Origin of the sequence: Dactylosporangium sp. NPDC050588 (assembly GCF_040654975.1) — a bacterium.
In the GTDB taxonomy this organism is placed as follows: Bacteria; Actinomycetota; Actinomycetes; order Mycobacteriales; family Micromonosporaceae; genus Dactylosporangium; species Dactylosporangium maewongense.
In genome coordinates this window covers 63625-106721 of the sequence record NZ_JBFAJA010000042.1, presented here as the reverse complement: position 1 = coordinate 106721, position 43097 = coordinate 63625, and the positions used below count along the sequence as shown (strand labels likewise).

The following is a 43097-nucleotide window of genomic DNA, read 5'->3' as shown; positions in this document are numbered from 1 at the left end:
CCCACTGGCCGATGGCGCCGCTGGTGCCGGTCCACGAGGTGGCGCCGGACTCGAAGCCGGGGTTGAGCAGCTTCTGGCCGCTGCACGTGCCGCCGGTCGGCGGGGGCGTGGTGGGCGGCGGGGTGGTGGAGCCGCCGACCGAGGTCTGCCAGATGGTCGCGGCCACGCCGTCGGCGGCGCGGTTCAGGACCGTGGCGTTGATGTTGCTGGTGGTGTCGCAGGACTGGTGGTAGCAGGAGTCGTAGGCGCTGTTGGCGGTGCCGCCCCACTTCGCGGCCTGCGCGGAGGTCTTGCGGGCGCTGGCGCCGGCGGCGTAGCCGGAGGTCGGGATGCCGACGCGCTCGAAGGAGTAGTCGTCGGAGCGGCCGGCGCCCTCGGTGTTCTCCTCCGGCTGCAGGCCGAGGGAGTCCCAGTACGCCTTCATCGGCGCCGCGGCGGCGGAGGTGATGTGGTTGATGAAGTAGCCGCCGTTGGGCGAGCCGATCATGTCGAAGTTGTAGTACGCCTTGATCTGCGAGCGCTGGGTCGTGGTGAGGGCGTTGGCGTAGAAGGCGGAGCCCTGCAGGCCCTGCTCCTCGCCGGCCCACCAGGCGAAGCGGACGTGCCGGCTCATGGTCGGGTTCTGCTGGGCGAGGACCAGCGCGTTCTCCAGCAGCGTCGCCGAGCCGGAGCCGTTGTCGTTGATGCCCGGGCCGGCCGCGACGCTGTCGAGGTGGGCGCCGAACATGGTGATCTGGTCGCTGGGCCCGCCCGGCCAGTCGGCGATGAGGTTGTTCGCCCGGTATGTGCAGCTGGTGCACGTCTGCTCGGCCACCGTGTACCCGGCGGCCTGCAGCTTGCCCTTGATGTAGGCGACGGAGGCGGTGTAGCCGGCGGTGCCGCTGCGGCGCGTCCCGCCGTTGCTGGACGCGATGGAGCCCAGCTGGGTCAGGTGCGCCTGCACGTTCGCCACGGCGATGTCCGGCGCCGCGGCGAGCGCGGGCGTGACACCGGCCGACGGCGCGGCGAAGGCCGGGATCGCCAGGCCCGCGCCGACGAGCAGGAGTGCGGCGGACGCGGTCAGGGTCAGCGCCGCTGAACGGGGTCTCATCAATGAGCTCCTCGATCGGAGTAGGGGTTGCGCGAGATTCGCATACTTCGATCAGACGTCACAAGTGATCGAGGGCATATCAGCCTGGACATACCAGCGGTGGGTGCCCGCCGCAGCCGGGCACCCACCTGTCAGGAGCCGGGGTCAGCAGGCCCCGGCGTCGGTCCAGACCGCCCACGAGCCGGGCGCGCCCGGCTCGGCACCGGTCGAGTACCAGGTGCTGTTCCACAGGCGGCCGTTGTAGGACACGCGGTCACCCGGGACGTACGGGGTCGTGGCGCTCCACGTCGGCACGCCCGAGCAGCCGCCGCCACCGCCGGTGACGGTCAGCGTGTACGTGGCGGTCCGGTCCACCGACGCGCCGTCACCGAGCACGGTGAGCGTGTAGGTGCCCGCCGGCGTCGCCGCGGTGGTGCTGATCGTCAGCGTCGACGCGCCGCCGGACTGCACCGTCGCCGGGTCGAACGCCGCGGTGGCGCCCGCCGGCAGCCCGCTGACCGACAGCGCGACGGCCTGCGGGTTGCCCGACGTGGTCTGCGTGCCGACCGTCACCGTCGTGGACCCGCCGGGCGGCACCGAACCCGAGGCCGGGTTCAGCGACAGCGAGAACGTGTCCTGCCCGCCGCCGTCGACGGTGAGCGTGAACGTCGCCGTCCGGTCGGCCGCGGTCCCGTCGCCGAGGACCGTCACCGTGTAGGTGCCCGCGGGGGTCGACGCGGTGGTGCTGATGCGCAGCGTCGACGTGGAGCCCGCCGGTACCGACGCCGGAGTGAACACCGCGGTCGCACCGGCCGGCAGCCCGGACGCCGACAGCGCCACGGTCTGCGCCGAGCCGGACGTCACCTGCGTGGCCACCGTCGTGGTCACCGACCCGCCGGGCGTCACCGAGCCGGAGGTGGGGCTCAGCGACAGGCTGAAGTCGTCGGACGACTGGCCGCCGACCGCCTGGTTCCACACCGCGTAGGCCACCGCGTCGGCGCTGCGGTCCAGCGGTACATCGGCGACGTTGCTGATCGTGTCGCACGAGCTGTGGTAGCAGGAGTCATAGGCCGCACCGGCCGTGCCGCCCCACTTCTGCGCCTGGGCCGTGGTCTTCGTGGCCGAGGCACCCGCGGCGATGCCGCTGGAGGCGATGCCGGCGTTGCGGAACGAGGCGTCGTCGGAGCGGTTGGCGCCCTCGACGTTCTCCTCGGTCTGCACGCCGATCGAGTCGTAGTAGGCCTTCAGCGGCTGCGCCGCCGTGGTGGTGATGTTGTTGATGAAGTAGCCGGCGTTACGGGAGCCGACCATGTCGAAGTTCCAGTACGCCCGGATCTTCGTGCGTTCGGTCGCCGGGAGCTGGTTGACGTAGAAGGCGGAGCCGCGCAGGCCCTGCTCCTCGTCGGACCACCAGCCGAAGCGGACGCGCTTGGTCATCGTCGGGTTCTGCTGCGCCAGGGCCAGGGCGACCTCGAGCAGCACCGCCGAGCCGGAGCCGTTGTCGTTGATGCCGGGACCGGCCGCGACGCCGTCGAGGTGCGCGCCGAGCATGAGCACCTGGTTGGCGTCGCCGCCGCGCCACTCGGCGATGAGGTTCACCGAGCCGGTCGTGCACGACGTGCAGGTCTGCCGGGTCACGGTGTAGCCCGCCGCCTGCAGCCGCTGCTCGACGTACTGCAGCGAGGCGGTGTAGCCGGCGCGGCCGGAGTACCGGTTGCCGCCGTTGTTCGTGGCGATCGTCTGGAACTGGGTGAGGTGCGCCCGCACGTTGCCGACGCTGATGTCCGGGGCGGTGCCCGGGTTGCCGCCGCCGGTGACGGTGAGGCCGAGCGTCGCCGTCCGGTCGGCGCTGGCTCCGTCGCCGAGGATCGTCACGGTGTAGGACCCCGCCGGCGTGCTCGCCGCCGTGCTGATCCGCAGGCTCGACGTGCCGCCCGACTGGACGGTCGCCGGGGTGAACGTGGCGGACGCGCCGGCCGGCAGGCCGCTCGCGGACAGTGCCACGCTCTGCGCGCTGCCGGAGGTGACCGCCGTGCTCACGGTGACCGTGCCGGCCTGGCCGGCGGTGACGCTGGTCGAGGTCGGGCTGACCGTGACCGAGAAGTCGTTGCCGCCGCCGATCGGGCACGCCGGCTCACCGGACTGGGCGTTGACGCTGATCGCGCTCCACGCCGCCTTGACCGTCGCGCACTCGGCGTTGCTGTTCGGGTACAGCTCGACCGCGGCGCGGACGGTCGCCAGCCGGGCGGCGGCGTGGTTCCAGGCCGAGGTCTTACGGTTGAGCCCGCCGAGGAAGATCCGGCCGGCCTTCTGGATGCCGATGCCCGTCACGGTCGTGTTGTTGCAGGTCGGGCTGGTGGGCTTGCCGCCGCCCGGGTTGCTGCCCTCCGCCAGGAGGTAGAACCAGTGGTTCTGCGGGCCGGCGGCGGCGTGCACCTCGGTGCTCGGGATGGAGCTGCTGTAGCAGTTCGGGTTTCCGCTGATCCGCGACGGGTTGTACATGTACCGGATCGGGCCGGAGCCGGTGAGGTTGACCTCCTCGCCGACGTCGTAGTCCGCGGGGTCGTTCGGGTTGTTGGCGTAGGCCTCGGTCAGCGCGCCGAAGATGTCACCGGTCGACTCGTTGAGGCCGCCGTTCTCGTTGCCGCTGCCGGCGCCGCCGGGCGTGGTCTGGAAGATGGCGTGGCCGTACTCGTGCGCGACGACGTCGATCGGGGTCGCCTGGGCACTGCCGGCCGAGTTGCGGCCGAAGTTGGTGTACGAGCCGTTCCAGTACGCGTTGACCTCCGCCAGCCCGACCCGGGCGGGGAAGCCGCGGCCGGCGCCGTTGATCCCGTTGCGCCCCAGCCAGCTGCTGAGCATGTCCCACTCCTGCTCGACGGCGTACATCACGTCGACGCAGGCGGTCTCCAGGTTGGTGCCCGTCCCGTTGCCCCAGGTGTTGGTGGTCTTGGTGTAGGGCGTGCCGCCCTGACCACCGCAGGAGATCCCGGGCCGGTTGGGGTCGGTCATCGTGTACGACGAGCCGGAGCCCGACGTGTCGATGGTGACCTGGCCGTTGTAGTAGCCGTTGCCGGTCGCGGCGACGACCTCGTCCCAGGTCTCCTCGGGCAGCGCGGCGCCGGTCGTGGCGTCGACGTAGACGTGCAGCTTGCCGGGCTTGCCGGCGGCGGTGCCCTCGAGGACGACCTCGTAGGCGAGCCGGCCCTTGCCGCGGGCGAGGACGACCAGCCTGGGCGGGTAGGCGGTCGTGACCTTCGACAGCTGCGTCTTCGCGACTTCCGTCGCCTTGGCGGCATCGATCTTGGCAGTGGTCGTGACGTCGAGCGCGGTCTCCTGCGCGCCGTTGACGCTCAGCACCGTGCCGTTCGCGTCGGTGACGACGACGAAGTCGCCGCCCCGGACCGGCAGGCCACGGTGGGTGCGCTCGTACGACACGTACCGCAGCCCCTCCTGCCGCACGACCGACCTGCGGTCGAAGCGGTCCTCGGGCGACCGGTGCACCTTGGCGGGCTCGGCGCCGAGGAACTGCTCGGCGGCCACCTCCGGCGCGACGGCGGCCTTCTGGGGCGGGCCGGGGTCCGGCGGGCGGGTCGCGGCGGCCGTCACCATGGTGGCGGCCAGCACGACGGCGACGGCGGCGGCGACCGTCACGCCCCCGCGCAGCGCGAGTGTGCGTCTCACATTGGCTCCTCTTGACGACCGGTCCGGCGGCGGGAGCGGCGGTGGCCGCCCGACCCGGACCGGGATGACAGATGGGGGTTCTGCCTGCACCAGGTCCGCCCGAGGTGCGGCGCAACAAGGTGGTTAACTCCTGTTACTAGTTCAGTAACACCCAGCATTCAAGGGGATGACCAGGCGCCCCGTCAAGAGACACCGACAAATGGCTCGCCCAGGGCCCACACCGTCGCCGTGCTCACGTTCCGCTCCCGCGCCACCGGCGGCTACGAACGGCCCTGCGACGTCAACCGCACGCCCGAGCTGCCGCCGCTGCGATCCGTGTAGGGTCGGTCGCTGCATGCTGCGGCGCTCGGGCCTCCCCGGACGGCGCTCCTGGACGCGACCGGGAGGGGTGCGCACCATCGAAGCGTTGGTCGATGGGCCGGCGTCGAACCTGCTCGTGCTCGCGGGCCTGGTATGGGCCGTGGTGCTCACGGCGCGGCTCCTCTTCGGCGGCGGCCCGGTGCTCGACCGGTGGACGTGGCGGTGCTGGGCGCCGCACGCCCTGGTGGCGGCGGGCTTCGGCCTGAGCCGCGCGACGGTGATCACGTGGCTCGCCCTGATCTGCTGCGGCGTCGTCCTGGCGACCGTCCTCGCGCTGCGGGTCAGCCGCCCCGGCGTCCCCGGCCGGACCGCCGTCGCCGTCGTGCTCGCCACCGGCGTGCTGCTCGAACTCGGAGCGCTGCTCACCGTCCGGCTCACGGTCGCACCGGACCCCGCCAGGCCGGCGCTGTCCGCGGCGTCGCTCGCCTACGGCCTCGACATCGTCCTCCTGCCGATGCTCGCGGCCGCCGGCATTGCGGTGGCGGTGCCGGCGCTGCGCGGTCCGGCGGCCCAACGGGTGCTGCGCCCGTTGGTCGCCTCGGCGTCGTCGCCTCAAGGGCGCACCCTGACGGCAGCGCTGCTCATACTGGTCCCGATCGCCGCCGAACAGGTCCTGTCCGAGGGCGGCGCCGGACGGCTCCCGCAGTGGCAGGCACCCGTCCTGCTCCTCGGGATCGCCTGGCTGGTCGCCCCGTCCACGCCCCGGCCGCAACAACCCGCGGCGCGCCGCCGCCGGCTGCTGGTGCTCGCCGGACTCCTGGTGCTGGCCGTCGCCGTCCTCATCGTCGGGCATCACGGCGCGAGCACGCTCGCCGCCGTCGGCGCGGGCACGGTCGGCATCGTCGTGGTCGCGGGGCGCCGCGCGACGCCCGTGCCGGGGCCGCGCCGGAACCCGGTCGCTTCGGCGATCCGGCGGCACCGGGCGGCGGTCGGTGCCGGCTGCGGGATGCTCCTGCTCACCTTCGCGGCTGCCGTGGCCGCGGGACCGGTGACCGCCGATCGCCTGCGCATGTGGGAAGACCCATGGGCGCACCGCTGGTCGTCGGAGTGCCTCCAGGTCGACGGCGTCGGCACGCCGCAGCTGCCGGCAGGATGGACGCCGTGCCAGCGGTCGCTGGCCGCCGACCTGGAGTCGTACCGGTCGCAGACGGCGATCGGCCTCGCCGCCATCGCCGACGGTGGCCTGTGGGGTCGCGGCCTCACCGACACCGTCTCCGGGTCCGTGCCGGCAGGCGCGACAGACCTGGTGCTGGCCGTCGAATGGAGCAAGCTCGGCGGACTGGTCGTGCTCGCCGGCGGGATCCTGACGGTGCTGCTCGGCGTGGCGACGGCCCGCGTCGGCGGCCAGGGCCAGACCCGCGACGGGCCGGGCGCGGCACGGCTCTTCGCCTCGGGCGTCGGCGCGATGCTCGCCGGCCAGTACCTGCTCGCATTCGCGGGGACGGTCAACCTCGTGCCGCTGCTGGGCGTCTCGACGCCGTTCCTGTCGCGGGCGACACAGGCGAACGTCGCGCTGGTCGTGGCCGTCATCGCCGTGCTCGCCGTCCGCGGCTCCCGGCCTGCGTCCGGCCCGGGGTCGCCGTCCCCGCAGCCCCAGGCCGTGCTCACCGGCGGCGGGCGGTCGCCTGCGCTCGTCGCGGCCGTCTCGCTCACGCTGACCGCCGTGGCGGTGACCGCGATGCCCTACCTGGCACCGCACCCCGACCCCGCCGGCCTGTTGCCGGCCGTCTACGGCGAAAGCCGGCCGCCGTGCCCGCCCCGGCCCGCGACCCGGGAGGGTCTCACCTCACCGCCACCGGACCCGGTCGCCTGCTCGACCGACCTGATCGCTCAGCGGCGGACCCGGATCGAGGTCCGCCTCGGCGACGGCACCGCCCTGGTGCTGCAGCAGGACGGGACCTGGCGGCAGGAAGGCGGCGCCGGCCGGCTGGACCAGGCCGACCTCACCGGCCTGCTGCGGACCCGACGCGGCTCGGCGACCGGCATCCTGGAGCGTTCGTACCCGGAGGTGGTGTCCGGGACCGCCGGCAGCAGCCTCCGCCGCCGGCTCCTGCCGCAGTTCGCGACCGGCGCGGACGGCCGGCTCGACATCACCGTGGACCCCGACCTGCAGCACGCCGCGGCGCAGGCGCTGCGCTCCTCGGGGCCCGCCGGCTCGGGTCCCCTCGCCGGCGGAGTGGTCGCGATCGACGCGCGCACCGGCCGGCTGCTGGTGCTCGCCTCGGCCCCGCCCCAACCGGCGGCGCAGTCGACCACCGTGACACAGGACCCCTATGCCACCGAGGGGCGCTGGTACTACGACACGCTCCAGCCGGACGGGCGGCTCGACGGAACGAGACCGAACACCGAGTGCACGACGAGGTCCGCCGGGACGGCGGAGTGCTGGCGGTGGTCGTACGGACGGGCCGCGTCCCGCGACGAGGACACCGCCGGTGATCAGCTGCGGCAGTACGTCGGCGGCCGCACCGACGTCACCGTTCCCGCGCCGACCGTCAACCGGGCCGCCGGCGCGCCGTACGGGCTCGGCGACACGTTCAAGGTGGTCGTCGCGGCGGCGTACCTCCAGCAGGCGGGGGCCGGCGCCGACGACCTCATCGACGCGCCCGACCAGGTGACGCTGCCGTCCTCGGTGACCGTCCGCAACCCGGGCGGCGGGCCGTGCCGCCGGTCCGCCGCCGGCAAGGTCACCGTCCGCGACGCGCTCGCCGGGCGGTGCAACACCGCCTTCGTGCTGCTCGCCCAGCGCCTGGGCTGGCAGCGGATCGCCCAGCAGTCGGAGCGCTTCGGGCTGCGGGTCGGACCGTGCGGCGGCACCACGGCATGGTTGGACGGCCCGGCCGCCGGCACGGTGGGCTCGTGCGTCCCGGCGAGCACCGACCCGACCGGCGTCGCGCTCAACGTGCTCGGCGGCGCGGGCGTGGAGGGCACCCCGCTCGGCATGGCGACGGTGATGGCCGCGATCGCGAACGACGGGTCGGCGATCCGCCCCACCCTGGTCACCGCCGACAAGCGCCCCGGCGCCGCGGCCGTGGCGGCGGCACCGTCCGAGCGGCGCACCGCGCTGTCCACCGGCGTGGCCACCGAGCTGCGCCGGGCCCTGAGTGGCGCCACCGGTGACGGCATGACCGTCGACGGGCTCGACGCGGCCGTCGGCGCACCGGTGTGGGCGCTGGCCGGCGGCCACGACCTGGTGTCACCGTCGCCGCAGCAGTTCGGACGGCACATCGCGTGGCTGTCCGGGTTCGTGGAGACCTCGCGTGGGCCGGTGGCGTTCGCCGTGGCGGTCGAGTGCAACGAGCCGGCCGCCGGAGCCCGCCAGGCGCGGCACATCGTCGAGACCTTGATCCTTTCGGCGCTCGCGCGCCGATGACACCTCAGGTGCGGCATTCGCAGCGGCGCGCCGCCGTTCGACCAGTGCCGCGCAACGGTCGGACACGGCCGGGAGCCCGGTCGCACGAGGGAGGTCCGCACGGGGCTGTGCCAGACTGGTCACTTCGACCGGCAGCGATGTGATTGGTGCGGCGGACACGATGAAGATCGGCTTGGTGGAGACACTCGACCAGATCCGGCGCGAGCTGAGCGAGGCGGCCCTCGCGGCCCAGGGCGCGGATGTGCAGTTCCCCGTCGGCCAGGTCACCCTGGAGCTCCAGGTCGGCGTCACGCGGTCGGGCGAGGCCAACGCGGGCGTCAACGTATGGGTGCTGGGGCTCGGCGCCAGCGGCCAGTACTCGAAGGAGTCGGTGCACACCATCACCGTCGTGCTGGACCCTCCGGTCGACGCCCAGGGCCGGCCGATCAAGGTCGCGGCAGCGGCCACCGCCCGCCCTGCCTAGCGCATGTCGGCGACGCTGCGCGGCCGGGTCGTGCAAGTCAACGTCGACTGCGGCCACGCCGGCTGGTTCGTCGGCTCCGGGCTCCTGGTCACCGACCGGCTGGTGCTGACCGCGGCGCACGTCGTCCACGACGGTTCGGTGACGGTGCACCGCGTCGGCGACCTGCGGTCCGACGAGCCCGGCCGGGTGGCCCGCCTGTTCCTCGACGGCGGCCCCGATGGTGTGGACCTGGCGTTGCTGCGGCTCGACGAGACGGTGCCGGACATCGCGCCGGTCCGGTACGCGCGGCTCGACCGGACCGCGCCGGCAACCCACGTCCGGGGCTGGGCCGTCGGGTTCCCTCAGCATCGCGCCACGCGCGCCACCGTCGGCGGGGAGGCCCGCGAGATCCGCGAATCGGTGCAGGTCGACGGCGACATCCCGCTCGCGGAGAACCTGAAGTCGCAGATGCTCAGCCTGCACACCGGCAGGTATCCGCGCCGGCTGTCGGCCGAGCAGGAGGCGCGGGGCGTCTCGCAGTGGTCGGGCATGTCGGGCGCCGCGGTCATCGTCGGTGAGCGCGTCATCGGCGTGATCACCGACCACCCGGCGCGGGCGGGCGAGTCGGCGTTGCTGGCCACCCCGATCGCGGCCGTGGACCGGCTCGGCCCGGACCTGGCGGCGCAGTGGTGGGACGCGCTCGGCGCCGACCCGATGCAGTTGCTGCCGGTGCCCGCCTCCGGACCGTACGCCGGCGCGACCGACGACGAGGACGCCTTCGGCAAGTGGGAGCTGCTGGTCCGATACGTCGACCGGGGCGAGTGCACGGCGATCCTCGGGCCCGGGCTCACCGACGAGCTGCTCCCGTCGCGGCAGGACATCGCGGCCCGGCTGGCCGACGCCGCGGGCGTCTCGTTGCCGTTCCACAACGACAAGCTCGCCGACATCGCGCAGGTCGCGCAGTGGTTGACGGTCACCCAGCACCACGGATTCCCGCGCGAGCTGTTCCTCGAGGAGCTCTGCACGCGCCTGGGCGGGGCCGCCGTCCCGGCGTCCTACGAGGAACTGCGGGACCTCGCCCGGCGGGCCGCGGCGCAGCATCTGGCGGCGGGTCACGACGAGGCGCATCAGCTGCTCGCCGAGCTGCGGCTGCGGTGGTACCTCACCACCCACCCGCTGAGCTTCATGGAGGACGCGGTCGAGCGGACCGGCCCGCGGCCGAGAGTCGCCTGGTGCCGCTGGAAGGACGCGACCTGGCCGGCGGTCGCCGACGACGTGTTCGCGAGCGGCCGGTACCGCCGGCCGGACCGGGACAACCCGATCGTGTACCACCTGTTCGGCTGGGCCGGCGACCCGGCGTCGCTGGTGCTCACCGAGGACGACTACCTCGACTACGTCATCAAGGTGACGCAGCAGGACCAGTGCATCCCCGACTCGGTGTGGACGGAGCTCACCGGTTCGGCGCTGCTGCTGCTCGGGTTCCGGCTGGAGGACTGGGACTTCCGGGGGCTGCTCCGGCTCATCCTCAACCAGCAGGGCACCTTCCGCCTCGGCCAGCGGACCCATGTGGCCGTCCAGGTCGATCCGGTCGCCAGCACCCTGGACGCCGACGCGGCGCAGCGGTACCTGAAAGCGGCCCGCCGCTACGTGCAGGAGTACTTCCGCAAGACCGGCCTGACCATCGAGTTCACGGTCTACTGGGGCGCCGCCCTCGACTTCATCCGCGAGCTGCACCGCCGGGCCGTGCGGTGACCAACCCGTACGTCGGGCCCCGCGCGCTGCAGGACGGCGAGCCCATCTACGGCCGCGACGGCGAGCTCGACCAGCTGCTCGACCGGGTCCTGGCCCGCCGGATCGTGCTGATGTACGCGCCGTCGGGCGCCGGGAAGACCTCGCTGGTGCAAGCGGGCCTGATCCCGCGCCTGCGGGACGAGGACTTCGTGATCCATCCCGTCGTCCGGGTCGTCAGCCCGCTCGCCGGCGCCGAGGCCACGAACCCGTTCATCGCCGGCGCGGTCGCGTCGATCGACCCCGCGGCGGACGTCTCCCCCGGCGGGTTCGCGGCCCACCTCGACCGGCTGCGCACCGACGACCGGCTGGAGTTCCTCGTCTTCGACCAGTTCGAGGAGCTCATCCGCGACGCCGGCCGGCCGCAGCAGATCGTCGAGTTCATGACCGACGTCGGCGCCGCGCTCCGCGACCAGCGGCGATGGGCGCTGTTCGTGATGCGCGAGGACCACATCGCGGCGCTGGATCCGTTCCTGCCGCACATCCCGACGCAGCTGTCGGCCCGGTTCCGCCTCGACTACCTCAGCCGGTCCGGCGCGGTGCGCGCGGTCCGCGAGCCGGCCGAGCTGCGGGGCGTGGACTTCACCGACGAGGCCGCCGAGTTCATCCTCGACGACCTGGCCCGGGAGCGGGCGGACTCCGGAGCCGGCGAGCGGATCGGGTCGCGCGTCGAGCCGGTCCATCTGCAGGTCGTCTGCGCCAAGCTCTGGGACCGGCTGCCACCCGGCGCCACGCGGCTCGACCTCGCCCACGTCCGCGAGCACGGCAACGTCAACGACGCGCTCGGCGACTTCTACGACGAAGGGCTCCTCCGGGTCACACAGCTCACCGGCGTCGACGAACACGCCCTGCGGAACTGGTTCGGCACCGAACTCATCACCCCGGACGGCTTCCGGGCCCAGGTCCAGCACGGCCCGGCCGGCGATCCCGCCGAGGCGACGGTCCAACACCTCCAGGACGGGCACCTGATCCGCGCCGAACGGCAGCGCGGCACCGTCTGGTACGAGCTGACCCACGACCGCCTGGTGAAGCCGGTCCGCGAGCGCAACACGCGGTGGTCCGCCGCCCTGCGCAGGCGGACGATCCGCGTCCAGTCCATCATCGCCGCCCTCGCGTTCCTCCTCGTCGCGTCCATCGGCGTCATCGTCGTCGTCAGCCGGCAGGCCCAGGTCGAGGCGCAGACCGACGCGCGGTCGGCCACGGTGGCCCGCCTGCTGCTCGAGGCGCGGTCCGCCCGGCCCGCGCAGCCCGCCCTGGCGTTGCGGCTCGGCGTCGCCGCGATGTCGCTGAATCCGGACGCGCAGACCCGGGCGGCGCTGACCGACACGCTCGCCGCCAACCGGCTGGTGGCGACGCTCACCACCGGCCACGGCGCGACACCGGTCGCGGCGGTCAGCCCCGACGGCCGGCTGCTGGTGACCGGGTCGGCGGACTCCACCGCGGTGCTCTGGGACGTGCACGACCCGGCCGCGGCCCGCGTCCTGTCCGTCATCGACAGCGGCCGCGGCACCCTGGTCGACGCGGCCGCGTTCAGCGCCGACAGCGCGACCGTCGTCCTCGCCGGCAGCCTCGACGGCACCGTCTCCCGCTGGGACGTCACGGATCCGGCGCTCCCCCGGGCCGTGACCACCGGCGGCCTCGGCGCCGGCGGCACGGTCGACGTCGCGGCCCTGGCCGCCGGTGGGCGGCTGCTGCTGACCGGCACCAGCGGACCGGCGGCGGCGCTGTGGGACGTCACGGCCGCCCCCACCAGGACCGCGACGCTGCCGACCACCGGCGCCGACGTGACCGCCGTCGCCGTCAGCGAGGGCACCGCGGCCGTCGGTACCGCGGACGGCACCGTCGACCTGTGGACCGTCACCGACCCGATCCGGCCGCGCAGGACGGCGACCCTGACGGCGGCCGCGCCCGGCCCGGTCCGCAGCCTCGCCCTCGCCCCCGACCGCGGTCACATCGCCGTCGGCGGCATCGACGGCGGCACCGCCGTGTGGGACATCACGGACCCGGTCCGGCCCGTCCGTGGGGCCACCCTGCGTGGGCACACGCAACCCGTCACCGCGGCCGCGTTCAGCCCCGACGGGCGGTCCCTGCTGACCGGCAGCGCCGACCAGACCGCGGTGCAGTGGACCGTCACCACCGGCGGCGCGACGTTCGCCGCGCGGCTCGGCAACCACACCGACGGCGTGTCCGCGGTCGCCTTCGCCCCCGGCGGCGGGATCGCGGTCACCGCCGACGGCGACAACGCCCTCAACCTGTGGCGCACCGCAGCGCCCGGCCCGACGCCGCGCGGCCCGCTCGACGGCCACCGCGGCGCCGTGGTCTCGGCCGCCTTCAGCGCGGACGGCCGCCGCCTCGCGACCGCCGGCGACGACCGGACCGTCCAGGTGTGGGCCGTCGCACGGGGCGAGGCGCCGCGGCGGCTCGCGACGCTGCCGGCACGGCCCGCGGCCGTCGTCGCGGTCGCCTTCAGCCCTGACGCGTCGTCGCTGACCGTGCTCGACGCGGCCGGCACCGCCTCCCAGTGGGATCCCGGCGATCCGCGGGCACCGGTCCGCAGCGGTACCCTCGCCGCCGCCGCACCGATCGTGGCCGCCGCCCTGACCGTGGACAGTGACCGCACCACCCTCGTGGCCAGCGTCGGCGCGACCCAACCGGCCGTCGTCACCGTATGGACGCCCTTCGACGCCCCTCGACAGCTCACGACCGTCTCCGCGGGCGCGCTCACCGTCGCCGCCGACGGAGACCTGAACCGGCTCGTCGTCGGCACCGCCGGCACCGCGCAACTGTGGGGCACGGCCGACATCACGGGGCCGGGCCTCGCCGGCACCCTCAGCGGTCGCGGCGGCAGCGTCGAGCGGGTCGCGCTCGCCGCCGACGGCCGGCTCGCGCTGACGGCCAGCAGCGTGGACGGCAGCGCCACCCTGTGGTCCCTCGCGGACCCCGCCCGCCCGGCCCCGCTGCTCGACCTCGACGCGGGCATCACCGCCGCCGGGTTCGACGCGGGCTCCCGGAAGCTCGCCGTGGGCGGCGCGGGGACGGTGACGGTGTGGTCCGTCGACCCCCGGTATCCGCCCTCGGCGCTCGGTGCCGCGGGCAACGGCGCCGCCGTGTCCGCCGTCGCGCTCAGCCCCGACGGCCTGTCCCTGGTCATCGGCGCCGCCGACGGCACCGTGTCACTGTGGGACAACACCCCGCTGGATGCCGTCGTGGCCGACCCGGTGGCCGCCGCCTGCGCGGTCGTCACCCGGGGACTGAACGCCGGCGAGTGGTCCCGCCACGTCCAGGGCCTCACCTACCGCGAAACGTGTGCCCACTGAACCACCTCGGGCACGGCTGCCGCGCCGCCCGGCCGGTGTGACCTTCACCGATCGTGACTGCGTCAGGTGCGCGCCGCCACCGCCGATGGAATGGATGTGATCGCCCGTCTGCTGCTGGGGCTCGCCACGGCCGCGGCCCTGGTGCTGCTCGCGCCGACCCTGGCGATCCTCAGCGTCGGCACCGTCGGCACCGTCGGCACGAAGGCGTGGCTGCTGCTGGCCGCGACGACCGCCGAGTGCGCCTTCATCCTGGCCCGCTTCACCGCCGCCGTCCGCGAGCAGGAACGCGCCCAGCGGCAGCTGCAGTACCAGGCGTCCCACGACGTGCTGACCGGCCTGGCGAACCGGGCGACCCTCGCCGAGGCCCTGGCCCGGTCGATCCCGGACGCGCCGGTCGTGCTGTACATCGACCTGGACGGTTTCAAGGCCGTCAACGACACCAACGGCCACGCCGCCGGCGACGCGGTGCTCGTCGCGGTCGCCGACCGCCTCCGCGCGGCGGTCCGCTCCGGCGACACGGTCGCCCGTCTCGGCGGTGACGAGTTCGCCGTCGGCTGCCCCGGACTGCCCGTGCCGGCCGCCACCGCCCTCGCCGAGCGCCTCCTCACCTCGCTCGCCGAGCCGGTCTCCTCCCCCACCGGCGCCTACCGGGTCGGCGCGAGCGTCGGCATCGCCCCGGCCGCGCCCGGCGCCGAGCCGGAGGACGTCCTGCTCCGCGCGGACGCCGCCATGTACGAGGCGAAACGCTCCGGCCGCAGCCGCTGGGTCCTGGCCGCCCGGGACCGACCAGTGCGGACCCGTCCAGCGGCAGCAGCCGGTACACGTGGAAGTTGAAACAGCCGGCGCCGCTGCTCCGCACTCCTGCCAGTAGGTGCCGCAGGATGTGAGCGATAACATCTCCCGGGGAAGCACGAGGACGGGGGCGATCGATGCTTGGCATGGCCGCGGCGCAGTGGCGGGTCCGCTTGCGGCGGTCCGTCGCGCTGCTGGCGATGATCACCGTCGCGGTCGTCGGCTTCACCCTGCTGACCGCGGCCGCCGTCACGGCCCGGCTCGACGCCACCGGCACCGTCGAGGCCAACTTCCGCCCCGCGTACGACATCCTCATCCGCCCGGCCGGCAGCGTCCTGCCGCTGGAGCAGCAGCGCAACCTGGTGCAGTCGGGTCAGCTCGCCGGCCTGCGCGGGGGCATCACCGTCGAGCAGTGGCACCAGATCCAGCACGTGCCGGGCGTCGCCGTCGCCGCACCCGTCGCCGTCATCGGCTACGTCATCCGGACCGTCCCCGTCACCGTGCAGCTCGGCGCCGACCTCGACCCGGCCGCCGAACGCCAGGTGATCAAGGTGCAGCCGACCTGGGTCACCGACGCCGGCCTGTCGCGCATCCCGGACGGCGCGGCATACCTGTACTCGACGCGGAACGTGCTGCACCAGAAGCAGCTCAGCGAGATGCGCGGCGGCGAAGGCATCCCACCCGCCGAAGAGGTCGACCCGGGCGGCGGCCGCCGGCAGGTCTGCCCCGTCGTGCAGTCCGTGGGCGAACGGGACTTCATCGACCCGACCGACCTGCCGGGCCGTTCCTCGCTCACCTGCGTCGGCGGGCCGGGCTCCCGCGACGTGTTCGGCGATCCGGTGGCGCCGGTGGTCACCCTCGCCTGGTCGGTGCCGTTCCTGATGGCCGCCGTCGATCCCGGGGCCGAGGCCGCGCTCGCCGGGCTCGACACCGCGGTCACCTCGGGCAGGTACTTCACCGCCGGCGAGCGGCCCGCACAGCGACGGCTCGACGGCATGCCGTACCCCTACGACTCGCTGCCGATCCTCGTCGCCGACAAGCCGCAGCTCGACGCCCGGCTCGAACTGCAGATCCAGCGGCTCGGCGGCGCGGCCGTCGACCTGGTCCGGGCCGGCACCGACAACCGCGGCCTCCGCGCCGCGCTGGACGGCCAACCGGGCACCCGGCTGGCGACCCGCACGGTCCCGATCGACGGGCCGTACCAGGACATGGTCGACCGGCTGCGCCACCCGTTCGAGCGCGGCCCCGACGACATGGCGGTGTCCAACACCCTGTGGCTGGACCGGTTCTGGACCGTCGGACCCGCCAGGACGACCGCCGACGGCGACGGCCTGCGGACCGAGCCCGTGCCCTACGACCTCAAGATCTGGGGGCTCGGCGCCGACGCCGGCGACAGCGGCCACCCCGTGCCGATGGAGTTCGCCGACACCGGCGTGCGGGGTGCCGTCGCCGCACACCCGAACATCACCGCCGAGCACGACGTCCAACCCGGCGACATCGCCATGCCGGACGTCGCGCTCGACGCCGTCGGCACGTTCGACCCGTCCCTGGTACGGCTGGGCAGCGCACTCTCCGCGGTCCCGATGGACACGTACTTCAACCCCGGAGCCGAGGGTGCCGACGACGCATCCCGCAATGCCCTCAACGGCCGGCGCCTGGAGCCGAACGCCAACGTCAGCGGCCTGCTCAGCCAGCCGCCGCTGATGCTGACGACGATGGGCGCGCTGCCGGTCATCTTCGGCCCCGACGGATACGGCACGAAACCGGAGTACCCGGAGTATCAGCTCAACCGCGCGGCCCCGATCAGCATGGTGCGGGTGCGGCTCGCCGGCACCGTCGGCATGGGCGCCGCCGACCGCGAACGGGTGCGGCTCGTCGCCGAGCAGCTCGCCCGCCGCACCGGACTCCAGGTCGACATCACGCTCGGCTCCTCACCCACCGGCGTCACCGTCCACTACCCCGCGGGCAGGTTCGGGCGGCCGGACCTCGCCGTGTCAGAACCGTGGGTCAGGAAGGGCGTCGCGGCGGTACTGGTACACGCGGCCGACCGCAAAAGCGTCCTGCTGTCCGGCCTCGTGCTCGTCGTGTGCGCCCTCGCCGTGCTCAACGCCACCAACGCCGCCACCCGCGCCCGGCGCACCGACCTCGGCGTGCTCGCCTGCCTCGGCTGGAGCCGAAGACAGCTGCTCCAACTGCTCCTCACCGAGATCACCGGCATCGGCCTGGCCGCCGGCATCGCGGGGACCCTGCTCGCGGTGCCGCTCGCCGCCGCGTTCGGGCTCGACATCGGCTGGCTCCGCGCCCTGCTGGCGATCCCCGTCGCGCTGCTCCTGGCCATCGCGGCGGGACTGTGGCCGGCGCTGCGGGCGGCCAGACCCGACCCCGCGGTGGCCGTCCGGCCCGCCGTGTCGGCACCGTCCGCCAGGCGGCGCGGCCCGCGGCGGGTGACCGGGCTCGCCCTAACCTACCTGGCACGGACACCGGGCCGGGCGGCCCTGGGCGCCGGCAGCCTCGCCATCGGCGTCGCCGCCCTCACCATGCTGCTGGCCGTCACCTTCGCGTTCCGCGGCGCGGTCGTCGGGACACTCCTCGGCGAGGCGATCGCGGTGCAGGCCCGCACCGTCGACTACCTCGCTGTCGCAGTCACCATCGTGCTCGGCATCGTGTCCGTCGCCGACGTGCTGTTCCTCGGGATCTCCGAACGCTCCGGCGAGCTGGCCCTGCTCGGCGCCGCCGGCTGGCACGACGGCCTGCTCCGCCGTCTCGTCGTCACCGAGGCCGTCGCCATCGGCATGCTCGGCGGCGCCATCGGCGCGGGCCTCGGACTGGGCGCCGCGGCGCTGTTCGCCGGTGCGCTCACCACCCCGCTGCTGTGGTGCGCGGCGATCGCCCTCACCGCGGGCGTCGCCGTGTCCGCGGTCGCCGCGACGGTCCCGATCGCGATCCTCCACCGCCTGCCGATCGCCCAACTCCTGGCCGAGGAATGACCACGCTGACACGGCCTTCCCACAGCTCAGGTCGACTCAACGTCGGTAGGCAACCGGCCGGTGCCACGACGGTCCGGCAACGGACTCCAAGACAGGATTCGCAGACGGCATGCTGGTGACGTCCTCGGGCCTGGCCGGTCGCTTGATCGCCAGCGCCGGGGCCGACGTGACGGCATTGAACAACCAGAACGGGTGCAGGAATTCCGCCAGACCGGCCACGACAAACTGCCAGTCAGCGTCGTCATCCCTGCGGTCGTAGACAGCAGGGTCGTCGCCGACGGTGTCAGTGGCCCAGGCTCAGTCATAGGCCCACTCGGGCCGGCTCAACGGGTGGAGGGGACCAGGTCCACGATCGAGGCCAGGCCGCGGTCGCCGGTGCGATGCCGATCGCGATCCTCCACCGACTGCCGATCGCCCAGCCCCTGGCCGAGGAGTGACCGCGCCGCTGGCTCGTTCTGGATGCGGATCAGGGGCCGCGGCTTCAGGGAGCCAGGCCGGCGCGGTGCGCGACGATGACCAGCTGGATGCGGTCGCGGGCGTCGAGCTTGTGCAGCAGCCGCGCCACGTGGGTCTTGGCGGTGCCGGCGGTGATGTGCAGGCGCAGCCCGATCTCGGCGTTGGTGAGCCCCTCGGCGACCAGGGCGAGCACCTGCCGCTCGCGGTCGGTCAGGCCGCCGAGCGGGTCGGGCGCCGGTCTCGGCGCCGGCGGCACGGGGGCGGGATCCACGGGGGCGGGATCCATGGAGGCGGCGGATAAGGCGGCGAAGGTGGCGATCAGGCGGCGGGTCACGCCGGGCGCCAGGAGTGCGTCGCCGGCCGCGATGACCCTGATCGCCGCGTGCAGGTCCTCCGGCGGCGCGTCCTTGAGCAGGAACCCGCTGGCCCCCGCGCGCAGCGCACCGTAGACGTACTCGTCGAGGTCGAACGTCGTCAGGATCAGCACCCGGCTGGCCGTCGCAGCGGTGATCCTGCGGGTCGCCTCGATCCCGTCCAGGACGGGCATGCGGATGTCCATGAGCACCACGTCGGGCACCAGCCGGGTGACGACGTCGACGGCCGCCAGCCCGTCGGCCGCCTCGCCGACCACGGTCAGCCCGTCGCCGGTCGCCACGATGCCGCACAGCCCGACCCGGACGAGCGCCTGGTCGTCGACGACGACCACCCGGACCTCGGTCACCGCGACGTGCCTGTCAGCGTCGACGCAAACACAAACCGCTCCCTCGTCTGCCCGCACGCAACTTCCGCCGCCACACCCGTCAGCATCGCCGCGCCCTCAGCCGGCACGAACACAACTTCCACCCCCGCCGCCGCCATCACGGTCGCCGCCATCACGGTCGCCGGCAGCACGGTCGCCGCCATCACGGTCGCCGGCAGCACGGTCGCCGGCAGCACGGCCGCACCCTCAACCGGCACGAACGCCGGCACCGCTAGGACGGGGTGCATCCTTACTGCGGCCACCACCCATGCCTCGGTCACCGTGCCGCCGTGTCCGTCAACGTCCCTGCCGCCGCTCCCGGCACAGCCCTTGCCGCCGCATCCGCCGCGATCCCCGCAGCCATCTCCGTCACAGCATCCGCCGCCACACCCGTCGCCACCCGGCCCGGGACCCGCCGCCACACCCGACCCGACACCCGCCGCCACACACGTCAGCATCGCCGCGCCCTCAGCCGGCACGAACGCAACTTCCACCCCCACCGCCGCCATCACGGTCGCCGCCAGCACGGCCGCACCCTCAACCGGCACGCAGGCCGGCACCGCCAGCGGCACGGCGGGATCCATCCTTCCTGCCGCCATCTGCGCCTCAGTCACCGTGCCGCCATGTCCGTCAACATCCCTGCCACCGCTCCCGGCACAGCCCTCGCCGCCGCATCCGCCGCGATCCCCGCAGCCATCTCCGTCACAGCATCCGCCGCCACCCCCGTCGCCGTCCCCGTCGCCAGGCCCGTCGCAGCATCCGCCGCCAGGCCCGCCGCCGCACCCGTAAGCATCGCCGCGCCCTCAGCCGGTACGAGCGCAACTTCCACCCCCGCCGCCGCCATCACGGTCGCCGCCAGCACGGCCGCACCCTCAACCGGCACGAACGCCGGCACCGCTACGACGGGGTGCATCCTTACTGCGGCCACCACCCATGCCTCGGTCACCGTGCCGCCGTGTCCGTCAACGTCCCTGCCGCCGCTCCCGGCACAGCCCTCGCCGCCGCATCCGCCGCGATCCCCGCAGCCATCTCCGTCGCAACACCCGCCGCCACGCTCGGCCCGGCGCTCGCCGCCGCGCCCGTCGCAACACCCGCCGCCACACCCAGCCCGGCGCTCGCCGCCACGCCAGTCGCCACACCCAGCCCGGCGCTCGCCGCCACGCCCGGCCCGGCGCTCGCCGCCACGCTCGCCGCCACGCCCGGTCCGGCACCCGCCGCCGCACCCGGTCCGGCACCTGCCGCTACGCCCGGTCCGGCGCATGCGGCGGCGTCCGGGACGGCGGCTGACGGTATCGGCAGGACGGCGCGGACCCTGAAGCCTCCCGAAGGGGCCGGGGCGGTGGACAGGGTGCCGCCGAACAGGGCCGCGCGCTCGCGCATGCCGCTCAACCCGTGACCGTCGGCGGCAGGGTCTGGGACCTCGTCGGCGCCCCGACCGTCGTCGGTGACCTCGACGGTGACCTCGGCGTCGGTGTAGGCGACCGAGACCCGCGCGCGGGTCGCTGCGGCGTGGCGGATGACGTTGGTCAGGGCCTCCTGCACGATGCGGTACACGGTCAGCTCCAGGCCGGCGCCGAGCGGGCGCGGGTCGCCGGTCACAGCGAGGTCCACGCGCACGCCGGCCGCCTCGGTCTGCGCCGCCAGGCGTGGCAGGTCGGGCAGGCCGGGCGCGGGCGCGGTCGCGGCGGGCTGCTGGTCACGCAGCGCGGCGAGCACCCGTCGCAGCTCCGCGAGGGACTCCCGGCCCGTCGTCTCGATCGCCGCGAGCGCGTCGGCCGCCTTGGCCGGCTCGCGGTCCAGCGTCAGCCGGCCGTACGTCGCCTGCACCGTGATCACGCTCATGCTGTGGGCCACGACGTCGTGCAGCTCGCGGGCGATGCGCAACCGCTCGTCGGCGCTGCGGCGGGCCGCCCGCTCCAGCTCGGCGTCCGCCTGCCGGGCCCGGTGCCGCAGCAGCTCCTCGGTGTACCGGCGGTGCTGGTGCACCAGGTAGCCGACCAGCCACGCCGCGACGAGCAGCAGCGCGAACGGCAGGACGCCGCCCACGTGCCGGAACCCGGGCAGTGCCGTCGCCACGGGACCGGTCAGGCCGGCCACCAACGCGACGACGGCCGTCCGCCCGCGGTGCCGCTCCGCCACCCGGTACAGCGCATACGCGGCCGGTACAAGCGCCATCCACCCGAGCCGGCTCGACAGCGGGCTGAGCCAGAACACCGCGAGGGCGGCCAGCGACGCGGTCAGCGGGAACCGGCGCGCGAGGGGCAGCACCCCGCACGACACCGCCAGCGCGGCGACGGCGAGCCACCCCGGCTCGGCCTTCACCGCGATGATGCCGCCGGCGGGGACGGCATACAGCAGCGCGGCGACGACATCGACAACGAGCCAGTGCCAGGGCCGCAGCCGATGCCGCAGCGGCGGGCGCAGCTCGGTGGTCATGTCGCCGAGCGTACGACCGGCATCCGTCACCGTCGTCCTCCCCAGGGCGTATGCCGCGCGGCAGACAACCCGGCCATTCGGCTGGTGCGGTAGCCCGTGCGGTGGGGGTACGAGCGGCAGACGACACCGCGACGGGCCGCTGCGATCGTCGACGGCATGATCGAGGTTCGACAGTTGAGCAAACGCTACGGCGGCAGCACCGTCGTGGACGCGGTGACGTTCGACGTGCGGCCGGGCCGGGTCACCGGGTTCCTCGGCCCCAACGGCGCGGGCAAGTCCACCACCATCCGGATGCTGCTCGGCCTGACCACGCCGACGGCCGGACGGGTCACGTTCGAGGGCCGGTCCTACCGGCTGATGGAGACGCCGCTGCGCGAGGTCGGTGCGCTGCTGGACGCGGCGACCGTGCACGGCGGCCGGACCGCGCACGCGCACCTGCGCTGGCTCGCCGCCAGCAACGGGCTGCCGAAGCACCGCGTCGGGGAGGTCCTCGGCCGGACCGGCCTCGAAGCGGTCGCCGGGCGGCGCGTGCGGGGCTTCTCCCTCGGCATGCGCCAGCGCCTCGGCATCGCCGCCGCGCTGCTCGGCGACCCGCCGGTCCTCATCCTCGACGAGCCGGTCAACGGCCTGGACCCGGAGGGCGTGCACTGGATCCGGTCGCTGCTGCGCGACCTCGCCGCCGAGGGCCGCACGCTGCTGGTCTCCAGTCACCTCATCACGGAGATGGCCCTCGTCGCCGACCACCTGCTCGTCATCGGCGCCGGCCGGCTCCTGGCCGATCAGAGCATCCAGGAGCTCACCCGCGGCCACGCCACCCTCGAGGACGCGTACTTCGCCGTCACCGCCGAGTCGACGCAGTACCGCGCGAAGCAGGGAGGCGTGCGATGACGGTGCTGCGCCGCACGGCCCACGCGGAGTGGATCAAGCTGTGGTCGGTCCGGTCGACGTGGCTGGCGGTCGCCGCCGCGGCGGTCCTCGCCGTCGGGCTGTGCGTCACCGGCACGATCGGCACCGTGCCACCGGCGGACCTGGCCGCGTTCGACGCCGTCGGCGCCGCGTTCGGCGGGCTGACGTTCGCGCAGCTGGCGTTCGGCGTGCTGGGCGTGCTCGCGGTGACGACCGAGCACGCGTCCGGCACGATCGTGCCGACGCTGGCCGCCACCCCGCGGCGGGGTGTCGCGCTGCTGGCGAAGCTGCTGGTCACGGGCGGCGTCACGCTGGTGCTCGGCGAGGCGCTGGCGTTCGGCACGTTCCTGCTCGGCCAGGCCCTTCTGGACCGGCACGGTCTGGCCGTGCGGCTCGGCGACCCGGGCGTGCTGCGGGCGGTGAGCAGCGCCGGGCTGTACCTGTTCGTGATCGCCATGGTCGGCCTCGGTCTCGGTGCCCTGCTGCGCCAGCACGCGGCGGCCATCGCCACGCTGTTCGCCGTGGTGTTCCTCGCGTACGGCGCGGCGCGGGCGCTCGAAACCTGGTCCTACCTGCCGTCCCGGCTGCTGCTGTCCAACGCCGGCGACGTCGTCGGCCAGGTCCACGCGACCGCGGCGAAGCCGAGGCTGCCGTCGATGCGGATGGCGTACGCGGACCTGGCCCTCTACCTGACGCTGGCGCTCAGCCTGGGCTGGTTCCGAGCCCGCAGGGATTAAAAGGCGACCAATACCACAAAGTGGTCACCGCACCGCGGGCACCAGGTCCAGGACCGGAGCCAGACCACGGTCGCCGGTGCGGTGCTCCGCCGGCAGGATGAAGCAGCGCAGCCCAGCGGCGGAGGCGCCGCCGTCACGGACCGGGTTGTCGCCGACCATCAGCGTCGCCCGGGGGTCGGCGCCGAGGTCCGCGCACGCCTTGCGGAACAGCTCCGGGTCGGGCTTCTCCCGGCCGGCCTCGTAGGACAGCGCGTACGTGTCGACGAGGTCGCCGAGGCCGAAGTGCGCGACGTGCGCCCGGATGTCCCAGGCGATGTCGCTGACCACCCCGACCCGGACACCGCGCGAACGCAGCCCGCGCAGGACGACGCCGGTGTCCTGGTACGGCACCCAGGACTCGGTGTGGATCATCCGGGCGTGCGCGGTCGCCTCGTGACCGCGCAGGAACGGCACCGCGGCGAACCAGGCGAGCATCGCCGATCGGTGCCGGTCGGCGGACAGGTCGCGGCCCGCCTGCACGGCGAGGACCTCCGGCAGCTGGTAGGCGGCGGCGAGGTCGGTGAGCGCCGCCGCGAGCACGGCCGGGTCGTCCAGCAGAGAAGCCCGGCCGGTGTCGGCGGCGATCAGCCGCAGCCACTGCTCGGCGTCGATCATGTGGAAGATCGTGTTGGCGAAGTCGAAGAGCACCGCCTGCACCGGCGGCACCGGACCTGCCTGCGCGGCGGGGTCGGTGCTGTACGTGGAAGGCGTGTCGAACAAGGTGCGCATCGGTAGTACGGTACCGGTCACCACGCCTTGGGCCCGCCGTCGGGCAGCAGCTCCCGGCTCCGCTTGCGCTGCACCTTGCCGCTGGTGGTGCGGGGCAGGCCGCCGGGGCGCAGCAGGGTCACCGACGCGACGTGCAGCTGGTGCTCGTCGGCGACCGCCCGGCGGACCGCGGCGGCCACCTCGTCGAAAGCGACGCCGTCACCGCCCGGCTCCCGCGAGACCCGGACCTGGCGGGCGGTCTCGGCGACGACACCGAGCCGGCCGTCGTCGTCGTACTGGAACGCCGCCACGCAGTCCGGGCCGACCGCCGGGTGCGCGGCGCTGACGGTGCGCTCGATGTCGCTCGGGTAGTGGTTGCGCCCGTCCACGATGATCAGGTCGTCGATGCGGCCCAGGACGTAGAGCTGTCCGTCGCGCAGGAACCCGAGGTCGCCGGTCTTCAGGAAGCCGACGCCGGGACGGTCCTCGAGCGTGCCGCCGAAACGGGCCTCGGTCGCCTCGGGCTGCCGCCAGTAGCCGCCGGACACGCTGTCGCCGGCCACCCAGACCTCACCCACCAGGCCTTCCGGAGCCGGTACACCGGCGGCGACGATCCTCACGTCGAGGTTGGCCGGGACGCGTCCGCACGCGACGACCTGCCGCGACGGGTGCCCCGGCCGCGCCGCGACGAGCTCCCCGCGCTCCGCCAGGGCCGCGGCGTCCAGGTCGACGTGGCGGGCGTCGTCCGGGTGGCGGGCGCCGCTGACATACACGACCGCCTCCGCCAGGCCGTAGCAGGGCCGGAACGTCGCCGGGCTGAACCCGGCCCCGGCGAACGCCGACATGAACGCGGTGAGCGTGCCGTGCCGCACGGGCTCGGCGCCGTTGAGCGCGACCCGCCACGGGCTCAGGTCGAGCCGCGCCTTCTGCTCCTCGGTGATCTTCGCGACGCACAGCTCGTAGGCGAAGTTCGGGGCGGAGGAGACCCAGGCGCGGAAGCGGCTGATCGCGTCCAGCCAGACGAACGGCCGCATGAGCAGCGCCATCGGCGGCAGCAGCACGGCCCGGCCGCCCGGGTACAGGCCGCCGATCAGCTGGGCGAGGCCCATGTCGTGGAAGACCGGCAGCCAGCTCACGACGCAGAAGTCGGCGGGGTCGCAGGCCGGCGCCTCGACGAGGACCGCGATGGCGGCGGCGTTGGCCAGCACGTTGCCGTGACTGAGCACGACACCCTTCGGCGCGCTCGTGGAGCCCGACGTGTACTGCAGGAACGCCGGATCCGACGGCCGCACCCCGGGGTCGCGCCACAGCCCGGCGAGGCCCTCCGGCACGTCGGCCACCACGATCGGCTCGACGCTGCCGAGGTCGGCGACGAGCGACGACTCGGCGTGCTCGGCGGTGGTGAGCACCACCGCGGGGTCGGCGTCCTTGACGATCCCGCCGAGCCGGCCGAGGGTCCGCTTCCCGCCGTGGATCGCGTCCGGGGCCGGTGACGGCACCGCGACGAGCCCCGCGTAGGCGCAGGCGAAGAACGCGACGACGAAGTCGACGCCGTTGGGCAGCATCAGCATCGCCCGGTCGCCCGGCTGCGCGGTCTGCTGCAGCAGCGCCGCGGTGTCGCGGACCCGCTCCTCCAGCTGCGCGTAGGTGAGGGTCAGCACCTCCTCGCCGTGGCTGTCCAGCTCGGTGCAGGCGGGCTGGTCCGGCCTGTTCGCGGCCTGGTGGCGCAGCAGGTCGACGAGGGTGCCGACGCCCTCGAGCACCTGGATCGGGTGCCGGGACGTCACAGCGCGCCCGCCAGCATCAGCCGGGCGCCGGGGAACAGCCCGTTGGCGGTCATCGCGTCGGCGGCCTTCACGACGGCCGCCTCGATCCTGTCCAGGTCCTCGTCGGTGTGGGCGAGGGACAGGAAGCAGTTGCGGCCCTCCCAGATGTACAGGCCGTCGTGGACGAGCATCGTGTGGAAGATCTCGGACCGCTCCGAGTTCGCGGGCTCCTCGACCAGCCGGAGCCGGAACAGCGAACCGAACCGGGCGACGCGGACCGGCACGCCCGCGCCCTCGAACCTCGCGTCGAGGCGGGCGCCGAAGGCCTCGGTCCTGGCGTTGAGCCCCTCCTGCAGCGCCGGGCCGCGGCGGACCAGCTCCCGCAGGACCGCCCGGGCGGCGGCCATCGACAGCGGGTGCTTGCAGAACGTGCCGGAGAAGAAGGTGCGGACCGTCTGCGGGTACGGCTGGTCGCCGAACTCCCAGGCGCCGCCGTCGATGGCGTCGAGGTACTTCGCGTCGCCGGCGACCACCCCGATCGGCATGCCGCCGCCGACGACCTTGCCGTAGGTGGTGATGTCGGCGGCGATGCCGAAGAGGCCCTGGGCTCCGTTCGGGTGCATCCGGAACCCGGTGATGACCTCGTCGAAGACAAACGGGGTGCCGGCGTCGGCGGTGATCCGGCGGACCTCGCGCAGGAACTCGACCGGCTGGATGTCGGGGCGGCGGCTCTGCACCGGCTCGACGATCACCGCGGCGAGCTCGTGCGCCCGCTCCCGCAGCACCTGCAGCGACGCCGGGTCGCCGTAGGGCAGCACGAGCGCGTTGGCGCTGACCTCCGGCGGGATGCCGGGCGCCATCGGCACCGACTCGCCGGAGGAGCCCTCGATGTCCTGCCGCGCCAGGATCGGGTCGGCGGTGCCGTGGTAGGCGCCCGCGAACATCGCGATCCGGTGCCGCCCGGTGACCGCCCGGGCCAGCCGGACCGCCACCATCACCGCCTCGGAGCCGGTGTTGCAGTAGACGACCCGTTCCTTGCCGGTCAGCCGCCTGATGAGGTCGGTCGTCTCCGGCACCAGCGGCGAGTGCGGTCCGAGCTGCATGCCGTCGGCGAGCTGGGCGGTGATGGCCTCATTGATGAACGGCTCGTTGTGGCCGAACAGGTTCACCCCGAAGCCCATGGTGAGGTCGACGTACTCGTTGCCGTCGACGTCCCACACCCTGGCCCCGTTGGACCGGGCCACCACGATCGGGTAGCGGGTCTCCTTGAGGTTGAGGTACGGCTGCGGCGCGTGCCGGACGTCGGCGTGGCCCACCCGCTCGGCGGCGGCCTGGGCGCGGGAGCCGGCGGTGCGGGCGCAGTACGCGCTGGACAGGTCGGCGATGAAGGCCCGCTGGGCGTCGGTGAGCTTCCGCGAGGCGCCGCCGGTGCGGGGGCCGAACGCGACGAACGTCCCCTGCGGCGCGGCCGGAATCGCCGTGCGCTGCACCGCCTGCTCAACCGGCGCGGCAGGCGCGGGCGCCAAAGCAGGCACGGGAGCGGCACCGGGCTGACGACGGCGGATCAGCTCGTACGCCTGATCCATCACCTGCGCGTGGACGTCGAGGAACCGGTCGACCGCACTGCCCCCACCCGGCGCGACCGGCGGCAGCGCCACGGCGACAGGTGCGGGGGTGACGACGGGAAGCGGGGCCGCCGGCACGGCGGGCGGGGGCGGCTCGCGCAGGGCCAGCACCGCGGCCGGGGCGTTGCGCACGATGTACCCCGCCAGCCGCCGCAGCGTGTTCACCTCCTCGAACAGCATCCCGATCGGGATGACCACCTCGTAGGTGCGCTGGATGCTCTGGATCGTGTGGAACAGCGTCATGGAGTCGGCGCCGAGCTCCAGGAACGACATGTCCGGGTCGATCGGCGCGTCGGACTCCAGCAGCGTCGTCACCACCTGGCCCAGCTCCGCCAGGACGCGGGCGTCCGCTCCTGCCGACGTCGGTTGTGCCACGTGCTCCTCAGCCCCTCTCTGGACGGGGATCGATGCCGGTGCGGGCTTCGGCAGGGTCGCCGTGGGCAGCCAGAACCGTCTGCGCTGGAACGGGTAGGTGGGCAGGTCGACCCGCCGGCGGCGGAACCCGTCGTGGAACGCGGCCCAGTCGAGGTCGTGCCCGGCGGCGTACAGCTGGGCGAGCGAGTCGGTGAGCACGTCGCCGTCCTCCGCGCCGGTGCGCAGCGACGGCAGCCACCTGGCGCCGGACACCACCCGGCGGCCGGCGCCGAGCAGCACCTGACCTGGTCCGATCTCGACGAACGTGGTGCAGCCGGCCTCGGCCAGCCGCCGCACGCCGTCGGCGTAGCGGATCGTCGAGGTGAGGTGCCTGGTCCAGTACGCCGCGTCGGGGCGGTGCTGGTCGTCGAAGAGCCGGCCGTCCAGGTCGCTGACCAGCGGGATCCGCGGCGCCCGGCAGGTCACGGCGGCGGCCACCTCGGCGAAGTCCTCGGCGGCGGCGGCCATCATCGGCGAGTGGAACGCGAGCGTGGACTTCACCGGCCGCACCGTCACCCCGGCGGCGGCCAGGTGCGCCTCGACGGCCGCGACGGCCTCGGCGGTGCCGGCGACGGTGACGTTGGTGCCGGCGTTGACCGCGGCGATCGCCAGGCTCGGATCGGCGACGGCGGCGAGCGCGCCCCGGACCGTGTCCTCGCCGGTGAACGCGGCGAGCATCGCGCCGGGTGCGCTGCGCTCCTGCACGAGCCGGCCGCGGGCGGCGACCAGCCGCAGCCCGTCCTCAAGGTCGAAGACCCCGGCGACGCAGGCAGCGGCGAGCTCGCCGACGCTGTGGCCCAGCAGGTGGCCGGGGTGCACGCCCCAGCCGGTCCACAGCCGCGCCAGGGCGTACTGGAGGCAGAACAGCGCCGGTTGGGTGTAGCGCGTCTCGTCGAGCAGGTGCCGCTCGGCCGGCTCCGGGAACAGCACCGTCTGCAGACTGCGGCCGATCAGGTCGCGGAGGATCTCGTCGCAGCCCAGGAGGGTGGCGCGGAACTGCGCGTTCGTCACGTACAGCTGGCGGCCCATGTCGGCGTACTGCGACCCCTGCCCGCTGAACAGGAACGCGATGCCGCCGGGACCGCCGGGTGGACGCTCGCCGGGGTGCAGGCCCTGGTGGGCCGTCCCCGAGGCGATCCGGTGCAGCTGTCCGGCGGCTTCTTCGCCGGTACGGGCGGCGAACGCGACCCGGTGCCTGAAGTGCGACCGTCCGGTGTGGACGGAGGCGGTGAGGTCGGCGAGCGAAGGGGCGGGCCGCTGTTCGAGGCGGGCCGCGTACCGGGCGGCGAGCGCGGCGACCGCCGCCGGTGTCTTGGCGCTGACGGTGACCAGGTGCGAGGTGCGCACGTTGCCCTTGTTCGCGGCCGGCTTCGCCGGGGGCGGCGCGGCCTGGAGGATGACGTGGGCGTTGGTGCCGCCGAACCCGAACGAGCTGACGCCGGCGGTCAGGGTGCCGCGCCGCGGCCGCCACGGCTGCCCGGTGGACGGCACGGTCAGCGGCGCGTCCGCGGGGATGCGCGGGTTGCGTTCGCGCAGGTGCAGGTGGGCCGGCACGTGCTCGTGCCGCAGCATCAGCACGACCTTGAGCACCCCGGCGATGCCGGCCGCGGCCTCGGCGTGGCCGATGTTGGTCTTCACCGAGCCGAGCATCAGCGGCTCGCTCGCGGGCCGGCCGTCGCCGAGGACGGCGGTGAGCGCGGCGGCCTCGATCGGGTCGCCGAGCGGGGTGCCGGTGCCGTGCGCCTCGACGTAGTCGATGTCGCCGGGCGCGAGGCCCGCGTCGTGCAGGGCGTCGCGCAGGACGTCCTGCTGGGCGCCGCCGTGCGGGGCGGTGAGGCCGTTGCTGCGGCCGTCCTGGTTGACCGCGGACCCGCGGACGACGGCGAGGATCCGGTCGCCGTCGCGGACCGCCGCGTCCAGGCGCTTGAGCAGCACCAGGCCGCAGCCCTCGGCGCGGACGTAGCCGTCGGCGGCGGCGTCGAAGGTCTTGCACCGGCCGTCGGCGGCCATCATGCCGGCCTGCTCGAAGACGTCGGTGCCGTCGGTGTCCAGCAGCAGGTTGACGCCGCCGGCGAGCGCGGTGTCGGACTCGCCGAGCCGCAGGCTGCGGCAGGCCATGTGCAGCGCCACCAGCGAGGAGGAGCAGGCGGTGTCGACGGCGACGCTGGGGCCCTTGAGGTCCAGCGCGTAGGAGATGCGGTTCGCCGCGACGCTCAGCGCCTGCCCGGTCCCGGAGTACGGGGTGTGCAGGTGCGGCTCGCGGGCGATGAGCCGGCCGTAGTCGCTGCCGCTGATGCCGACGAACACGCCGGTGCGGGTGCCGGCCAGGCCCGCCGGCACGACCCCCGCGTCCTCCAGGGTCTCCCACGCGACCTCGAGCAGCAGCCGGTGCTGCGGGTCGACATGCCCGGCCTCCTTGCCGGAGACGGCGAAGAACTCCGCGTCGAACTGGTCGACGTCGGCGATCAGCCCGTGCGGGCGGCCGAGCGGCGGGTGACCGGGCACGTCGCCGCCGACGGCGTCGGTGCCGGTCTCCAGCAGCCGCCAGAACGCGTCGGGGCCGGTGGCGCCCGGGAACCGGCAGCCCATGCCGATGACGGCGACCGGCTCGTTCACCTCGGGTTTCGCCGTGCGTTCGAGCGCCGCCACGGGTTCGCCGGTATCGGTGAGGTGGCGGGCCAGCAGCCGCGCCGTCGGGTACTGCCAGAAGACGGTCGCCTCGACGGGCCGGCCCAGCAGCTGCTGCAGGTCGCCGAGCAGCACCAGGGCGTCGCGGGACGACAGGCCGAGGTCGGCGAGCACCGCGTCGGGCTCCACCGCGCCCGCGCCGACCTTCTCCGCGACGTGGCGCAGGATCCACGCCTCGACGTCCGCCTGCGTCACTGGTTGCACGTCTCGCCTCCCATGCTCGGTACAGAAGCATCGGCGATCGCGGTTAAGAGAACGCCTAGTTCGCCGTGCGGGCCGAGAGGGACGGGCACGCGACCGGTAGCGTATGAGTAGTGACCGCCGTCGAAACCCGCCGCCGCGCGGCCCTGCCGATCGCCACCGTGGTCGTCGCGTTGATCACCACGCTCGGTGCCGCGGCCCAGCTCAACGACCCCGACGTCCTGGAACGGTTCCGGCGCGACTACCCGGCGCTGCACGACGGCGAGTGGTGGCGGTGGTTCACGCCGCTGCTCGTGCAGGGTTCGGGCTGGGGCCAGATCCTGTTCAACATCGGTTCGCTGGTCGTCGTCGGCGTCATCGCCGAGCGCCGCTTCGGCACGTTGCGCTGGCTCGTGCTGTACATAGGGATCGGGCTGGCCGGTGAGGCCTTCGGCGAGCGGCTGGACCCGACCGGCTCCGGCAACTCCCTCGCCGTCTGCGGCCTCGCCGGCGCCCTGGCGACGCTGCTGCTCCTGCGCCCCGGCGCGGCGACCCGCCCGCACGCGTTCGTGGTGCCGTATTACGTGGCGTGCGTGGCCGGGCTCGGCTTCGGTGGCGTGGTCGGCGCGACCGTGGCACCGACCGTGGTCCTGGTGGTGATGAGCATCCTGCTGCGCCGGGACCGCTACACCGGGATCGCGTTCGCCGCGGGCCTCGCGGGCCTGCTCGGCGCCGGTGCGCTCGCCGCCAGGCCCGACCAGCACGGCATCGCCCTGCTCTGCGGCGCGGTGGCCGGCCTGCTGCTCTTCCCGCCCCGCCCCCGCGCCGGCCGGGTCACCGACGACCGCCCGGCCCCCGCGCCCCGCCGCCCGTGATCCGAGCCCGTTCGCGCTGGGCGGCATTTCGGCAAGCTTGGACCGGCCGGTCCGGCCCCGGGTGCCCGGGGGCGGACCGGCCGTCGCGACGCGGTCGGGTCAGCAGCTGAGCAGGCAGGTGCCGTAGGTCACCGAGCAGTCGGCCATGATGGTCACCCGCCGCTTGCGGCCGCCCGAGTTGGGGCAGGGCTCGCAGTACGACTGCGGGAGGCAGGACGCGCTGGCTGTGCTGGTGGGCAGCAGGCCGGCCAGGAGCCGGTCGGCGGCCAGGCGGACGATTCGGGTCATGGTTCCTCCAGGTCGGTGACGACGACGGGAGCGGACGCCCCCGCCGTTCCGGCCCGCGGGCCGGAGTCTGTGGTGTCGGACCCGCGCGGTTCGCGGCCGACGGGGTGCGCGGCGGTGAGCCGGCGCAGCACGAAACCGCGGACCGCGGCGGTGGGCAGCGGGCCCAGCTGGCGGGAGTCGTGGCTGAGCGCCGCGTTGTCGCCCAGGACGAGCAGGTGGCCGGCCGGCACGACCGCGCCGGCCTGCCAGGGCGACCGTTGGCCGGGCAGCGCGGCGACCCGCTTCACCATCGGGCCGTGCGGGCCCTGCAGCACCACGAGCCGCCCGGGCACGGCCCTGCCGTACCGCGCGACGAGCAGCCGGTCGCCCGCCCACAGCGACGGTTCCATGCTGCGCCCGACGACGACGACCACGCCGAACAGCCGGCGGGCGACGAACCACAGGCCCGCCGCGAGCGCCACCGCCACCGCGTAGCTCATGCCACCACCTCCGCCGCGCTCCGGCATCGGCCTGAGCCGTCCTGCCACGCCGACGTGCGGGCCGGGCCGCTGCGCTGCCCGGTCATGCCGGCTCCAGCTGGTAGCCCTGCGCCTGCAGGCGGAACAGCCGCGCGTACCGCCCTTCGGCGCGCATCAGGTCGTCGTGCGAGCCGAGTTCCGCGACGCGTCCCCCGTCGAGCACCGCGACGACGTCCGCGTCGCGCAGGGTGCTCAGCCGGTGCGAGATGAGCAGGGTGGCCCGGCCGGCCCGGTGCGCGCGCAGCGCCCGGTGGATCTCCGCCTCGGCCTCCGCGTCCAGGCCCGAGCTGGGCTCGTCGAGGATCATGAGGTCGCTGTCGTCGCGTAGCAGCGCCCGGGCCAGCGCGACCCGCTGCCACTGCCCGCCGGAGAGCCGGACGCCGAGCCTCGGGTCGCCGGTGTCGCCGGCCCAGAAGAACAGCCGGGTCAGCGGCGTGTCGTACCCGTCCGGCAGCGCCGCCAGGGTCGCGTGCACGCCGGCGAGCCGGGCCGCGGCGGTGATCCGTGGCAGGTCGTCCAACCGGCGCGCGTCGCCGACGCCGATGTTCTCCCGGGCGGGCAGGTCGTAGTCCTGGAAGTCCTGGAACACGACGGCCATCCGCCGGCGCAGCAGCTCCGGGTCGAGGTCGCGCAGGTCGACGCCGTCCCAGGTGATCCGGCCGCGGGTCGGCTCGTGAAACCGGCACAGCAGCTTGACCAGCGTGCTCTTGCCGGCGCCGTTGAGCCCGACCAGCGCGACGGCGGCGCCCTGCGGGATGTGGAGGTCGACCCCGCGCAGCACCCAGTCGTGTTCGTCGCTGTAGCGGAACCAGACATCGTGCACGACGATCCCGTCCCGCAGCGGCGCCGGCGGCAGGGCTGCTTCCGGGGCACCGGCGAGCGGTGCCGAACGCACGACGAACAGGAAGTGCGCGAAGAGCAGCTGCGCCTCCAGCATCGCGGCGACCTGCGCGATGCCCTGGGCGACGGCGGCCTGCACGCCGGCCACCGCGACCACGAACACGGTCAGGTCACCGACCGTGTACGCCCCCGTGGCGGCCTGCCCGGTGAGCCAGACCAGGCCACCGCCGGCGACCACCGCACCGAGCGCGCCGAGCAGCACCTGCGTGCGCAACCGGCTGCGGTCCACCCGCCGCTCGGCCGCGTTCACCGATCCCAGGTCGGCCAGCATCCGCCCGCGGAAGAAGTCGCCGAGCCCGAAGAGCCGGACCTCCTTGGCCGCCTCCGCCGTGGTGAGCAGCCGCGCGTAGAACAGCTGCCGGCGCTGGGCGTGGCCGGAGCCGGTGACGACGGCCGCGTGCCGCCGGCCGAGCCGCAGGTGCGCCACCACCGCCGGCGCCGACGCCGCCACGACGACGGCGGCCACGATCGGGCTCAGCGCGATCAGGCTTGCCAGGAAGCCTGCGAGCGCCGCCACCGACGACAGCAGGCCGAGCGATCCGCTCACCACCTGCGCCGGCGCCGAACGGCCCGCGGTGCCGGCCAGCTGGACCCGGTCCTGGAACGCGGGGTCCTCCAGCCGCTGCAGTCCGACGTGCCGTTGCAGCGCGCAGAACAGCCGCTCCTGCGCGCAGAGGCTGAGCCGGCGGTCGAGCTCGTTCGAGGTGTACTGCATGATGTGCGGGACGGAGGCCAGCGCCACGCCGATCCCGGCGACGGCGAAGGCGAGCAGCAGCGGGACGGCTCCGGCGACGAGCCGGTCCAGCAGGTCGCGGGTCAGCCAGGCCAGCACGACCGGCCCGACGCCGGCCGCGAGCGCCGCGCCCGCCGTGGCCAGGACCGCGCCCGGGGCCGCCCGCAGCCCCATCCGCAGCGCCTCCGCGACGTCGCCGGCGCGTACCTCAGACACGGGCCGGCACGCGCGGGAAGGAGCGGAAGTCGGTCCCGCTGTGGGTGACGGCACCGGTGTCGTCCAGCAGCGCCACCGCCGGATACCCGGTGACCGCGAACGCCGTCGCCACGGGCCCGAACACCGGTTCGGTGGTGACGCGGGCGACGTCGCGCAGCTCGGCGGTGAGCCCGCCGAGCTCGTGCGGCTCGCCGATGAGCACGGCGAGCACGCGCTGCCGGCCGACCGCGGTGGCGTAGGCGACGAACTCGGGCAGCCGCTCGGTGCACGCCGGACAGTCGGGGCTGAAGAACCCGACCAGTCCGCTCGGGGTGCCTCGCAGCTCCTCGCCGTCGACGGTGGTGGCCCGGAACGGCTCCGGTGTCCCGCCCGGACCTATCACGACCTGCGGCGCGTGCGCGGCGGTGGCCTCGGTCATGGCGCGCAACCGGCGCACGATGCCGAGCGTCAGCAGCAGGTTGAACGCGCCGAGCAGGCAGGCGAGGACGGTGGCCGCGGCGAGGTAGGGCATCGCTGCTCCTCCAAGACGTCGAAGACTCTGGATGGCTGCAGCAAGAATCAGTAAGGTCTGTTACCAGATTCCTACCAGGCGTCACGCGGGGGGCAGATTGGTGGATTCGTACGGGGGCGAACTGCATTTCCGGCTGCTCGGACCGGTACAGATCGAGCATCGTGGCAGACCCGTGGACCTCGGTCCGCGGCGCGGCGAGCGATGCCTGCTCGGGCTGCTCCTGCTGGAGGCGACCTGCGGGGTGCTGCGCATGAGCCGGCTGCAGGGACTGCTGTGGGACGACGACCCGCCGGAGCGGGCCCGGCGGACCGTTCACACCTACGTCGCACGCCTGCGGTCCCGGCTGCGCCCGTACGACGTGCAGATCGTCACGCACAGCACCGGGTACCGCATCGACGTCGACCCGCAACGCGTCGACGTGCACCGGTTCGTCGCGGAGATCGACCGGGCCCGGACCCTGCCTGACCCGGCCCACCGCGCCGACGCGCTCGCCCGGGCCCTCACCCTGTGGCGCGGCCCGCTGCTCGCCGACGTCGCCGGCGACGGCCTGCGGGCCCGCGTCGGCCTCGCCCTGGAGGAGCGGCGGGCCCTGGCCATCGAGCTGCGGGCCCAGGCCGACCTGCAGTGCGGCCGCAACGACCAGGTCGCGGCCGAGCTCACCGAGCTGACCGCGCAGCAGCCGACCCGGGAGCGGCTCGCCGAGCTGCTGATGCTGGCCTACTACCGGGCGGGCCGGCAGGCCGATGCGCTGGAGGTGTACCGGCGGTCATGGCGCTATCTGCACACCGAGCTCGGGGTGCAGCCGGGCTGGGGCCTGCGCGAGGTGCACACCCGGATCCTGCGCAGCGGCCCGGTCCAGGACCTCGTCGACGGCCGGCGCGCGACCCCGTGAACCGCTTGTGCCGCCGGCCGGCGGTCAGGTGGCGTAGGCGGGCCGGTGGGCGGGGACCGCGATGCCGGTGAGGACCAGGCCGCGGTCGACGAGCCAGCGGCCGGCGAAGCCGGCGACCTCGACCCCGCCGACGACCGGGCCGGGCACCAGCAGCCAGGCGTGGAACGTCTCGCGCTGCGGCGCGATCGTCACCGTGGCCTCGGTGAAGTCCAGCCAGCGGCCGGTCAGCGGGTACCACGCCTTGAACACCGACTCCTTGATGCTGAACAGCAGCCGGTCCCAGTGGATCCCAGGCCGCTGCCCGTCCAGCTGCCGCAGGTGCCGGCGCTCCTCGACCAGCGTGATGCTGTCCAGGACGCCGTCGGGCAGCGGTGCGTGCGGCTCGGCGTCGATGCCGACGGTGGTGAGGTGCCCGGCGCGGGCCACCGCGGCGGCCCGGTAGCCGGCGCAGTGGGTGATGGTGCCGACCACGCCGGCCGGCCACACCGGCTCGCGGCGGGGCCCGGCCGGGATCGCGACCGGGCCGAACCCGAGCCGGCCAAGCGCCTCCCGGGCGCACCGCCGGCCGGTCATGAACTCCGCGCGGCGCTTCGCCACCGCGTTGCCGAGCGCCGCCAGCTCCTGCGGGAACAGCGGCGCCGGCAGCGCGTCGTCGAACGCCTCGACGACGGCCGTGCCGGCGGGCAACAGGCTGCCGAGCAGCGTGCGGGCACCCGTGCCGGCCGGTCCGGCCGCCGTCACGGTCACGGTGTCTGCGCTTCCGGGCCGTACACCTCGACGCCGTCGCCCTGGCGGCGCACGTGGATGCAGTCGCCGGGGCACTCGTTCGCCGAGTCGATGACGTCCTGCGCCGCGACCAGCGGCACCAGCACCGCCGTGCCGGGCGTGTGGCGCAGCTCCCCGTCGTCGCCCTTGACGTAGGCGAGCCCGTCCACGTCGAGCTCGAAGACGTCGGGCGCGTACTGCGCACAGATCCCGTCGCCGGTGCACAGGCCCTGGTCGATCCAGACCTCGAGCTGGTCCTGCTGCGGTGTCGTCGCTGCGGTCACCCGCGCTCACCTGCCTTGTCTTCTCGTACGGTGGCCGGCACGGTCAGACCCGCATCGGCTGGGGCGTCTCGCGGCGCGCGTGGTCCGGTCCGTCGAACTCGCGGATGATCTCGTAGCGGGTGTTGCGCTCGACCGGCCGGAAACCGGCGTTGCGGATCAGGTCGAGCAGGCTCTCCCGGGTCATCTTGTCCGGGGTGCCGAACTCGTCCGCGTCATGGGTGATCTTGTACTCGACGACCGAGCCGTCGATGTCGTCGGCGCCGTGGTTGAGCGCCAGCTCCGCGGTCTGCAGGCCGTGCATCACCCAGAACACCTTGACGTGCTGGACGTTGTCGAACAGCAGCCGGGACACCGCGAAGGTCTTCAGCGCCTCGGCGCCGGTCGCCATCGTGGTGCGGGCCATGAGCTTGTTACGGATCTTGCCGTCCCGCGAGTCGTGGAAGTCGTGCTGGTACCGCAGCGGGATGAACACGTGGAAGCCGCCGGTCTCGTCCTGCAGCTCGCGCAGCCGCAGCACGTGGTCGACGCGGTGCTTCGGCTCCTCGATGTGGCCATACAGCATGGTGCACGGCGTCTTGAGACCCTTGCGGTGCGCGAGCCGGTGGATGCGTGACCAGTCCTCCCAGTGGGTGGCGTGGTCGACGATGTGCTGCCGGACCTCCCAGTCGAAGATCTCCGCGCCGCCACCGGTCAGCGACTCCAGGCCGGCGTCGATGAGCTCGTCGAGGACGTCCTCGGCGGACAGGCCGGAGATCCGCTCGAACCAGTGGATCTCGGTCGCGGTGAAGGCCTTGATCGCCACGGTCGGCGGCAGGGCCTCCTTCAGCGCCCGGATCGAGCGCGGGTAGTAGCGCCACGGCAGCGTCGGGTGCAGGCCGTTGACGATGTGCAGCTCGGTGAGCTGCTCGCTCTCCATCTCCTTGGCGAGGCGGACGGCGTCCTCGATCCGCATCGTGTAGGCGTCCTTCTCCCCCGGCTTGCGCTGGAACGAGCAGTACGCGCACGACGCCGTGCAGACGTTCGTCATGTTCAGGTGCCGGTTGACGTTGAAGTGGACCACGTCACCGTTCTTCTCGGTGCGGACGTGGTGCGCCAGCCCGCCGAGCCAGGCCAGGTCGTCGCACGCGTACAGCGCGATCCCGTCCTCGCGGCTGAGCCGCTCACCGGCGACGACCTTCGCCTCCAGTTCCCGCTTCAGACCTGTGTCCACCAACGACTCCTCATCGACTCTGTGTGGGGGGTTTGCGAACGCGGCTCAGTAGAGCCCTTCGGGCGCGGCGGAGCTGATCTGCAGCGGCCGTACATTGGCGACGGCGTCACAGGGCCAGCCTTCGACCCGGTGCCGGACCGCCTGGTCGCGCTCCATGATGTTGGGCAGGAAGAGGTCGTCGTGCAGGACGGTGAGGCGCACCCGGCCGGTCTCGCCGTAGCCGACCGTCCGGCGCGGGTCCTCCTTGTCGACGACGGCCATCGTGACCTGCGGATAGTTGGGCAGGTACGGCAGGATCGCGCCGTCCCGCTCGACCGGCAGGCCCATCGCGCAGCCGAACGTGTTGCCGTACGTCATGCCGATCACGCCGCCCTGCAGCGCCTCGGCGATCTCCGTGTACATCGGCGGGGTCAGCTGGGTGCCGCCGAGCCCGACGCCCTCCAGGCCGGCGACCAGCTCGGGGCGGCGGGAGATGAGCGCCTGCATGATCGCCGGCGTCGTCTCCAGGTAGTGCACCCGGCCCGTCTCCAGCACGTCGGTCATCTGCTCGATGGTGTGCTCGACGTACATGTTCATCTCGACGAGGCGGCTGTCGCGGATCAGCGTCTTGATCCACCGCGGGTCGAGGTCCATCGTGTACACGGTCGACTCGTAGAGCTCCGCGATCTGGTTCGCGCCGCGGCCGACGATGTGCGGGCCGCTCGGGCACGCGTACAGCCAGGTGCGGCCGGGCTCGAAGCCGCTGAGTCGCAGCCCCGCCAGCCGCCACGCGGTGTGGTGCTCGGCCATCGACGGGGTGTGGAAGATGCGGCACGGCTTGCCGGTGGTGCCGCCGGACTCCCAGATCCGCCCCGCGAGGGGCCGCGGCACGTCGGCGGGGACCAGCTGCACGGGGTCGAGCTCCCGCAGCGTGGCCAGCGAAAACGGCCCGAACTGCGCCAGGTCGTCGTAGCGGGTGATGTCGAGCGGGTCGAAACCGAGGTGCGGCCGGCGGGCCAGCCAGTACGGGCTGCCCGTCACCGGGTCGAAGTGCCGGCGGACCACGCGGACGGTCCACTCGTCGAGGTCGGCGGCCAGCCAGGCGTCGGTACGCGCCGCGGCGGGTTCCATGACGGTCGTCATCGATTCGTCCTTCGGGTGCCGGAAGCGATGGGTCCGGCTCGACGCGCCGGACACCGGGAAACAGGCAGCGGTCTCCCACAGCACTTGTGTTGCTGGCATCGTGCCGTGGCGCGGATTGGGGAAATCACCACACTTGATCCCCATGCGGCCGGACGCCCGCCACGAACCGGGACAAGCCGTGACCTACAGCCGTAAGATCCGGGCCATGACCGAGCGGCCGCTGTCGATCGCTTACTCGCCGTGCCCCAACGACACGTTCGTCTTCCACGCGTGGACGCACGGCCTCCTGCCGGGCACGCCCGCGACGACCGTCACCCACGCCGACATCGACGTCACCAACCACCTGGCCGGCAGCGACCGGTTCGACATCATGAAGATCTCCTACGCGGCGCTGCCCGGATTCCTGGACCGCTTCGCGCTCGTGCCCTGCGGCGGCGCCCTCGGCCGGGGCTGCGGCCCGCTGCTGGTCGCCCGCGCGGCGGGCACGGCGGGGCGGCTGCGTGCGGCGGTCGTCGCCGTCCCGAGCGAGCAGTCCACGGCGTACCTGCTGCTGCGGCTGTGGGCGGAGCGCGCCGTGCCCGGCGGCTTCGGCGGCATCGTGGTCATGCCGTTCCACGAGATCATGCCCGCGGTCCGCGACGGCCAGGTCGACGCCGGCCTCATCATCCACGAGGCCCGCTTCACCTATCAGTCCTACGGCCTGCGGGAGCTGGTCGACCTCGGCCGGTTCTGGGAAGAGGACACCGGCCTGCCGATCCCCCTCGGCGCCATCGTGGCCCGCCGCGACCTCGGCGCCGGACGCGTCGACGAGGTCGCCGCCGCGATCCGGGCGTCGGTGCGGCACGCGTGGGCGCACCCCGACGCGTCCCGGGACTACATCCGGCAGCACGCGCAGGAGATGGCGCCGGACGTGACGGCGCAGCACATCGCCCTGTACGTCAACGGGTTCACCGAGGACCTCGGCGACGACGGCCTGGCCGCCGTCCGCGCGCTGCTGGACCGGGCCGCCGCGGCCGGACTGTGCCCGGCCGTGCCGCCCGGCTCGCTCGACCCGGTACAACCGATCCGCGTGCCCTGAAGCAGTCCCGTTCCACCGACCCGGAGGTACCCCCGCACATGAAGCCGTCCGTCGTGCGCCCGCTCGCCATCGCCGGCGCCGCCGTCCTCGCCCTGATCGTCTACTTCATCGCCCGTTCAGCCGCCGGTGACCTGGTGGTCAAGTCCGGCGGCAGCGAGCAGACGGTCAGCGCCGTCGCGGTCGTCGCGACCGTCGTCATCGCCGGCCTCCTCGGCTGGGGCCTGCTCGCGCTGCTGGAGCGCTTCACCGCGAAGGGGCGCACGATCTGGACCGTCATCGCGGTCGTGTTCCTGGTCCTGTCGCTGCTCGGCCCGCTCGGCGGCACCGACGCCGGCACGAAGGTGTCGCTCGCGCTGCTGCACCTGCTGGTCGGCGCCGTGATCATCACCGCGTTCACCCGGACGTCGCAGCGCACCTGACCGCGCACCGGTCCGGGGCCACCCCGGACGACCGCCCGGCCGGCACGTCGAAGACCGAAACGCGATGGGACGCCCTCATGACGCCGCAGCCCGCCGAACTGGACCGCAGCACCGGCACCGTGCCGGCGCGCGGCGGACCGCCGCTGCTGCCGGACATCGAGTCGGTCGCCGTCGTGATGGTCACCGGCGCCCCCGGCACGGGCAAGAGCACCCTGCTGCGGGCGCCGGCCGAGGCCGGTGTGACGGTGCTGTCCGCGACCTGCACGGAGGCCGGCGCCGCGGTCGAGTTCGCCGCGGCGCGGCAGCTGCTGCCGGTGCAGCCGCGGTCCGGCACCCAGCCGGCACCCGCCGACGGCGGCCATCGCACCGTGCTGCACCTGTACCGCCGCGCCCTGGGCCTGCTCCAGTTCGGCCCGGTGCGCCTCGTCCTCGACGACGCCCACTGGTGCGACAGCGCGACCCTGCGCTGGCTGCACTACCTCCTGCGGCGCTGCACCAACCGGCCGCTGCAGGTCGTCCTCGCCGTCGAGCCCCGCGAGCACCCCGCGCTCGACCCACTCTTCGCCGACATCCTCGGCGGCCCGCGGCAGCGGATCCTCGACCTCGACGCGCCCGAGCACGCCGGCGCCGAGCCGCGCACCGACCGGCTGCGCCGCTTCCTCAGCCGCCAGCCGAACCTGCTGCGGGTCGCCGTCGCCGCGGCCGCCCTCCAGCAGACCGACGCCGACCTGGTCGGCGCGCTCGCCGGGCTGCCGCCGCAGCTGACCGTCGCCCGCCTCGCGACGCTGCGCAACACCGGGGTGCTCACCGGCGACCCCGACCGGCCGGTGCCACCCGCCGTCGCCGAGGCGCTGGCCGGCCTGCTCCCCGCCGACGAGCTGCAACGGCTGCGGCGCCGGGCGGCGCACATGCTCAACGACGCCGACGCGCCCGTGCGGCACATCGCCGAGGTGCTGCTGGACCTCGACGACCTCGACGAACCCTGGATGCTCGAACGGCTCCGCGAGGCCGCCGCCCTCGCCTACGCGCACGACGCGCCCGCCGCCGTGCGCATCTGGACCCGCCTGCTGGCCGCGCAGCCGCAGTCCCCGGACGCCGCCGTCGACCTGGCCGTCGCGCTGCTCAACATCGACCCGTCGGCCGCGCTGGTGCACGCCCGGCAGGCGCTGCCACGCACCGGCGACGCCCGCACGAAGGCCCGGGCGGTGGTCTGCCTGGGCCTCGCCGCGCTCGTCACCGGGCGCGAGCCGACCGCGCCGTACCTGCTGCACGACGCCATGGAGACGCTGCGCCGCGCCGCCGGGAACATGCCCTCGCTGCGGGACCGCATCCAGCTCTCGGCCGTCGAGTCGACGCTCGCCGCCAACGCCGTCATCGGCGGCGCCACCTTCCACACCGTGCGCTCCCGGATCGGCGACTCGCCCGTCGGCGTCGCCGGGGCCTCGTCCAGCCACCGGATGCTCGCCGTGCACGCGCTCGCCACCGCCTACGAGGGCGTCGAGGTCGAGCAGGCCACCCGGTACGCCCGGCTGGTGCTGGACCGCCCCGTGACCGGCGACAGCTGGGCGCCGCTGATGGCGACCCGGGTGCTGCTGATGGCCGACGACACCGCCGGCGCCCTGACCGCCGCGAGCCGGCTGGCCGCGCACCACCGCGACCGCGGCGAACCGTGCGCCGAGGCCGTCGCCCGGGCGACCTGGGCGCGGGTGTTGCTGGAGATCGGCGACCTCGAGTCCGCCTGGACCGAGGCGACCACCGCGCTACGGCTCGCCGGGGACGGCGAGTGGGGCGCCGCGACCTGGTCCGCGCAGACGATCATCTCGCTGATCAACAGCTCGCAGGCCCGAATCCTCGCCGCCGAGCAGGCGCTGGAGCCGATGCAGGAACGCACCCCCGACATGCCGTTGTGGGAGCAGGTGCAGGCGGTCGGCGCGACGGCGTTCGCCGCGTACTGGGGCCAGGACCACGACCGGGCGCTGCAGCGGCTGCGCGCCTGCGGCCGGCTCCTCGAGGAGGCCGGGGTGGGCAGCCCGGCGTTCAGCAGCTGGTGGCTGGACGAGATCATCATGCTGGCGATCCGCGGCCAGCGGGCCGAGGCGCACCTGCGGCTCGAACAGGCCGAGGAGCTGTGCCGGCGGTGGCGGACCCCGCGCACGGCGGGCATGGCGCTGCTGGCCCGGGCCGCGCTCACCGCCGAGGGGCCCAACGTCGAACTGCTGCTCGGCGCCCTCGCCGAGCTGGAGCGCTCCCCCGCCCCGCTGCACCAGGTGAAGGCGCAGCTGATGCTCGGCCGCACCCTGACCGTGCTGGGCGACCGCGCCGCCGCCCGCCGGCACCTGCGCGACGGCATGGTCCTGTCCAACCGTCTCGGCTACACCATGCTGGCCGCACACTGCCGCAACGTGCTCAGCTCCGCCGGCGGCCGCACCGGCACCGAGCTGGCCGCGTGCGGTGAACTGTCCAGCAGCGAGCGGGCCGTCGCGCGGCTGGCCGCCGGCGGCGCGACCAACCGGCAGATCGCCGAGGAGCTGTTCATCTCCATGCGCACCGTCGAGTTCCACCTCACCAACGTCTACCGGCGCCTCGGCATCCGCCGCCGCGACGCCTTGGCCGGCATCGTCGAGGCGACGCCCCTGTCCCGCCGGACCACCACCACCGCCGCCGCGCCCACCGACGGGAGCGCGTCATGACCACCGCCACCCGGTGGCGATCCGCGCCCGCCGCCGCAGACCTGGGCGTCGCCGCACACACCCAGCCGCTCCTGGCCGCCGCCGCGCCGCTGA

29 protein-coding genes and 1 pseudogene are annotated in these 43097 nt (G+C 74.2%); 13 read left to right on the top strand and 17 right to left on the bottom strand.

Annotated elements, in window-relative coordinates; all coding sequences use genetic code 11:
- Positions 1 to 1090, bottom strand: a 1090-nt coding sequence (locus AB0I21_RS28165) for a M28 family metallopeptidase (RefSeq protein ID WP_360565580.1), incomplete at its 3' end; no start/stop codon positions are given.
- Between the two features lie 144 nt (positions 1091 to 1234).
- Complete coding sequence (locus AB0I21_RS28160; protein ID WP_360565578.1) at positions 1235 to 4753, bottom strand: M28 family peptidase; 3519 nt, start codon at positions 4751 to 4753, stop codon at positions 1235 to 1237.
- A gap of 406 nt (positions 4754 to 5159) precedes the next feature.
- On the opposite strand from AB0I21_RS28160, the gene AB0I21_RS28155 reads away from it, so the two are divergent.
- The 6 genes from AB0I21_RS28155 to AB0I21_RS28130 all read left to right on the top strand — a co-directional run bounded on the left by AB0I21_RS28155 (position 5160) and on the right by AB0I21_RS28130 (position 17809).
- The gene (locus AB0I21_RS28155; RefSeq protein WP_360565576.1) at positions 5160 to 8483 is read left to right on the top strand and encodes a penicillin-binding transpeptidase domain-containing protein; all 3324 of its coding nucleotides are present in this window, start codon (positions 5160 to 5162) and stop codon (positions 8481 to 8483) included.
- A gap of 160 nt (positions 8484 to 8643) precedes the next feature.
- Entirely contained in the window at positions 8644 to 8946 is a 303-nt protein-coding gene (locus AB0I21_RS28150; protein ID WP_360565574.1) for a trypco2 family protein, read from the top strand.
- A gap of 30 nt (positions 8947 to 8976) precedes the next feature.
- Positions 8977 to 10677, top strand: coding sequence for an SIR2 family protein (locus tag AB0I21_RS28145; protein ID WP_360565572.1), 1701 nt, complete (start codon positions 8977 to 8979; stop codon positions 10675 to 10677).
- Entirely contained in the window at positions 10674 to 14030 is a 3357-nt protein-coding gene (locus AB0I21_RS28140) for a WD40 repeat domain-containing protein (RefSeq protein WP_360565570.1), read from the top strand. The genes AB0I21_RS28145 and AB0I21_RS28140 overlap by 4 nt, the downstream gene beginning before the upstream one ends.
- A gap of 96 nt (positions 14031 to 14126) precedes the next feature.
- Positions 14127 to 14864 (top strand): GGDEF domain-containing protein, encoded by a 738-nt coding sequence (locus tag AB0I21_RS28135; RefSeq protein ID WP_360565568.1) that lies wholly within the window; start codon positions 14127 to 14129, stop codon positions 14862 to 14864.
- Between the two features lie 104 nt (positions 14865 to 14968).
- A complete protein-coding gene (locus AB0I21_RS28130; protein ID WP_360565566.1) occupies positions 14969 to 17809 on the top strand; it encodes an FtsX-like permease family protein in 2841 nt (946 codons plus the stop codon).
- Between the two features lie 481 nt (positions 17810 to 18290).
- On the opposite strand, the gene AB0I21_RS28125 is transcribed toward AB0I21_RS28130, so the two are convergent.
- The 4 genes from AB0I21_RS28125 to AB0I21_RS28110 are packed head-to-tail and all read right to left on the bottom strand — an operon-like array spanning position 18291 to position 21440.
- The gene (locus tag AB0I21_RS28125; RefSeq protein WP_360565565.1) at positions 18291 to 18986 is read right to left on the bottom strand and encodes a response regulator transcription factor; all 696 of its coding nucleotides are present in this window, start codon (positions 18984 to 18986) and stop codon (positions 18291 to 18293) included.
- Positions 18983 to 19618 carry a hypothetical protein gene (locus AB0I21_RS28120; protein ID WP_360565563.1) on the bottom strand — a complete coding sequence of 212 codons (636 nt, stop codon included), beginning with the start codon at positions 19616 to 19618 and terminating at the stop codon, positions 18983 to 18985. Before AB0I21_RS28120 ends, AB0I21_RS28125 begins: the two co-directional genes overlap by 4 nt.
- A complete protein-coding gene (locus tag AB0I21_RS28115) occupies positions 19615 to 19950 on the bottom strand; it encodes a hypothetical protein (RefSeq protein ID WP_360565561.1) in 336 nt (111 codons plus the stop codon). The genes AB0I21_RS28120 and AB0I21_RS28115 overlap by 4 nt, the downstream gene beginning before the upstream one ends.
- Entirely contained in the window at positions 19947 to 21440 is a 1494-nt protein-coding gene (locus AB0I21_RS28110) for a sensor histidine kinase (RefSeq protein WP_360565559.1), read from the bottom strand. Before AB0I21_RS28110 ends, AB0I21_RS28115 begins: the two co-directional genes overlap by 4 nt.
- 156 nt (positions 21441 to 21596) lie before the next feature.
- Here AB0I21_RS28110 and AB0I21_RS28105 point away from each other — a divergent pair.
- Positions 21597 to 22217: pseudogene (locus tag AB0I21_RS28105) on the top strand (ATP-binding cassette domain-containing protein); the annotation flags it as partial.
- 107 nt (positions 22218 to 22324) lie between these two features.
- Entirely contained in the window at positions 22325 to 23083 is a 759-nt protein-coding gene (locus tag AB0I21_RS28100; protein ID WP_360565557.1) for an ABC transporter permease, read from the top strand.
- 24 nt (positions 23084 to 23107) lie between these two features.
- Here AB0I21_RS28100 and AB0I21_RS28095 read toward each other — a convergent pair whose 3' ends face one another.
- From AB0I21_RS28095 to AB0I21_RS28085, 3 genes are read right to left on the bottom strand one after another with little or no spacing between them, the layout of a single operon-like run.
- Positions 23108 to 23851 (bottom strand): HAD family hydrolase, encoded by a 744-nt coding sequence (locus AB0I21_RS28095; RefSeq protein ID WP_360565555.1) that lies wholly within the window; start codon positions 23849 to 23851, stop codon positions 23108 to 23110.
- A 17-nt stretch (positions 23852 to 23868) separates the two neighbouring features.
- Positions 23869 to 25617 carry a fatty acyl-AMP ligase gene (locus AB0I21_RS28090; RefSeq protein ID WP_360565554.1) on the bottom strand — a complete coding sequence of 583 codons (1749 nt, stop codon included), beginning with the start codon at positions 25615 to 25617 and terminating at the stop codon, positions 23869 to 23871.
- Positions 25614 to 30518 (bottom strand): aminotransferase class III-fold pyridoxal phosphate-dependent enzyme, encoded by a 4905-nt coding sequence (locus AB0I21_RS28085; protein WP_360565552.1) that lies wholly within the window; start codon positions 30516 to 30518, stop codon positions 25614 to 25616. Before AB0I21_RS28085 ends, AB0I21_RS28090 begins: the two co-directional genes overlap by 4 nt.
- A gap of 119 nt (positions 30519 to 30637) precedes the next feature.
- Between AB0I21_RS28085 and AB0I21_RS28080 the strand changes: the two genes are divergently transcribed.
- Complete coding sequence (locus AB0I21_RS28080; RefSeq protein ID WP_360565551.1) at positions 30638 to 31378, top strand: rhomboid family intramembrane serine protease; 741 nt, start codon at positions 30638 to 30640, stop codon at positions 31376 to 31378.
- A gap of 99 nt (positions 31379 to 31477) precedes the next feature.
- On the opposite strand, the gene AB0I21_RS28075 is transcribed toward AB0I21_RS28080, so the two are convergent.
- The 4 genes from AB0I21_RS28075 to AB0I21_RS28060 all read right to left on the bottom strand — a co-directional run bounded on the left by AB0I21_RS28075 (position 31478) and on the right by AB0I21_RS28060 (position 34544).
- Complete coding sequence (locus AB0I21_RS28075; protein ID WP_360565550.1) at positions 31478 to 31666, bottom strand: hypothetical protein; 189 nt, start codon at positions 31664 to 31666, stop codon at positions 31478 to 31480.
- On the bottom strand, positions 31663 to 32145 hold the full coding sequence (locus AB0I21_RS28070) for a S26 family signal peptidase (RefSeq protein WP_360565548.1): 483 nt from the start codon (positions 32143 to 32145) through the stop codon (positions 31663 to 31665). The genes AB0I21_RS28075 and AB0I21_RS28070 overlap by 4 nt, the downstream gene beginning before the upstream one ends.
- 82 nt (positions 32146 to 32227) lie before the next feature.
- On the bottom strand, positions 32228 to 34033 hold the full coding sequence (locus AB0I21_RS28065) for an ABC transporter ATP-binding protein (RefSeq protein WP_360565546.1): 1806 nt from the start codon (positions 34031 to 34033) through the stop codon (positions 32228 to 32230).
- Complete coding sequence (locus tag AB0I21_RS28060) at positions 34026 to 34544, bottom strand: hypothetical protein (RefSeq protein ID WP_360565545.1); 519 nt, start codon at positions 34542 to 34544, stop codon at positions 34026 to 34028. The genes AB0I21_RS28065 and AB0I21_RS28060 overlap by 8 nt, the downstream gene beginning before the upstream one ends.
- A gap of 172 nt (positions 34545 to 34716) precedes the next feature.
- Between AB0I21_RS28060 and AB0I21_RS28055 the strand changes: the two genes are divergently transcribed.
- On the top strand, positions 34717 to 35436 hold the full coding sequence (locus AB0I21_RS28055; protein ID WP_360565543.1) for an AfsR/SARP family transcriptional regulator: 720 nt from the start codon (positions 34717 to 34719) through the stop codon (positions 35434 to 35436).
- 24 nt (positions 35437 to 35460) lie between these two features.
- Here AB0I21_RS28055 and AB0I21_RS28050 read toward each other — a convergent pair whose 3' ends face one another.
- Genes AB0I21_RS28050 through AB0I21_RS28035 form a run of 4 tightly spaced genes read right to left on the bottom strand, consistent with a single transcriptional unit; the run spans position 35461 to position 38817 of the window.
- Positions 35461 to 36183 (bottom strand): 4'-phosphopantetheinyl transferase superfamily protein, encoded by a 723-nt coding sequence (locus AB0I21_RS28050; RefSeq protein ID WP_344506552.1) that lies wholly within the window; start codon positions 36181 to 36183, stop codon positions 35461 to 35463.
- Entirely contained in the window at positions 36180 to 36485 is a 306-nt protein-coding gene (locus AB0I21_RS28045) for a ferredoxin (RefSeq protein WP_360565541.1), read from the bottom strand. The genes AB0I21_RS28050 and AB0I21_RS28045 overlap by 4 nt, the downstream gene beginning before the upstream one ends.
- Before the next feature lie 43 nt (positions 36486 to 36528).
- Positions 36529 to 37695: an aminofutalosine synthase MqnE gene (gene mqnE / locus AB0I21_RS28040; protein ID WP_344506556.1), complete on the bottom strand. Its 1167-nt coding sequence runs from the start codon at positions 37693 to 37695 to the stop codon at positions 36529 to 36531.
- Between the two features lie 45 nt (positions 37696 to 37740).
- On the bottom strand, positions 37741 to 38817 hold the full coding sequence (locus AB0I21_RS28035; protein WP_360565539.1) for a hypothetical protein: 1077 nt from the start codon (positions 38815 to 38817) through the stop codon (positions 37741 to 37743).
- A gap of 205 nt (positions 38818 to 39022) precedes the next feature.
- Between AB0I21_RS28035 and AB0I21_RS28030 the strand changes: the two genes are divergently transcribed.
- The 3 genes from AB0I21_RS28030 (at position 39023) to AB0I21_RS28020 (ending at position 43004) form a co-directional block, all read left to right on the top strand.
- Entirely contained in the window at positions 39023 to 39895 is an 873-nt protein-coding gene (locus AB0I21_RS28030) for a 1,4-dihydroxy-6-naphthoate synthase (protein ID WP_360565537.1), read from the top strand.
- 38 nt (positions 39896 to 39933) lie between these two features.
- On the top strand, positions 39934 to 40314 hold the full coding sequence (locus AB0I21_RS28025) for a DUF6069 family protein (RefSeq protein ID WP_344506562.1): 381 nt from the start codon (positions 39934 to 39936) through the stop codon (positions 40312 to 40314).
- Between the two features lie 77 nt (positions 40315 to 40391).
- Positions 40392 to 43004: a LuxR C-terminal-related transcriptional regulator gene (locus AB0I21_RS28020; protein ID WP_360565535.1), complete on the top strand. Its 2613-nt coding sequence runs from the start codon at positions 40392 to 40394 to the stop codon at positions 43002 to 43004.
- The last annotated feature ends 93 nt before the right edge of the window (positions 43005 to 43097 follow it).

Coding starts and splice junctions, on each gene's coding strand:
- AB0I21_RS28110 (WP_360565559.1), bottom strand. CDS start 21,440: ATGACCACCGAGCTGCGCCCGCCGCTGCGGCATCGGCTGCGGCCCTGG.
- AB0I21_RS28030 (WP_360565537.1), top strand. CDS start 39,023: ATGACCGAGCGGCCGCTGTCGATCGCTTACTCGCCGTGCCCCAACGAC.
- AB0I21_RS28130 (WP_360565566.1), top strand. CDS start 14,969: ATGGCCGCGGCGCAGTGGCGGGTCCGCTTGCGGCGGTCCGTCGCGCTG.
- AB0I21_RS28070 (WP_360565548.1), bottom strand. CDS start 32,145: ATGAGCTACGCGGTGGCGGTGGCGCTCGCGGCGGGCCTGTGGTTCGTC.
- AB0I21_RS28035 (WP_360565539.1), bottom strand. CDS start 38,817: ATGACGACCGTCATGGAACCCGCCGCGGCGCGTACCGACGCCTGGCTG.
- AB0I21_RS28100 (WP_360565557.1), top strand. CDS start 22,325: ATGACGGTGCTGCGCCGCACGGCCCACGCGGAGTGGATCAAGCTGTGG.
- AB0I21_RS28020 (WP_360565535.1), top strand. CDS start 40,392: ATGACGCCGCAGCCCGCCGAACTGGACCGCAGCACCGGCACCGTGCCG.
- AB0I21_RS28025 (WP_344506562.1), top strand. CDS start 39,934: ATGAAGCCGTCCGTCGTGCGCCCGCTCGCCATCGCCGGCGCCGCCGTC.
- AB0I21_RS28150 (WP_360565574.1), top strand. CDS start 8,644: ATGAAGATCGGCTTGGTGGAGACACTCGACCAGATCCGGCGCGAGCTG.
- AB0I21_RS28095 (WP_360565555.1), bottom strand. CDS start 23,851: ATGCGCACCTTGTTCGACACGCCTTCCACGTACAGCACCGACCCCGCC.
- AB0I21_RS28060 (WP_360565545.1), bottom strand. CDS start 34,544: ATGCCCTACCTCGCCGCGGCCACCGTCCTCGCCTGCCTGCTCGGCGCG.
- AB0I21_RS28075 (WP_360565550.1), bottom strand. CDS start 31,666: ATGACCCGAATCGTCCGCCTGGCCGCCGACCGGCTCCTGGCCGGCCTG.